At 58.1% G+C, this 57,671-nt stretch carries 51 protein-coding genes (1 of these 51 running past the window's edge); 17 read left to right on the top strand and 34 right to left on the bottom strand.

Annotated features, from left to right (window positions below; genetic code table 11):
• From ACR0AL_RS14160 to ACR0AL_RS14140, 5 genes are all read right to left on the bottom strand, one after another.
• Nucleotides 1-1,168, bottom strand: the 5' portion of a protein-coding gene (locus ACR0AL_RS14160) for a DUF6638 family protein (RefSeq protein ID WP_480663497.1). 170 nt of this gene lie to the left of the window's left edge; 1,168 of the gene's 1,338 nt are visible here — the first part of the coding sequence; the start codon lies at nt 1,166-1,168; the stop codon falls past the left edge of the window.
• Entirely contained in the window at nt 1,165-2,070 is a 906-nt protein-coding gene (locus tag ACR0AL_RS14155) for a putative phage abortive infection protein (protein WP_480663495.1), read from the bottom strand. Before ACR0AL_RS14155 ends, ACR0AL_RS14160 begins: the two co-directional genes overlap by 4 nt.
• Nucleotides 2,067-3,998 carry an AAA family ATPase gene (locus ACR0AL_RS14150; RefSeq protein ID WP_480663493.1) on the bottom strand — a complete coding sequence of 644 codons (1,932 nt, stop codon included), beginning with the start codon at nt 3,996-3,998 and terminating at the stop codon, nt 2,067-2,069. The genes ACR0AL_RS14155 and ACR0AL_RS14150 overlap by 4 nt, the downstream gene beginning before the upstream one ends.
• A gap of 56 nt (nt 3,999-4,054) precedes the next feature.
• Nucleotides 4,055-5,173, bottom strand: coding sequence for a hypothetical protein (locus tag ACR0AL_RS14145; protein WP_170552300.1), 1,119 nt, complete (start codon nt 5,171-5,173; stop codon nt 4,055-4,057).
• A 277-nt stretch (nt 5,174-5,450) separates the two neighbouring features.
• On the bottom strand, nt 5,451-6,530 hold the full coding sequence (locus ACR0AL_RS14140) for a hypothetical protein (protein ID WP_480663492.1): 1,080 nt from the start codon (nt 6,528-6,530) through the stop codon (nt 5,451-5,453).
• 249 nt (nt 6,531-6,779) lie between these two features.
• Here ACR0AL_RS14140 and ACR0AL_RS14135 point away from each other — a divergent pair, with 249 nt between their 5' ends.
• Nucleotides 6,780-8,255 (top strand): NAD-dependent succinate-semialdehyde dehydrogenase, encoded by a 1,476-nt coding sequence (locus tag ACR0AL_RS14135; RefSeq protein ID WP_480663490.1) that lies wholly within the window; start codon nt 6,780-6,782, stop codon nt 8,253-8,255.
• Between the two features lie 229 nt (nt 8,256-8,484).
• On the opposite strand, the gene ACR0AL_RS14130 is transcribed toward ACR0AL_RS14135, so the two are convergent.
• The 7 genes from ACR0AL_RS14130 to ACR0AL_RS14100 form a co-directional block, all read right to left on the bottom strand.
• Nucleotides 8,485-8,943 carry a hypothetical protein gene (locus tag ACR0AL_RS14130; protein WP_170351870.1) on the bottom strand — a complete coding sequence of 153 codons (459 nt, stop codon included), beginning with the start codon at nt 8,941-8,943 and terminating at the stop codon, nt 8,485-8,487.
• Nucleotides 8,944-9,141: 198 nt separating this feature from the next.
• Nucleotides 9,142-9,609: an Hsp20 family protein gene (locus ACR0AL_RS14125; protein ID WP_170351869.1), complete on the bottom strand. Its 468-nt coding sequence runs from the start codon at nt 9,607-9,609 to the stop codon at nt 9,142-9,144.
• 122 nt (nt 9,610-9,731) lie between these two features.
• Nucleotides 9,732-10,547, bottom strand: coding sequence for a trypsin-like serine peptidase (locus ACR0AL_RS14120; RefSeq protein ID WP_480663488.1), 816 nt, complete (start codon nt 10,545-10,547; stop codon nt 9,732-9,734).
• On the bottom strand, nt 10,544-11,335 hold the full coding sequence (locus ACR0AL_RS14115; protein ID WP_480663486.1) for a trypsin-like serine peptidase: 792 nt from the start codon (nt 11,333-11,335) through the stop codon (nt 10,544-10,546). Before ACR0AL_RS14115 ends, ACR0AL_RS14120 begins: the two co-directional genes overlap by 4 nt.
• A 118-nt stretch (nt 11,336-11,453) precedes the next feature.
• Nucleotides 11,454-12,770: a glycolate oxidase subunit GlcF gene (gene glcF, locus ACR0AL_RS14110; RefSeq protein WP_170351867.1), complete on the bottom strand. Its 1,317-nt coding sequence runs from the start codon at nt 12,768-12,770 to the stop codon at nt 11,454-11,456.
• 4 nt (nt 12,771-12,774) lie between these two features.
• Nucleotides 12,775-13,875 carry an FAD-binding protein gene (locus tag ACR0AL_RS14105; protein ID WP_480663484.1) on the bottom strand — a complete coding sequence of 367 codons (1,101 nt, stop codon included), beginning with the start codon at nt 13,873-13,875 and terminating at the stop codon, nt 12,775-12,777.
• Between the two features lie 25 nt (nt 13,876-13,900).
• Nucleotides 13,901-15,349: an FAD-linked oxidase C-terminal domain-containing protein gene (locus tag ACR0AL_RS14100; protein WP_480663482.1), complete on the bottom strand. Its 1,449-nt coding sequence runs from the start codon at nt 15,347-15,349 to the stop codon at nt 13,901-13,903.
• Nucleotides 15,350-15,431: 82 nt separating this feature from the next.
• Between ACR0AL_RS14100 and ACR0AL_RS14095 the strand changes: the two genes are divergently transcribed.
• Together ACR0AL_RS14095 and ACR0AL_RS14090 are read left to right on the top strand one after the other, a co-directional pair.
• Nucleotides 15,432-16,142 carry a DUF599 domain-containing protein gene (locus ACR0AL_RS14095; protein ID WP_170351864.1) on the top strand — a complete coding sequence of 237 codons (711 nt, stop codon included), beginning with the start codon at nt 15,432-15,434 and terminating at the stop codon, nt 16,140-16,142.
• Nucleotides 16,143-16,177: 35 nt separating this feature from the next.
• Entirely contained in the window at nt 16,178-16,525 is a 348-nt protein-coding gene (locus ACR0AL_RS14090) for a hypothetical protein (protein WP_480663480.1), read from the top strand.
• A 3-nt stretch (nt 16,526-16,528) separates the two neighbouring features.
• Here ACR0AL_RS14090 and ACR0AL_RS14085 read toward each other — a convergent pair whose 3' ends face one another.
• The 4 genes from ACR0AL_RS14085 to ACR0AL_RS14070 form a co-directional block, all read right to left on the bottom strand.
• Nucleotides 16,529-17,014 (bottom strand): flavodoxin family protein, encoded by a 486-nt coding sequence (locus tag ACR0AL_RS14085; RefSeq protein ID WP_480663478.1) that lies wholly within the window; start codon nt 17,012-17,014, stop codon nt 16,529-16,531.
• Nucleotide 17,015: 1 nt separating this feature from the next.
• A complete protein-coding gene (gene rlmH, locus ACR0AL_RS14080) occupies nt 17,016-17,486 on the bottom strand; it encodes a 23S rRNA (pseudouridine(1915)-N(3))-methyltransferase RlmH (RefSeq protein WP_480663476.1) in 471 nt (156 codons plus the stop codon).
• Between the two features lie 44 nt (nt 17,487-17,530).
• Nucleotides 17,531-17,890 (bottom strand): ribosome silencing factor, encoded by a 360-nt coding sequence (rsfS, locus tag ACR0AL_RS14075; RefSeq protein ID WP_058276550.1) that lies wholly within the window; start codon nt 17,888-17,890, stop codon nt 17,531-17,533.
• 164 nt (nt 17,891-18,054) lie between these two features.
• Complete coding sequence (locus ACR0AL_RS14070; protein WP_480663474.1) at nt 18,055-19,404, bottom strand: mechanosensitive ion channel family protein; 1,350 nt, start codon at nt 19,402-19,404, stop codon at nt 18,055-18,057.
• 90 nt (nt 19,405-19,494) lie between these two features.
• Between ACR0AL_RS14070 and ACR0AL_RS14065 the strand changes: the two genes are divergently transcribed.
• From ACR0AL_RS14065 to ACR0AL_RS14035, 7 genes are all read left to right on the top strand, one after another.
• Nucleotides 19,495-19,593 carry an isopropylmalate isomerase gene (locus ACR0AL_RS14065; protein WP_170351859.1) on the top strand — a complete coding sequence of 33 codons (99 nt, stop codon included), beginning with the start codon at nt 19,495-19,497 and terminating at the stop codon, nt 19,591-19,593.
• A gap of 53 nt (nt 19,594-19,646) precedes the next feature.
• Nucleotides 19,647-21,050 carry a 3-isopropylmalate dehydratase large subunit gene (gene leuC, locus ACR0AL_RS14060; RefSeq protein WP_170379337.1) on the top strand — a complete coding sequence of 468 codons (1,404 nt, stop codon included), beginning with the start codon at nt 19,647-19,649 and terminating at the stop codon, nt 21,048-21,050.
• Nucleotides 21,051-21,087: 37 nt separating this feature from the next.
• Complete coding sequence (locus ACR0AL_RS14055; RefSeq protein WP_170351857.1) at nt 21,088-21,642, top strand: HdeD family acid-resistance protein; 555 nt, start codon at nt 21,088-21,090, stop codon at nt 21,640-21,642.
• 42 nt (nt 21,643-21,684) lie between these two features.
• Entirely contained in the window at nt 21,685-22,290 is a 606-nt protein-coding gene (leuD, locus tag ACR0AL_RS14050) for a 3-isopropylmalate dehydratase small subunit (protein ID WP_170351856.1), read from the top strand.
• Nucleotides 22,291-22,620: 330 nt separating this feature from the next.
• The gene (locus ACR0AL_RS14045) at nt 22,621-23,451 is read left to right on the top strand and encodes a hypothetical protein (RefSeq protein ID WP_170361854.1); all 831 of its coding nucleotides are present in this window, start codon (nt 22,621-22,623) and stop codon (nt 23,449-23,451) included.
• Nucleotides 23,448-24,491: an endonuclease/exonuclease/phosphatase family protein gene (locus ACR0AL_RS14040; RefSeq protein WP_170552275.1), complete on the top strand. Its 1,044-nt coding sequence runs from the start codon at nt 23,448-23,450 to the stop codon at nt 24,489-24,491. The genes ACR0AL_RS14045 and ACR0AL_RS14040 overlap by 4 nt, the downstream gene beginning before the upstream one ends.
• A gap of 57 nt (nt 24,492-24,548) precedes the next feature.
• A complete protein-coding gene (locus ACR0AL_RS14035; RefSeq protein ID WP_170361852.1) occupies nt 24,549-25,442 on the top strand; it encodes a LysR family transcriptional regulator in 894 nt (297 codons plus the stop codon).
• On the opposite strand, the gene ACR0AL_RS14030 is transcribed toward ACR0AL_RS14035, so the two are convergent.
• Complete coding sequence (locus tag ACR0AL_RS14030) at nt 25,439-25,966, bottom strand: redoxin domain-containing protein (RefSeq protein ID WP_170351852.1); 528 nt, start codon at nt 25,964-25,966, stop codon at nt 25,439-25,441. The genes ACR0AL_RS14035 and ACR0AL_RS14030 overlap by 4 nt on opposite strands.
• Before the next feature lie 91 nt (nt 25,967-26,057).
• On the opposite strand from ACR0AL_RS14030, the gene leuB reads away from it, so the two are divergent.
• The gene (gene leuB / locus ACR0AL_RS14025) at nt 26,058-27,161 is read left to right on the top strand and encodes a 3-isopropylmalate dehydrogenase (protein ID WP_480663471.1); all 1,104 of its coding nucleotides are present in this window, start codon (nt 26,058-26,060) and stop codon (nt 27,159-27,161) included.
• Nucleotides 27,162-27,223: 62 nt separating this feature from the next.
• On the opposite strand, the gene ACR0AL_RS14020 is transcribed toward leuB, so the two are convergent.
• Nucleotides 27,224-29,407 carry a transglycosylase domain-containing protein gene (locus ACR0AL_RS14020; RefSeq protein WP_480663469.1) on the bottom strand — a complete coding sequence of 728 codons (2,184 nt, stop codon included), beginning with the start codon at nt 29,405-29,407 and terminating at the stop codon, nt 27,224-27,226.
• A 250-nt stretch (nt 29,408-29,657) separates the two neighbouring features.
• Here ACR0AL_RS14020 and ACR0AL_RS14015 point away from each other — a divergent pair, with 250 nt between their 5' ends.
• Nucleotides 29,658-29,996, top strand: a complete 339-nt coding sequence (locus ACR0AL_RS14015) for a P-II family nitrogen regulator (protein ID WP_170351849.1) — start codon at nt 29,658-29,660, stop codon at nt 29,994-29,996.
• Nucleotides 29,997-30,029: 33 nt separating this feature from the next.
• Complete coding sequence (locus ACR0AL_RS14010) at nt 30,030-31,358, top strand: ammonium transporter (protein ID WP_480663467.1); 1,329 nt, start codon at nt 30,030-30,032, stop codon at nt 31,356-31,358.
• 71 nt (nt 31,359-31,429) lie between these two features.
• Here the strand turns inward: ACR0AL_RS14010 and ACR0AL_RS14005 are convergent, their stop codons facing one another.
• The 4 genes from ACR0AL_RS14005 to ACR0AL_RS13990 form a co-directional block, all read right to left on the bottom strand.
• Nucleotides 31,430-32,614 carry an amino acid aminotransferase gene (locus tag ACR0AL_RS14005; RefSeq protein WP_170351847.1) on the bottom strand — a complete coding sequence of 395 codons (1,185 nt, stop codon included), beginning with the start codon at nt 32,612-32,614 and terminating at the stop codon, nt 31,430-31,432.
• Nucleotides 32,614-33,468 carry a 3-mercaptopyruvate sulfurtransferase gene (gene sseA / locus ACR0AL_RS14000; protein WP_170351846.1) on the bottom strand — a complete coding sequence of 285 codons (855 nt, stop codon included), beginning with the start codon at nt 33,466-33,468 and terminating at the stop codon, nt 32,614-32,616. The genes ACR0AL_RS14005 and sseA overlap by 1 nt, the downstream gene beginning before the upstream one ends.
• A gap of 80 nt (nt 33,469-33,548) precedes the next feature.
• Nucleotides 33,549-33,818, bottom strand: a complete 270-nt coding sequence (locus ACR0AL_RS13995) for a CBU_0592 family membrane protein (RefSeq protein ID WP_170351845.1) — start codon at nt 33,816-33,818, stop codon at nt 33,549-33,551.
• Nucleotides 33,819-33,847: 29 nt separating this feature from the next.
• Nucleotides 33,848-34,411: a helix-turn-helix domain-containing protein gene (locus ACR0AL_RS13990; protein ID WP_170351940.1), complete on the bottom strand. Its 564-nt coding sequence runs from the start codon at nt 34,409-34,411 to the stop codon at nt 33,848-33,850.
• A gap of 106 nt (nt 34,412-34,517) precedes the next feature.
• On the opposite strand from ACR0AL_RS13990, the gene ilvD reads away from it, so the two are divergent.
• Both ilvD and ACR0AL_RS13980 read left to right on the top strand, forming a co-directional pair.
• Nucleotides 34,518-36,350, top strand: a complete 1,833-nt coding sequence (gene ilvD / locus ACR0AL_RS13985; protein ID WP_170379356.1) for a dihydroxy-acid dehydratase — start codon at nt 34,518-34,520, stop codon at nt 36,348-36,350.
• Between the two features lie 92 nt (nt 36,351-36,442).
• Nucleotides 36,443-36,895 carry an NUDIX hydrolase gene (locus ACR0AL_RS13980; RefSeq protein WP_170351843.1) on the top strand — a complete coding sequence of 151 codons (453 nt, stop codon included), beginning with the start codon at nt 36,443-36,445 and terminating at the stop codon, nt 36,893-36,895.
• Between the two features lie 164 nt (nt 36,896-37,059).
• On the opposite strand, the gene ACR0AL_RS13975 is transcribed toward ACR0AL_RS13980, so the two are convergent.
• Entirely contained in the window at nt 37,060-37,878 is an 819-nt protein-coding gene (locus tag ACR0AL_RS13975) for a sulfotransferase family protein (protein ID WP_170351842.1), read from the bottom strand.
• A 140-nt stretch (nt 37,879-38,018) separates the two neighbouring features.
• Here ACR0AL_RS13975 and ACR0AL_RS13970 point away from each other — a divergent pair, with 140 nt between their 5' ends.
• Nucleotides 38,019-39,596, top strand: a complete 1,578-nt coding sequence (locus ACR0AL_RS13970) for a DUF5928 domain-containing protein (RefSeq protein ID WP_170351841.1) — start codon at nt 38,019-38,021, stop codon at nt 39,594-39,596.
• A gap of 36 nt (nt 39,597-39,632) precedes the next feature.
• Here the strand turns inward: ACR0AL_RS13970 and amaB are convergent, their stop codons facing one another.
• Both amaB and ACR0AL_RS13960 read right to left on the bottom strand, forming a co-directional pair.
• Nucleotides 39,633-41,144: an L-piperidine-6-carboxylate dehydrogenase gene (gene amaB, locus ACR0AL_RS13965; RefSeq protein ID WP_480663465.1), complete on the bottom strand. Its 1,512-nt coding sequence runs from the start codon at nt 41,142-41,144 to the stop codon at nt 39,633-39,635.
• Between the two features lie 3 nt (nt 41,145-41,147).
• Nucleotides 41,148-42,254, bottom strand: a complete 1,107-nt coding sequence (locus ACR0AL_RS13960; RefSeq protein WP_480663463.1) for a saccharopine dehydrogenase family protein — start codon at nt 42,252-42,254, stop codon at nt 41,148-41,150.
• A 401-nt stretch (nt 42,255-42,655) separates the two neighbouring features.
• On the opposite strand from ACR0AL_RS13960, the gene ACR0AL_RS13955 reads away from it, so the two are divergent.
• Complete coding sequence (locus ACR0AL_RS13955) at nt 42,656-46,246, top strand: flavoprotein (protein ID WP_480663461.1); 3,591 nt, start codon at nt 42,656-42,658, stop codon at nt 46,244-46,246.
• Here the strand turns inward: ACR0AL_RS13955 and ACR0AL_RS13950 are convergent.
• From ACR0AL_RS13950 to ACR0AL_RS13910, 9 genes are all read right to left on the bottom strand, one after another.
• A complete protein-coding gene (locus ACR0AL_RS13950; RefSeq protein ID WP_480649130.1) occupies nt 46,243-47,406 on the bottom strand; it encodes a hypothetical protein in 1,164 nt (387 codons plus the stop codon). The two genes, ACR0AL_RS13955 and ACR0AL_RS13950, sit on opposite strands and share 4 nt — an antisense overlap.
• A gap of 16 nt (nt 47,407-47,422) precedes the next feature.
• Nucleotides 47,423-50,686: an adenylate/guanylate cyclase domain-containing protein gene (locus ACR0AL_RS13945; RefSeq protein WP_170351836.1), complete on the bottom strand. Its 3,264-nt coding sequence runs from the start codon at nt 50,684-50,686 to the stop codon at nt 47,423-47,425.
• Between the two features lie 196 nt (nt 50,687-50,882).
• Nucleotides 50,883-52,169, bottom strand: a complete 1,287-nt coding sequence (locus ACR0AL_RS13940; RefSeq protein WP_170351835.1) for an amidohydrolase family protein — start codon at nt 52,167-52,169, stop codon at nt 50,883-50,885.
• An 8-nt stretch (nt 52,170-52,177) separates the two neighbouring features.
• Nucleotides 52,178-53,119 carry an ABC transporter permease gene (locus ACR0AL_RS13935; RefSeq protein WP_480663632.1) on the bottom strand — a complete coding sequence of 314 codons (942 nt, stop codon included), beginning with the start codon at nt 53,117-53,119 and terminating at the stop codon, nt 52,178-52,180.
• Nucleotides 53,119-54,192: an ABC transporter permease gene (locus tag ACR0AL_RS13930; protein WP_170351834.1), complete on the bottom strand. Its 1,074-nt coding sequence runs from the start codon at nt 54,190-54,192 to the stop codon at nt 53,119-53,121. Before ACR0AL_RS13930 ends, ACR0AL_RS13935 begins: the two co-directional genes overlap by 1 nt.
• Entirely contained in the window at nt 54,189-55,706 is a 1,518-nt protein-coding gene (locus ACR0AL_RS13925) for an ABC transporter ATP-binding protein (protein ID WP_480663459.1), read from the bottom strand. The genes ACR0AL_RS13930 and ACR0AL_RS13925 overlap by 4 nt, the downstream gene beginning before the upstream one ends.
• A 39-nt stretch (nt 55,707-55,745) precedes the next feature.
• Nucleotides 55,746-56,735: a BMP family protein gene (locus tag ACR0AL_RS13920; RefSeq protein WP_480663457.1), complete on the bottom strand. Its 990-nt coding sequence runs from the start codon at nt 56,733-56,735 to the stop codon at nt 55,746-55,748.
• Nucleotides 56,736-57,085: 350 nt separating this feature from the next.
• A complete protein-coding gene (locus ACR0AL_RS13915; RefSeq protein WP_480663455.1) occupies nt 57,086-57,361 on the bottom strand; it encodes a hypothetical protein in 276 nt (91 codons plus the stop codon).
• A 79-nt stretch (nt 57,362-57,440) separates the two neighbouring features.
• A partial coding sequence (locus ACR0AL_RS13910; RefSeq protein WP_480663453.1) for a hypothetical protein occupies nt 57,441-57,671 on the bottom strand: 231 nt, incomplete at its 5' end.

Genomic DNA, 57,671 nt, shown 5'->3' with positions numbered 1-57,671 from the left:
CGGGCCAACCGGCATAGGTGTTGTAAAACAGTTCCTTGTGACAGATGAACATTTGGCGCGGGTCCAGCGGGGCCAGCTCAGCCAGCAGCATGTTCACCAGATCGCGGTTCGGCGTATCAGTGGCCCGCAACGTGTAGAAATAGGCCGGATGGTCCGAAGTGATGCGCGGCCACGGACCACCATCCTTCGCCCAGCGCAGTAATTGGCCCAAACCGTGATAAGCCTCAGGCAGGCGGTCTGCGTAATTACGGGCCAGCCGCCGCATGTCGCCACGATCCAGCCCCGTCAGGTCTACACCTGCATCCGCCGCCGCGTCGACGGTCAGGAAATCCATCTTTTGCTGCAGGATCGCGGTGGCATCCACGCCCCGCGCTTTGACGATTGGTTCGACCAAGTCGTTATAGTCAAGAAACTTGGCGATCTGGTTTCGCTGCGACGGCTCGAACGTGTATTTGATCTTCAGATCGTCGGGTTTTTCGCCCATGCAGATCGCCGCCGGATGGTCCAGATCCGGGAACAGATAGAGCCCGCCGAAATGCGCCGTCCAGAAGTTGCGCTGCTCGAACGCCGTGTGGCGCAGATGGACGGGGTTGCGGGTGACGTCGCCGGTTTCCCTGGCCGTCTCGATCATTTTCGCAATCAGCACATCGTCGAACCATGCGTCCTCTTTGGTTTTGAACCGTTCGACCATGCCCGCCAATTGCTGCGCCTTGCGCAGGGTGCCGCCAGCGGTGTCGGCCTCGATCTCGATCTTTTGCAGGTTGAACAGGTCGCGGGGCGTGGTGAGTTTGATGACCGAGTTCACCAGTTCTCCGGCCACTGCGTCGGTGGCGGTCAGGGCGAACAACTGCGCCTCGTTCATCTCGATAAACTCGCGCAGGATATCGCGCGAGGTCGAGAATTTGACGTTCAACAGGGGGCTGCGTTTCTGCTCGGTCGTCAGCAGGATGAATTGCCGGTTGACCCCGTTGGGGTTGAGGTAGAGCTCATCCTCCAGTTCAATCCCAACCTCCGGCGAATAGCCTGAGATATCGACATGGAAATCCGTCAGCGCCGTGGTCTTGCCCGCCAGATGCTGCAGCGCGCGGTTATACCGCTCGACCAGAACCGGGCTGGAGATGTGGACGAGATTGCCAAACATCAGGCCTTTTTTGATGAGGCGGATCATTGGTGCGCTCCTGCCGAACTCCGAAGCCCTGCCAAATGTGCCTGTTCCAAACGCCGGTTAGCTTCGGGCGTAAGTAGAGGATTACTACCAAGCGCTTTTCTGTCTATTAATTCAATATGATGGTGAGCGAGCAATTTTAAAGTTGGAAGGTTATCAAACAACTCAAACTCGGATGCATATCTTTTGAAACCCTCACCTTGAATAGATAAGCAATTATAAAAAATTAGCAGTAATTCCGCATCCGACAATTGCGATCTGAACAACTTGATGTGATGAGTGCGTACAAGGTCCTGATCTTCGGAAAGCACTCTGAAACAGTTGTAAAGAAATCTGAAGTAGTGACCTAAGTCTTTGCCTCTAGCGTTCCAAAAGTCTTTGTACGCGTAGAACAACGCGACTTGCTCGTCGTGAGTCTTGAGTTTTTCTCGATAAGCTTTGTTCAACTCTCTGTAAAAGAACACAAAACAATCCCTACCTTCTGCAATCAGAGCTCTTGTATCATTTGTAACTACATCTAAGCCGCCAACAATCTCAGTGTGCGTACGAAGTAACTCAAAAAACATAGTCTCAAATTGCTGGGACCGTAGGTTTTCATTCATAGTGTTAAACTCATCCGCCTGTCGTTTGAGTTCACCTCTTTGTTCGGAGAGTTCCTGACTCTGCAAACCAACGGTTACAATGATCCAAACAAAAGCCAACGCTCCAGCAAACCCGGCAAGCGTATCCCCAACTTCGTTTGGAGCAGCTTCCTTGAAGTACTCCCATTTGGTTACACCGCAGTCCTTTGCTCCCCAAATGTTCACATCACAAATCGGCGTGATTGCTGTCCACAACCCAAAACCCGCAATCACTAAGGAGGCCATAACGCCCCAAGTAATCGGGCTTCTCAAAAGTCTTTTCACCCCTTCCCCTCCAGATATCGCCGCTTGGCCTCTTCCATCCGGCCCATCTCGCGGACGGCGTTTTCGATGGCGACCTCGTCGCTCTTGTCGGCATAGCGGAACTCGCTGTCGGCGTAGCGGTTGATTTCCTGCATCACCATTTCCACCGTGATCGGCTGGCGCAGGTCCTCGATCATCGCCTTCTTGGTGTCGTAGTCGCGGAACAGGAACAGGTCGGGGTTTTCCATCCACTCGTCGGGCAGTTCGAAATCCATCGCGCGGACCTTGACCGCATCGGTGATGTTCTTGATCGCGCGGCCGGTGAAGCGCTCATCCGCCTGCTGGATCGCCTTGAGGTAGGTGCCCAGTTTGGCAATCGTGTCCATCTGGCCGATCTCGCCGGACACTCGGTCATAGACCTGCAACAAGGCGTCCTCATGCGGGCGGGCGTGGCTTTCGAAACTGGCGGCGACGGCCTTCTTGATCTCCTGCGCAGCATAGGCTTCGTGTTCACCCAAGGGTATGTCGTGGTTGCGGCCCATCAGCAGGTGCAGGATGTCGATGTAGTCCTCGCGCGTTTGCGGCCCGTCCACCAGAAACCGCGCGCCCGCCCGTTGACGCAAGGCGTCGTCCACATTCTCGGGGTAGTTCGAGAACATGCCGAAGGTGCAGTTGCCGCGCACAACGGTGTTGGCACCCGCAAAGCTCTCCATCAGCACGGCGGTGATTTCCAGCTGCCCGGCTGACGACTGCCGGTCGCCGCGCTTGCCCGCCAGCTGGTCGATATCGTCGATGGTGCCAAACCCGATGACCGAGGGGTCGATGATCGTGTTGATAAACGCCTTGGCGTTCTGACCGGATTTGCCCTGATAGCTGTCGATATTGTCGGTGCTCAGGTTCTGATAGCGGAACGGATAGCCTGCGTTCTGGCAGTAGTCATTGATTAGCCCGGCCATCATCTGGATCAGGGTGGTTTTTCCGGTGCCCGGTTTGCCATCCCCCATAAAGGTAAAGATGAACCCGCCAAGCTCCGCAAACGGGTTCAGACGGCGGTCGAAGTCATAAGCCATCACCATCTTGGCCAGCTTCATCGCCTGATACTTGGCGATGTGGTTGCCAACCACCTCGTTCGGTTTCTTGAACGTCATGGTCAGGGTGGTGGATTTGGCCTTCGAGGCGGGTACAAACCCTCGGATCGTCAGATCATCGGCCTCGATATGCCAGGCGGCGTTGTGGAACGGGGCCAGATGACTAGCAGATTGCGCGCGCAGGGCGGCTTTTTCCATTAGCTGTTCAGCATAGGCGCTGGTGGCCGCGATCAGATAGGCATCGTCAGGGGCATGTTTGGCCAGCATCTGGTCCAGTTCCCACAATGCGCCATGCAGGGCGAGTTGACCGTTGTCGGTCAAGACCTCTTCGATCTCACCAATATCGGCAGTGGTTTCGCCAAGATGCGAGGACATCAGATAGGCCAAGGCATTGCCGAGAGTATGCGAGGTGATCAGCGCCTCAGCTGTCAGCAATTCCGAAAACTCGGTTTTGCGCGCGGCGGGCAGATCGCCCGCAAGGTTCGCGCGTTTCAGGTCTGCCAGCGGTGTCTGTTCGGCATAGGCTTCAGCCACCGCCAGAGCAATGGCAACCGCACGGCGGATTGCCTGCTGCGTAGTGGCCTGCGGCGGCGAGACCAGCGCATCGCCATCTTCCGAAGCTTCGATCCGTTCAACCAGATGCACCCCGTCGGCCCGCACAGTACGCCTTGTCACTAGACCAGGGGTCGTGGACCGAAACCGCCGCCCCGTGGACACACCCGGTGAACGCTCGACCGTCGCATCAACCGCCTTCGCAATCCGCGGCGCGTGTTCAAACCCATTCAGCAAGGCGGTCGCCGCCGGATAATGCTTGCGTATATCCGACTCGCGCAATTCCATCTGATCAGACGTCAAATTCATCTCAAAACCGCCCTTGTTTCATCTTTTCAAAAATACTCTCGCCGAAGGCGAAATCCTCAATATCTCAACACCTGCCCGGTCTTGCTAACGACGAACTTGCGCACGTCGGCAAATCCCGGCGGGTTGCGCTCGGCCAGCACCTGGAACGGGCGCTGGGGCAGGATGATGGATCGCTGCGTGCTCGTGGCGCCGGTCTCGGCCCCCTGCCCGCCGAACGGGTCCAAAGCGAACACCTCGCGTTCGACGGTGGAAAACCACCCGGCGCGTTCTTCGATCACGTCTTCGCTCTCCAATTCTTCAGTGGTCCAGGCCAGCGCCCAGTCCTGACCTTCGGGCGCCTGCGCGTCTTCCAGCACCTGCCGCAGTGGCCCGGATTGCTCGGTATAGGCCGAGGAATACATCGGGCCCACGTGGATGCGGCGCAGGTGTTTGGGGTGCAGGTCATCAAAATCCTGATCGAAGCCCTTGGCGATGGTCACCAGTTTCAATCCACCCAAGGACTGCGCCATCAGATGCGCCTGCACTTCGGGCCAGCGGCGCTGATCCTTGGGCAGGGCCGTCTTGCCGCTGTCCTCAAGCTGCATCAGGTAGATGACCGGCAGGTTGATCTGGCTGTCATAGACCGCCCAGTGGATCATGAACTTGCGCCGCTCGCCTTCATTCCCGATCCAGTGGCATTCAGGATCGTTGCGGGACCAGAACAGCTGACCTTTCAGCAATTCCTCGTAATAGAGCCTTTGGGACAGTGCGAATTGCAGCTTGGTGGGGATTTCCTGTTCGCTGATGATGGTGCGCACCATGTCGGTTTTCAGGTCGTCCTCTGAGGGCATATTTGCCAGATGTACTTGCGCCTGCTGCGCGTCGTTGGCCATGGTCAGCAACTCCGCCGCCACGGGAAACCCGCTGTCGCGCTTGTCCATCGCAAGGCTGCCAAAAAAACGCCCCGTATCGCGCCCGACCAGCAGGTACTTCATGCTGAGCGCACGGAACGTGTAGAGCAGCCCCGAGAGGTAGCGCGACACGATCCGCACCTCTTGCTTGCTGATCGCGCCCTCGGCCTCCATCGTCGCAGCCACACGAAGGAGATGGACGGTGATTACCTCAAATTTGCGGAAATAGCGGCGCGAGGCGAAGGTGTCGGTCAGGCCGACATGGTCTTGGGTGGGGTTAGTCATTATCCACGCGCTCTTTTCTTTGTCGGCGGCCGAACAACTTCTGATCAAGCTGTTCAAGTTTGATCAGACCGTTGGCAAACAGAACGCAAAAGCAGAATGTCATCAATAGAACACCCGCTATCAATATAAGTTTAGCTATCAAAGAATCCGGGGTCCAATCAGCTGTCAGAAGAAGCAAAGTTAGGAACCCACCAAAGACAACAAAGAGAATCCCTATCCTGAACCTGTAGCGTATTCCTTTTGGCTTGCCTTTGGAACGGAACGTCACTGAAGCGCCTCACCCCCCATACAAGTTCTTATCATGCTTCTCGACAATCGACGCGAACCGACGGGCAAAGCGTTCATCCGCCCTGGCCTTTTTCTCCAGCACGTCGCGGGCAAAGACCATGTGGTCCTCATGCGCCTCAAGCATGTCGGCCATCTTCTGGTTGGTCGCGGTGCCGATGGCGGCCATGGCGGTTTGCGCCTCTTGGTCGGTCTGCACGCCGATCTCGTTGATGCGGTGGGCCACGTCCTGCTGCTGCGCGGTTTTCAGCGATTTGGTCAGGGCGTCATACAGCACCACGCGCTGTTGCGTGTCTGTCTGCAACTTATTGATCAGCACCATCTGCGTCGCCGCCTGGTTCTGCAGGGAATCGACCCAGGTTTTGCCCTTTTCGATATACCGCTCCAGCGTCTGAGATTTGGCCAGCTTGACCTGCTCTTCCTGAACCTTGGCATTGTACTGCTTGTTCAGCTCGGCCAGTTCGGTTTCCAGCTGGGTGCGCGCGGCGGCGTCCTGTTCGACGCTGATCTTGTTCTCCAACGTGATGATCGTCGGATCCATGCCCTGAATCTCGGCGCGCAAGGCTTCCAGTTCGGCCACGGTCGCCTCACGGTCGTCCAGCGTGCCGGTCAGGTTGTCCTCAACCTTTACCCGCTGCTCCTCCAACACCGACAACTGCCCTTCCAGCAGCTTGACGATCACGTCGGATTTGGCGATCAGGTCCTGCAGCTTGTCGTCGATATTGGCGGTGCGCATGCGCTCCTGCCGCATCGACTCGGATTTGGCTTTGGCGAAGATGCCGACAAACGATTCCCACCCGGTTTTCGATCGCATCTCGTCGAAATCCTTGGAAAACGCGTTGGTCACATCGTCCAGACCCATGATCAGTTCGGCGATATTGGCGTTCATCACCTCAGTATGGGCGTGCACATCCTCAAGCGTTGCATTTTCGATGTCGATATCCGCCTCGGTGGTGCCGATTTTGGCGCGGGCGGCCTCAATCCGCGATGTCAGCCCTTCGATCTGTGATTGGCTTTCACGGACTTTCGCCTGAGTCTCTTCGATCAAGGCATCAAATTGATGGTTCGACATCTCTGCTATCCCTTTTTTCTTTATTTACCCAATAAGATAGGGAATGTTACGGGTGTTTACATCCCCTTGGGTCCAAATTTCCTCCAGACTTTGACAAACTCAGCCTGAAAAAGATAGGCGTGATGCACAGCCTTGAACCGAAGGTTATTTGATCAAATCTGGATTGACCCGCTGGCGATAGTGGACATAGACATTCCCGACCCCACCTGATTGGGTGCGTTGAACCAATTTTCTGCCGGAGGCTGACCCATGCTGGACGCGACAACCGATCTGAAATCCCTTCTGAAAAACCCTGAACTGCTGGTGACCAAAGCCTATATTGGCGGTCAGTGGGTGGATGGCGACAATGGCACCCTTGCGGTGACCAACCCGGCCCGCGGGGATGTGGTGGCCGAGGTTGCCGATGTCAGCCGGGCGCAGGTGGCAGGCGCCATCGCTCAGGCCGAGGCTGCGCAAAAAGAATGGGCCAAGCTGACCGGCAAAGAACGCGCTGCAATCCTGCGCCGCTGGTTCGACCTGATGATGGAAAACGCCGAGGATCTGGGCAAGATCCTGACCGCCGAACAGGGCAAGCCGCTGGCTGAAGCCGTGGGCGAAATTGCCTATGGTGCCTCGTTCATCGAATTCTTCGGCGAAGAGGCCAAGCGTGTGTATGGCGAGACCATCCCCGGCCATCAGCGCGACAAGCGGATCACCGTGCTGAAACAGCCCATCGGTGTGGCGGCTTCGATCACTCCATGGAATTTCCCTAACGCAATGATCACGCGCAAGGCGGCCCCAGCGCTGGCCGCAGGTTGCGCCTTTGTGGCCCGTCCGGCGACGGAAACGCCGTTGTCAGCGTTGGTGCTGGCGCTGCTGGCGGAACAGGCGGGCGTACCTGCCGGCGTGTTCAACGTTGTGCCCTCGTCTCAGGCCAGCGAGATCGGCAAAGAGTTCTGCGAAAACCCCGGCGTGCGCAAGCTGACCTTTACAGGCTCGACCGAGGTGGGGCGCATCCTGCTGCGTCAGGCCGCCGATCAGGTCATGAAATGTTCGATGGAGCTGGGCGGCAATGCACCTTTCATTGTATTCGACGACGCCGATCTGGATGCGGCCGTCGAAGGCGCGATGATGTGCAAGTTTCGCAACAACGGCCAGACCTGTGTTTGCGCCAACCGCATCTATGTGCAGGCCGGTGTATACGACGAATTCGCTGCCAAGCTGAAAGCCGCAACCGAGGCCCTGCACGTCGGCGACGGCCTGAACCAGGGTATCACCACCGGCCCGCTGATCAGTGACGAGGCCGTCGCCAAGGTGCGCGAACACATCGCCGATGCCACGGAAAAAGGCGGCGTTATCCTGACCGGTGGCCTGCCGCATGATCTGGGCGGCACCTTCTTTCAGCCCACCATCGTCACCGGCGTGACGCAGGACATGAAGGTCGCGCAAGAGGAGACCTTTGGCCCGCTGGCCCCTCTGTTCAAGTTCGAGGACGAGGATGATGTCATCGCCATGGCCAACGACACGATATTTGGTCTGGCTTCCTATTTCTATGCCAAGGACCTGAGCCGCGTCTACAAAGTGGCCGAGGCACTGGAATACGGCATCGTGGGCGTGAACACGGGCATCATCTCGACCGAGCTGGGCCCGTTTGGCGGTGTCAAACAATCCGGTCTCGGCCGTGAAGGCAGCCATCACGGCATGGAAGACTATCTTGAGATGAAATACATCTGCATGTCGGTCTGATCCGTCGATATCCCATATTTGGATGCGCTTGCCACAAAAAAGCGCATCCAAAGCATCACCATACTTCAGTGGGCGGTGCCGCCCGCGCCTCAGCAATACTCTGTTCAGGTCGATTGGGTCGGTAACCGAAGGAACCAACTTTCGAGCCCTGCTTGGGGTTGGTTCCGCGAAATTATTTGTGGGACTTTTCTATTAATGTCTGTTTTGAGCCCTTATATACCTCGCTTCATTAAATAGATTTGAGAATTTCAGGAGGGTTCGAAGTTACGACATCAATCGTATGGTCAAGCGTGTTGATCTGATAGTGTATCAAATCTCCGGGAAATTCTGATGTCGCCCAAGTACTTCGTTCCACAAACTCCAAGTAAAATGATTTCGAGAAAATTCGAAGCCAACCCTCGACCGAAATTTCTTGATCGCCTTGTTGAGCAAACATTTCAGCAGTCACCGAATACGCAACGAAGTCATAAAAGCTTAAGCGCAACTCATCGCTTTCGGGCTTGATTTCAAGGGGATATACGCCGTCAATTCCGCCAACGCTTTCTGGTTCAGAGGCCTTTGTTGCAGCAGCTATGTCCACGACCAACAAGCTTTGATTGATGGGCTGAATCCGCTTGGTTTGCCAATTCTCGCTGCCGTTAGCCCAAACAACAGTCGGATGATCGTTAGTCTTCCAAAAGTCAGTCATTAAGTATCTCAACTACAGCGACTAAGAGACAGCCTATTTCACCCTAGTTGGCGGGAACCGAAACTAGCAACAGCAGTTTTGTCCGCATAGCGGCCACTAGCGAGCTTACAAACAACGCCCCGCGTCTGGAGGAACGCGGGGCGCATGGTGCGACGACCCAGAGAGGAGGAGATCGCCGCGGCGTGTGGGTTGACCGCCTTAGTTCACGGCTTTGGCGTCGACCACATCCTTTTCAATGGCGTTGGCCGAAGCGATCTCGATCCGGCGCGGTTTCAGGGCCTCGGGCACCTCGCGCTTCAGGTCAATGTTCAGCATGCCGTTTTCGTGGTTGGCGCCGGTGACGCGCACGTGATCGGCCAGCGCAAAGCGGCGCTCGAACGCGCGGGTGGCGATGCCGCGGTGCAGGTAGCTGCGCTCTTGGTCTTCGGCGGCTTTCTTACCGGCGACGATCAGCGCGTTTTCCTTAACTTCGACCGACAGGTCATTTTCCGAAAAACCGGCGACAGCGACCGAAATGCGATAGGTGTCGGCATCGGTTTTTTCGATGTTGTAAGGCGGATAGCTGGGCTGAGCCACGTCATTGGTCAGAACGCGGTCCATCATGTCTGCGATCTGGTCGAAACCAATGGTTGCGCGGTGCAGCGGTGCAAAATCAAAAGTACGCATGTGTCATATCCTCATATCTGAGCGATCTACGATTTGCCCTCCGTTCGGACGGGCGATTGAGTATGCCAGGCCCCGTTCACGGCGACCCGGTACAATTCACATGGGGAGCATTTTGAACGAGTTCAAGACCCGTCGGATGAGATGAATTTGGCACCGGAACTGGACTTGTCCGACCCCACCTGCAACCGGCGGATCTTGGCCTTGGGCTGGGGTGCATCTCGGCGCAGGTCAGCTTTCAAATCAGAAACGATCCCAGACAGTTCCATGCCATACCCGACCTTGCGCCGACCATCAAAACCACCCGCGGATACAACCGACAGAATCTGCCAGCGCGGTCCCTTTTTTGCCAGAATGGCCGACCCCGAAGACCCAAAGGTTACGTCACAGTCAAAGCTGATCAGCCCGCGACCGCGTTGAAGGATGCTGCACGAACGCTGGCGCGTAATAGCCTCGGATCGGCCTTGCCCGTAGGATGCAACGCTGATCTCGTTGTCGTTGATCCGTCCCTCGTACAACGCAAACGGATCGGCGACGCCGTGCGGGACCGGGGCATCCAGACGCATCAGCGCCACATCGATGCGAACTCGCGGTGCCGAGACCGGCGCATTGGCCACAAAATCCGGATGGGTGGCGATCTGGATGACTTTGCGGTCGGCCAGAGAATTACCGTTGCTCAATCCGGCACGGAACGTCACTTCTCCGGGTTTATAGGGCCGGCCGGTGGCCTTATCCAACGCACAATGAGCCGCCGTCAGAACCAGATCCCGTGCAATCAGCGTGCCGGTGCAAAAGCCCTTATTGCCGATATCCAGACGGCCCACCGCCTCCCAGCCATAAAGGTCGTCACGATCCGTCAGCTTGCGTTTTGCGGTTTGCGAATGGGATGCAGTCGACAAGACAGACAAGCATAACAATGTGCCCAGCAGAATTCGTATCATGGCTTGATGAACCTCGCGCCAATGTTTCTTTTGGATGTACCCTCAGGGGTCGCAGCCAGAAACCCGCGCCCAGCCGACAGTTCAGCTTGCAACAGGCGCAGCGACCCTTCGACCGGGGTACCGACGGCAACGCGCTGGCCGTTCAACTCGGCCTTGGCAGCCACCACGGACACGATGCGCGGGCGGTCACCCTCAAAGGAAAAAACCGGCGCGCCCGAAGAGCCGAACTCGACATCGCAGGACATCACCAGAACTTCTGACCGGCGGGTCATGACCGAGCAGACCTCTTGCAGCGCCGGGGCTTCGGCCCTGTCCTGCCCGTACGAGACAACGCCCACCTCTTCCCCACGACGGGGACGATCGCCGGTTTCAAACGGGATCACAGTGGTGTTGCGAATGGGTTGCCACAACTCGATCAGTGCAATGTCATTGCGCAACCGTGCCGTCGAAGTTTCGTTGTCATAGCGATAGTCCGGATGCACCACCGCCTGCCGCGCCGCACGATAGGCGGACGCGCGGCCCAGACGCCACGCGGCCCAAAACTCGACCCCGGACAGATCGATCCGCTGACCGGTTGTTTTGTCGTACAGGCAATGCGCGGCGGTCAGCACCAAAGTAGGTGAGATCAGCGTACCCGTGCAAAACCCCGATCCGTTTATATCCAGACGGCCAACAGCCATCCACGCCCGCCCGGCATCGGTGGTATCCAGGCTTTTTAGCCCACTATCCTGCGCCGCGGCCGCTATCGGCATCAATGCCAGCGCTAAAGCCCTGATCCAGTTTTGCAAGCGGTTCTCCGGCGTTGCTGTTGGATCACCTTCCTACGGTCGTGGTGGGGCGAAAATAGGGCAGCCGTGCCGGGTTTGGTTTCGTCCGAAAACTGATGCGCCGCTGCATCAACCGGGCTTATCTGAGGATCGGAATCTTTGCCCCATCACCCGGTTGCAAGGCCCGTGGTTTGGGGCCACCGGTGGCCCAGTCCAACAATTCAACCGTGTGCAAAACCGGAATATCTGTGCCCGAGCCGATTTGCATCATGCAACCAATATTGCCAGCCGCGATCATGTCCGGTCTCTTCGCCTCAAGCGTTTTCACTTTGCGCTGCTTCAACTGGCCCGAGATTTCCGGCTGCATCAGGTTATACGTACCAGCGCTGCCACAGCACAAATGGCTGTCAGCAGGCTCTAATACCGTGAATCCAGCCTTTTTCAACAAAGTCTTGGGATGAGTTTTGATCTGTTGCCCATGCTGCAGAGAACATGCCGCGTGATAGGCAACAGTCAAGTTCTGGTTCGTACCTTCGGGAAGGTCCAGAAGCATCAGCAATTCGCTGACATCCATCGCGATATCCGCCACCCGCGCGGCGCCTTCCGCCAGCGGATCGTTTCGGAACATGTGCCCGTAATCCTTGACCGTCGTGCCGCAACCCGAGGTGTTGATAACAATGGCGTCCAACCCACCGCCATCCATCTCGGCCGTCCAGGCCTTTATATTGGCTTGGGCCGCTTTGTGACTGTCGCCGGTCTTGCCCATGTGATGGGTCAGCGCGCCACAGCACCCGGCTCCTTTGGCAACCACAACCTCACACCCCAACCGGGTCAGCAGGCGAATGGTTGCGTCGTTGATATCGGTGTTCAGCGCCTTTTGCGCACAGCCCGTCATCAAAGCCACGCGTTTCTTGCGCGGTCCCTTGGACACAAAGCTTTGCGGGTCGTCATTTCGGCTGACCGGAGGGATATGCTTGGGCGCCATATCTAACATCGCCCGCAGCCGCGCATCCGGCATGAGGAAACGAAGCGGGCGACCCAGTTTCGCCCCTAGTAGCGCCCAGCGGAATCGTGTCGGGTAGGGCAGAATTTGCGCCAGTATCCAGCGCAGCGCACGATCACTGAAGGGGCGATTGTAATTCTGTTCGATATAGTCCCGCGCGTGATCAACCAGATGCATGTAATGCACGCCGGACGGACAAGTTGTCATACAGGCCAGGCAGGACAGACAACGATCGATGTGTCGTACCGTTTTTTCATCCGGCACACGCTCATTCTCAAGCATGTCCTTGATCAGATAGATACGTCCGCGCGGGCTGTCGAGTTCGTCGCCCAGTACCTGATAGGTGGGGCAGGTGGCAGTACAGAACCCGCAATGAACACAGCTGCGCAGAATTTCATTCGCGCGCTGGGTCGCCGGGTCCTTTAGCTGTTCTTCGGTAAATGTCGTCTGCATCAATTTATCCCATCAGGCCCGGATTGAAGAGGCCGCGTGGATCAAAACGCTGTCTTAATCCCTGTGTTAGAGCCTTAACTTCGACAGGTTCAGGCTGAAATTGACCCAAAGTTTCTATTGTATCTGCTCCAGCCCGTACCAGTGTTGCGTGGCCGTCAAATGCACCCAAACGTGCGCGCAGATCGGTTCCTTGTGAGACCCGCGCCCAGATCAAACCCCCGCCCCAATCGAACAAAAGCTGGTCCGCCGCCAGACTCCTCGAAACTTCGGGCGCGTCGCTTGGCTTGACCGAAATCCGCCAGACGTCGCCGTCTAGACCCTGAAACGGCTTAACATCACGCAGACCTTGCCACAGGTCCGCAGAATCCGGGATTTCTGTGACCTCACCAAATCTGGTCAATACTGATCTCAGCTGGCCAAAGCGATAGGACACCGAATCGGAAAACCCCTCGATCCGCAAATAGGTGCGCCCATCTTGAGGGTCATACGCGGCCCCGTTGACCTCAAATGGAGATTTCAGCGCTGCGGACATGGCTTGCACTGCGTCTTCAGCATCCGCGACCTGTACAGCCAAGGTCGCGGTGGATTCGGACTTTGGCAGCACTTTCAGCGACACTTCGGTTAAAATCCCCAACGTGCCCCAGGAACCTGCCATCAGTTTGACCAGATCGTATCCGGTGACGTTTTTCATCACCCGGCCACCGTTCTTGATCACCTGCCCATTGCCATCGACATACCGCACACCCAGCAGGAAATCCCGGCAGGCCCCGGCTTGAATACGCCGTGGGCCCGAGATATTGGCCGCCACGACACCGCCGATGGTGGGCTCTCCGCCCGTGCCCAGCAAACCACGATGATCCATAGGCTCAAACGGCAATTGCTGACCTTCTGCTTCCAGAGCGACCTCAATTTCGGCCAAGGGTGTACCGGCCTGCGCCACAAGGGTCAGCGCGCCGGGTTCATACAAGTTTATGCCGCTTAAGCCCACGGTGTGAATGGTTGCGTCTGGCCCGCCAATACCACGGGTGCCACCACCGGCAATACGCACCGGATGGCTCAGTCCGGCCACCATCTCGGCCAGTTCGGTTTCCGTCTTGGGTTTCATCGCATATCTTTTGTGTTAGAGCCTATTATTTTGCAGCCAGACGCACATCGCGCCGGGATGCTGACGCGTTCAGAGGGAACACTTTGGCGGGGTTCAGCAACCATTTCGGATCAAACACATCCTTGATCGCCATCTGTGCTTCCAGGTCTTGCGACGCGTATTGATGTGTCATCAGATCCCTCTTTTCCACGCCTACCCCGTGTTCACCCGTCAGGCAGCCGCCTACATCGACGCATAGCCGCAGAATGTCGGCGCCAAACGCCTCGCATTTCTCAAGATCGCCGGGTTTGTTGGCGTCGAACAGGATCAGAGGGTGCATGTTTCCATCACCCGCATGAAACACATTACCGACGGGCAGGCCGTAGTCTTGGCTCATCTCGCCGATCCGGCGCAACACTTCGGGCAGGGACGAGACCGGGATCGTACCGTCCAGACACATATAGTCGTTCATCTGCCCCATGGCCCCAAAGGCCGATTTCCGGCCCAGCCAAATCTTGGCGCTCTCCTCAGGCGATTGGCTTTCGCGAATTTCCACCGGGTTATGGCGTTTGGCAATCTCGACGATCTTCGACAGCTGATAGTCGATCTCAGCCTCGGACCCTTCGACCTCGATGATCAGCAGCGCCGTGCAATCGGGATAGCCTGCTTTGGCAAAATTCTCACAAGCCCTGATGCACAGCGTGTCCATAAACTCGATCGCGACGGGCAGAATGCCCGATTTGATAATATCCGAGACACAATGCCCGGCGACTTCGTTGTCGTCGAAACCAATCAAAACCGGCCGGGCGCCCTCGGGTTTGCGCAGTATGCGAAGCGTTGCTTCGGTCACGACACCCAATTGCCCTTCCGAGCCGCAAATCACCCCCAGCAGGTCCAATCCACCTGCATCCAGATGCGCGCCGCCGATCTCAACCACACTGCCGTCCATCAATACCATGGTCACGCCCAACAAGTTGTTGGTCGTCACACCGTATTTCAGGCAATGCGCCCCGCCGGAATTCATGGCGACATTGCCCGCGATGGCGCAGGCCAGTTGTGACGAAGGATCGGGGGCGTAAAAGAAATCCTCTTCCTCAACGGCCCCGGTCACGCTCAGATTGGTGCGGCCGGTCTGAACGCGGATATAGCGATTGTCATAATCGGTCTCCAACACCTCGTTCATGCGGGCGATGCCCAGAATGACGCAATCCGCCGTCGGCAATGCCCCGCCCGCCAGAGACGTGCCCGAACCGCGCGGCACAACCGGCACGCCTTCGGCATGGCAGATGCGCAGCACGTCCGAGACCTGTTGCGTGGTCGCCGGCAGCACCGCCAGCATCGGAGGACATTTATACGCCGTCAGCGCATCGCATTCATACGCGAGGGTTTCAGCAGCATCATGGATCACAGCATCTTGGGGCAAAACCTCCAGCAATTGCTGCAAAACGGCGTCCCTGCGGCGTAGAATTTCTGGGTTTGGCGTTGGCATGTCCATGGCGAGCCCTCCGATTTGGTAAATTAATATTACCAATTTCAACCACTGGCAAGTTCTCTTGGCCGCGCGTAGTGTCGCGATCATGACCTGGATTGAACGTGCCTTGGTGTTTTCACCGCTCGACTATGCGGCCATTGTGATGCTGTTTTGTGCGTGGCAATGGATCGGCTGGCGGATCGACAACCCTTCACCGCGCAAAAACTCCGTCACGATGATGATGGATGATTTTCGCCGCAACTGGATGCACGAGATGGTAACGCGCCAACCGCGCATGTTTGATGCGCAGATGGTTGGCACCATGCGGCAGGGCAGCACGTTTTTCGCCTCGACCACGATGATTGCCATTGGCGGCGGGCTGGCCTTGCTGGGCAATACCGAACGTCTGGCCGGGGTGGCGCAGGATCTGGCCATAGGCAGCGCCCCGGCCTTGGTCTGGGAGATCAAGATTCTGATTGTACTGGCATTTCTGTCCAACGCGTTTCTGAAATATGTCTGGGCGCACCGCCTGTTCGGCTATTGCGGGGTGCTGATGGCCGCCGTGCCCAATGACCCCGAAGATCCGCAGGCCTATCCCCGCGCTGCGCAAGCCGCCGAGATCTGCGTCACCGCCGCACGCAGCTTCAACCGTGCCCTTCGGGCGACCTATTTTGCGCTGGCCTCGGTGACATGGATATTGGGGCCGGTTGCCCTGATCATCGGCACCACCGTCACCTTTGGCGTGTTGTACCGGCGGGAATTTGCCTCGCATTCACGATCGATCCTGATGGACCTGCCACCCAACACAGGTTCGTGATGACGCGGGTGCGTCGCACACCCTATGGTCAGCGCATGCGATACCTGATTCTCAGTGCCTTTCTGGCCAGCCCTGCCCTTGCCGATCCGTCGGTGATCGAGAATGTCTCAGCCCGTCAGAGCGGTGATACCTGGCGATTCGACGTGACGATCCGCCATCCCGATACCGGCTGGGATCATTACGCCGATGGCTGGCGCGTGCTGGATATGGACGGCAACGAGCTGGGCATGCGCGTGTTGCACCATCCACATGAGAATGAGCAGCCCTTTACCCGGTCGCTAAGTGGTGTGGCCATTCCCGAAGGCGCCACACAGGTTCAGATTGAGGCACGCTGCAATGTTGATGGTTGGAACGAAGACACTACGGTCGTTGATCTGAACTGAGGCTCAGAACACGCCCAGGGTCAGACCCGCAGCCAAAGCAGCACCGATCTCGCGACATTGGTCCAGCTGATCATCTGGAACAGTCTTTTCCGCCAAAATCGCCTCGGGCGTTTGCGCATGGGTGCAGATGATCAGTGGCGGTTGCACCTCTTTCAACCGCCAGCCGGTTGCGATCCGGGCCATTTGGCGCGCGGCGTTCTCGCCATCGGACCCGGCGCACACCATCTGGGCATAGGGACGGCCTTCGATCTTGCCCAGTACGGGATAATAGCTGCGGTCAAAAAACTCTTTCATCAAACCCGAAATCGCGGCCAGATTCTCGGGCGCGCAGAACAGGTAGCCATCGGCGCGCAGGAGATCGTCCGGTCCGGCCTGATCGGCGGGTTTCAGGATGGTTTCAGCCTCATCATGCGCGGCCTCAGCCGCGGCTTCGGCCATTTGCCGGGCGCCGCCGGTGCGCGAATGGTAGACGATCAAAAGCTGCGCCATGTCAGACCCGGTGGTAAGGGCCGCCCGACAGGATGGTTGCGGCCCGGTAAAGTTGCTCGGCCAGCATCACACGGACCAGCATATGGGGCCAGACCATCGACCCGAAGGAAATGGAAAAATCGGCCTGGTCCCGCAGATTAGGGTCTATTCCGTCTGCCCCGCCAATGATCAGCGCCAAATCCTGACGCCCGGCATCGCGCCATCCGCCCAGTTTCTTGGCAAAATCCGGCGAGGACATCACCCGCCCGCGTTCGTCCAGGGTGCAGATCACAGCCCCCTTGGGCAGTGCCTTGCGCAGCAGCGCACCTTCGGCCCCCATGCCTGCGTTTTTCTTGTCCTCAACCTCGATCACACGTGCAGGACCGAGGCCCATTGCGCGGCCGGTCCGGTCAAATCGGGTCAGGTAATCGTCAAGCAGGGTCTTCTCCGGTCCGGCACGCAATCGCCCGACCGCACAAATGCTTATACGCATATTTCTCTCGCCGCCGGCCTGTTAATGCAGGCCGGGATGGCGCCTCAGTTCGCCGAGGCGCTGCCGCCCTGGGGCAGCCACATCTTTTCCAGCTGATAGAATTCACGCACTTCGGGGCGGAAGATATGGACGATCACGTCGCCCGTATCGATCAACACCCAGTCGCCGGCATCCTTGCCTTCGACCTTCGAGGTGAATCCGAATTCCTGCTTGATTCGATCCGTCAACTTTTCTGCCATGGCCGAGACCTGACGGGTCGACCGACCCGAGGCAATCACCATGTGATCCGCAACCGAGGACTTGCCTTGCAGGTTGATCTGCACGACATCTTCGGCCTTGTCATCGGAAAGTGAGGAAAGGATACGTTCAAGCAGCTTGTCGCTGATTGACTGAGAGTGAGCCATTACATTGGCCCGGTCATCGGCGGGCAAACCCGCCTGGGTATGTAGAGACAGAACATAGTCCTCCTTTGCTGCGCGCCGTAAAACCCCGGCGCCGGGGTACTAATAAGGTAACAAGGGGAATGCAACATTTCAATGAAACGCCGCTATGCGGGGCGCACAGGGGATCACTCTTTGGCGACCTGTTGCGTGGCTGCGCCGGACAACAACCGAACCTCGCGCTGTGGGAAAGGGATGGAAATACCATTGGATTTAAACGCATCCCACAGGGCCAGATAGACATTGCCGCGGATATTGGTCAGGCCCTTGGTCGGGTCACTAATCCAGAACCGCAGGACGTAATCCACGCTGCTGTCACCAAACCCGGTGATGTGGCAGACCGGCTCGTGCTTACCGCCACTTAACACGCGCGTCACGGATTTGACCGCACCGATGGCCGTTGCACGGACATTATGCGGGTCGTCGTCATAGCTGGTGCCGAACTCCAGGTCCAATCGCACGAATTTGTCGGAATGCGACCAGTTCACCACCTGATTGGTGATCAGATCCTCGTTCGGAATCAGGTATTCCCGCCCGTCCCTCGTCACGACCGATACATAACGCGCGCCCAGCGCATTGATCCAGCCGAACGTGTCGCCCAACGAGATCACGTCGCCCGGCTTGATTGACCGGTCCATCAGGATGATGATCCCGGATATCAGGTTGGACACCACCTTTTGCAGTCCGAACCCGATCCCCACACCAATCGCACCGGACAGCAGCGCAATACCGGTCAGGTCAAACCCAAGCGTGCGGATGGCTGCCAGAAAGACAGCGCCATACAGCAGCACCTGAATGCCCTTGGCCAACAACACCTGCATGGATGGGGTGATGTCGTCATTGTTCATCAGCCCCCGCTCAGCCGCGCGGGTGCCAATACGGGCCAGCGTCAGCAAAATACCGATCAGCAGAACCGCCTTGATGATCCCCAGCGCCGAGATGTGCAGATCGCCGATGGAAATCGCTACGCCGTCCAGAAAATCGGCCACGTCATCGGTCAGATTCAGCGCAATCAGTGTTGCATAGACCCACATGGCCCATTTGAATATCCGCCGTAGGGTCCGGTTGCGCACCAGCCGCGCCACCAGGGCAATGGCCAGCCATGCCAAGGCCAAAGTCGCAAACACACCGATAATGTAACTGCGCGACGGCCAGGTGACTTGCTGCATCAACAGATACAACGCCCAGGACATCACCACGAAATAAACCAGCGTCAGGCGCTGCATTAACTGTACCAATGTACGCAGCCGCCATTTTGGCCAGCCCGAGCGGGACCGGGCCCAGGCCTCCCACCGGCCTTGCGTTGCCAATTTCAAAAGGAGGGCCAACCCCCAAAGAACAACAATGATGACCAACTGGTGCTGTCGCCAACCGGGGGTGACAATCAGTTCGACAAGGTTTTCGAATTGCACGGAAAAGCCCGCGACCATGTTTTCATAAAGGTCCGACAGCGAGCTGGGGATCAGGTCCTGATTCATGGTTCCAGCTTGGACAGCGTTGCACAATGATGCAAGTCTGACACCGGATTGAACCTTGATTGACAGCAAAGCCCGATATATCTGGTGCGCATGAGACTCAATCTGGCCCCTGCACCGACGTTGCAAGACCGCACGCGCCTGCGTGAACGGTTCTTTGGGGCCGCCCGCACGGTTCTGGCCCGCCTATAAGGCGCGTCCAGCCACTCGCCAGCTATTTCTCATTTAAATACGGGAGAGGACCAATGTCCCCCAAAACACTCTATGACAAAATCTGGGATGCCCATGTCGCGCACGAAGCCGATGATGGCACCTGCCTGCTGTATATCGACCGCCACCTGGTCCACGAAGTGACCAGCCCGCAGGCGTTCGAAGGCCTGCGCATGGCGGGCCGCAAGGTGCGCGCCCCGGAAAAAACCATCGCCGTGCCGGATCATAACGTTCCGACTACACCGGACCGCGTGAACGGGATCGAAAACCCGGAATCGCGCATTCAGGTCGAAGCGTTGGACAAGAACGCCAAGGATTTCGGCATTCACTATTACCCAGTGCATGATGTCCGTCAGGGCATCGTGCATATCGTCGGCCCGGAACAGGGCTGGACCCTGCCCGGCATGACCGTTGTCTGCGGCGACAGCCACACTGCCACCCATGGCGCGTTTGGCGCGCTGGCCCACGGTATCGGCACGTCTGAGGTCGAGCATGTTCTGGCCACACAGACTCTGATCCAGAAGAAATCCAAGAACATGAAGGTCGAGATCACCGGCAAATTGCAGCCGGGCGTGACCGCCAAGGACATTACTCTGGCCGTGATCGGTGAGACCGGCACCGCTGGCGGCACCGGCTATGTCATCGAGTATTGCGGCGAAGCGATCCGCGATTTGTCCATGGAAGGCCGCATGACCGTCTGCAATATGGCCATCGAAGGCGGCGCGCGTGCCGGCCTGATCGCGCCGGACGAGACCACATATGAATATGTCAAAGGACGCCCCCACGCGCCGAAAGGTGCGCAATGGGAAGCGGCTTTGAACTGGTGGAAAACGCTCTACACCGACGAAGACGCGCATTTTGACAAGGTTATCACTCTGCGCGGCGAAGACATTGCGCCAGTCGTCACATGGGGCACCAGCCCCGAAGACGTCCTGCCGATCACCGCAACCGTGCCGAACCCCGAGGATTTCGAAGGCGGCAAGGTCGAGGCGGCCCGCCGCTCGATCGAATATATGGGCCTGGAAGCGGGCCAAAAGCTGAGCGATGTGGAAATTGACACCGTCTTTATCGGATCGTGCACCAATGGCCGTATCGAAGACCTGCGCGCCGCCGCCGAAATTCTGAAGGGCAAAAAGATCAAAGATGGTCTGCGGGCCATGATCGTTCCCGGCTCGGGCCTGGTGCGCGCGCAGGCCGAAGAAGAGGGTCTGGCGGATATCTTCAAAGCAGCAGGCTTTGAATGGCGTCTGGCTGGGTGTTCGATGTGCCTGGCGATGAATCCGGATCAGCTGGCACCGGGGGAACGCTGTGCCGCAACCTCGAACCGCAACTTCGAAGGACGTCAGGGCCGGGGCGGACGCACCCACCTGCTGAGCCCTGCAATGGCTGCCGCTGCGGCAATTACGGGACGGCTGACAGACGTCCGTGAATTGATGTAAGGTCTCCTCATATCTAGATATTTGAGGGATTGAACACATGAGTGACTGGATCAAATGGTTCCTGCTGGGGCTGCTGTCGATAGCATTTGGCGTCTTTGCGCTGGGCAATGCGATTGCAGCTTCGGTTGCGGTGACGGTGGTGACTGGGGTGTTGCTGCTGATTGCAGGCGCGTTGCAGGTTGTCGGCGGGTTCACCGTCGAAGGCACCGGCAACAAGATCCTGTCTCTCATCATGGGTGTGGTGATGCTGTTTCTGGGCTGGTCCTTCCTGGATCACCCGCTGCAGGGGACCTTGACCTTGGCGACGGTGATGCTGGTTCTGTTTATGGCAGGCGGCATCGCTCGGGTCATTCTGTCGTTCCAAATGAAAGGAACGCAGTTTTTCTGGCCCACGATGATCTCGGGCATCTTGTCGATCGTCCTCGCCGCTATCATCTGGACGTATGTGGGCAAGGAACCCCAGGCTCTGCTGAGCATTCTGGGGATCTTCCTGGGCATTGAGATGTTGTTCAACGGGTTCGGATTGGTCTTCATGGCGCTCTTCATCAAGAACGCACCCAAAGACGAAACAATAGAAGCGAAACAGGCTTAAACGCGGGGCACGGGCGCAGCCTTCTCCCGCAGGAGTGTGAACATGGAAAAGTTTGACAAAGTCCACGGGGTGGCTGCCCCAATGCCACTGATCAATATCGACACCGATATGATCATTCCGAAAGTGCATCTGAAAACCATTAAACGGTCCGGCCTTGGCGTCGTGCTGTTTGATGAGATGCGCTATCACGATGACGGGCAGGAGAACGAAGAATTCGTCCTGAACCAACCCGCCTATCGTGAAACCGAGATTCTGGTGGCAGGCGACAATTTTGGCTGCGGTTCGTCCCGCGAGCACGCGCCCTGGGCAATCAAGGATTTCGGCATCAAGGTGGTGATCTCGACCAGCTTTGCCGACATCTTCTATAACAACTGCTTCAAGAACGGCATTCTGCCGATCGTGGTCGAAGAAGAACATCACGCGCTGCTGATGGAAGATGCCCATAAGGGTCAGAACGCCCGCATGACCGTGCATCTGGAAGATCAGCAGATCACAACATCGGATGGCGTCGTGATCGAGTTTGACGTCGACCCACACCGCAAACACTGCCTGCTGAACGGTTTGGACGATATTGGCCTGACGATGGAAAAAGACCATCACATCGACAAATTCGAGGATCACGCAGGCCAGGCCCGCCCCTGGGTGTGATTCTGTGGATGAATCTGTGAATACTCAACCTAATGGGGTCGTCTCGGCGGCCCCATTCGCATTCTTGGGGTCAAAGGTCTAACTACCACAAGATATAGGTATCAATTTGAGATACACGTCGGATTTGCGTCGAAAATGATGCAATCCCGCACCAGTTGCGCCATCATTTTGCCCGAAACTACGTGTTTTCTGCACCCTGGCTTGAGCGAAATGTCGCTTATCGTCAAAGTTGGCGAGACAGAGGCATCCGTCATAAAAAATGCGGCGGGCACAAGTTGGAACGTAAGTCGGCACAGAATCGGCTACTCCGGTTTGGAAAGGGTTCGGATAGTGATTGCGCGCACAACTGGGGCGGCAATTCGGGGAATAATGGTTGCACTGATGGTGCTAACCCCCGCGTTGTACTTGCCCGTATCGTCAACGAATGGCACCGAGATTGTCGTCTTTCTCGCCATTCTCGCATTCTTTCTGACGTTTGCTGAATATAACTCGGCCTTTCCCAGCTTTATCGAATTCCGCGACGCACCACCTGTGAACCGCCTGCGTTTTGTCGGGTTGATGTCGATGATCACTTTCCTGACGCTGATCTGCAAAAACGCCTATGCGCCCAGCGATCTGACCGGGCTTTTCTATGCGTTGGGGCTGGGCATCGCCAATGTTGTCGATTTCCCTTATTCGCCGGTTCGGCTGGTTGTGCTGGTGCTGCCCGCCGATGCCAACGCGCCGCTGATCGAATTGGTGCGTATCTCGGCCAGTGTTGCTTATGTTGCCGCGCTAGTGACCATTGCCAGCTTTGCCTATGCGGTGAAGATGCGCGGCTGGCCTACCGGCAACGGTGCGTTCAACGTCTGGACCAACCTGCCGCTGTTTGACCCGACCAAGGGCGGGGACGTCGTCACCCGCCTGCAACGGGACGGGCGCCTGAATATCTCAATCGGGGTGCTGCTGCCATTCCTGATTCCAGCGCTGATCAAATTACTGACTGACTATGCCAACCCGATCTCGCTGAGCAATCCTCAGACCATGATCTGGACCATGAGCGCCTGGGCCTTTTTGCCCGCCTCGATGATCATGCGCGGCATGGCGACATTACGCATCGCCAATCTGATCGTTGAAAAGCGCCGCGCCTATTCCACGGCTGAGTCCACACAGGCCGCATGATCCGCATTCTTCTTCTGTTGCTGTTGCCGTTTATGGCACAGGCAGAAACGCTGCGCATTGCCACCTTCAATACCGAGCTGAACCGCGACGGGCCGGGTCTGTTGCTGCGCGATATCCGGCGCGGCGATCCACAGGTACAGGCGGTGGTCGACGTTCTGGTCGCCGCCCGACCAGATATCGTCAGCTTGCAAGGCATCGACTGGGATATGGACGGGCAGGCTTTGACTGCTTTGGCCGATCTGTTGCGGACCGCTGGACTGGACTATCCCCATCACTTCGCCGCCCAGCCCAATGCGGGGCTTGAGACCGCTTTGGACCTGAACGGAGACGGGCGCAACCATGGTCCGGCAGACGCGCAGGGCTGGGGTCGTTTCACCGGTCAGGGTGGGCTTGCGGTGCTGTCACGGCACCCAATCCGCACCGACACTGTGCAGCAGTTTACGGATCTGCTGTGGCGCGATCTGCCGGGCGCGCAACTGCCGGTGACGGAAGACGGCCCCTTCCCATCGGAACAGGCCCAGCGCATTCAGCGCTTGTCTGCCGTGGCCCATTGGATCGTACCTGTGGACACACCGACCGGTGCGCTGGATCTGATGACATTTCACGCGGCCCCACCAGTGTTTGACGGCCCCGAGGACCGCAACGGGTTGCGCAACCGCGACGAAATCCGCCTTTGGTCCGCAGTTCTGGACGGAGAATTGGGGCATAGGCCCCAAGGCCCCTTCGTGATCGCCGGAGATGCCAATCTGGACCCGACACGCGGCGATGGGCGGAAAGAGGCAATACAGGCGCTGCTGGCCGATCCGCGCTTGCAGGACCCACACACAGATCAACCATTGGAGTCCCAGACTACTGTAGTCTGGAAGGCGGTGGGCGAAATGCGGGTGGATTACGTGCTGCCCTCGGCCGACCTGCAAGTTACCGCAGCGGGGGTGTTCTGGCCCAAACCGGGCACGCCTCTGCGCATCGCCGCCGAACAGGCCAGCAGACACCGGTTGGTCTGGGTCGACATTGCTGCGCCCAAGCAGCTTTCGCACTGATCCATTCATTTCACTTCTGTTATTGCCGCCAGACTCGGAACGTGTATTCATTTATGAATGGACAAATCTCTTACTCATGCCGACTGGTCTTTGATCCAAAGCTTTCTGGCCGTGGCTCAGACCGGCTCGCTTTCGGCAGCAGCGCGGCAGCTGGACCGAAGCCAACCTACGCTGGGCCGCCAAATCCACGCGCTTGAGGATGAGCTGGGCGTGTCCTTGTTCGACCGGCATGCCCGCGGACTGAAGCTCAGCGATGTTGGGGCGCAGCTGCTGCCGATGGCGCAACAGATGCATTCGGCGATGACGTCATTCAGTCTGGCGGCGGCGGGTCAGGCACAGCAACTGGAGGGGACGGTGCGCATCACCGCTTCGGTCTTCGCGTCGCATCACTTGCTGCCGCCGATTCTGGCACAGATCCGGGCCCAGGAACCTGCCATTCAGTTGGAACTGGTGGCAACGGATACCATCGAAAACCTGCTGTATCGCGAGGCCGACATTGCCGTGCGCATGTATCGCCCGGAACAGATGGACCTGATCTCGCGCTATCTTGGGGATGTGCATCTGTGTTTTTGCGCGGCCCGCACTTATCTGGATCGCGCCGGGCGGCCAACACGCCCCGAAGAACTGTTCGACCACGATCTGGTAGGCTTTGACGCCAATGAACAGATCATCACTAAGATGCGCGCGCGAGGGTGGCCCGCCAGCAGGGACAGCTTCGCCACCCGCTGTGACCTGCAAAGCGCCTATTGGCAACTGGTCCGTGCGGGATGCGGAATCGGCTTTACCCAGATCGAAGTGGCAAAGGCTGATCCGGATGTCGAAATAATACCGCTGGATGTTGACGTTCAGACATTGCCAGTCTGGCTGGCCGCACCGCAGGCCATGCGTCAGACCCCGCGCATTCGCAGGGTCTGGGATTTGCTGGCGGACGGGTTGAAGGCCAGCCTTTAAAGCGCGCCGGTATAGGTGCCGCGCGGCGGGTAGTTGTTGCCCAGAGTGAATTTCAGACCGCCAACAATGTCGGACATGGCAGGTCGGGCAAAGGGCGTGGTCTGTTGCCACGCATAATAAAGCATTCGATTCGGGGCGATGAAGAAATGACCTGGTTCGGCGAACAGGTCAGGTTCGGCGCTGCCTTCGCGCGCGGTTGAGATGTTCAGCCCCCAATCATCCCGCGCCGCAGCCATTGGCAGGCTGTGCCCCACACGCAGCCGCGAAACACCGGCCTTCTCAGCCGTTTCCGCGGCGCGCTCGGCCGTGTCTGTGGTGATCATGATCACTTCGATACCAAGCTCGGCAAACTCATCCAGCGCCGCTTCGACCTCGGCCATCTGCTTGATACAGATCGGGCAGTGCAGGCCGCGATACTGAATCACCAACGTGCCATTTTCGCCCTTATCGGTATCCAGATCGAAACGTCCATGGCTCACCGTTTCAATTTTCAGCTCAGGAACGGGGTTTCCCGGTATCAACATGTGTTTTCCTTGTGAATTGGCCGGATCGTCTCATTGACCCGATGCGGCGCAGACGCTAGGGCCTTTGCGACGAAACGCAAGGAGATCCTTCATGTCCAACCCCTCGCTCCTCATCCTGCCCGGAGACGGAATTGGCCCCGAAGTCATGGCCGAAGTGCGCAGAGTAATCGATTGGTTCGGCGAAAAGCGCGGCCTTCACTTTGACGTGAGCGAGGATCTGGTGGGCGGTGCGGCCTATGACGCGCACGGCAAGCCACTGTCGGACGAGACCATGGCCAAGGCGCAGGAAGTTGACGCCGTTCTGCTGGGTGCTGTTGGTGGTCCGAAATACGACGATCTGGATTTCAGCCTCAAGCCCGAACGCGGGTTGCTGCGTCTGCGCAAGGAAATGGACCTGTATTCTAACCTGCGCCCTGCACAGTGCTTTGACGCGCTGGCCGATTTCTCGTCGCTGAAAAAAGACATCGTCGCCGGTCTTGATATCATGATCGTGCGCGAGCTGACCTCGGGCGTCTATTTCGGCGAACCCCGCGGAATCTTCGAAGAAGGCAATGAGCGCGTTGGCATCAACACCCAGCGCTATACCGAATCCGAAATCGAACGCGCCGCGCGCTCGGCCTTTGAACTGGCGATGCGCCGGAACAAAAAGGTCTGCTCGATGGAGAAGGCCAACGTGATGGAATCGGGCATCCTGTGGCGCGAGGTCGTGGACCGTGTGGCCAAGGAATACCCCGAGGTCAAGCTGTCGCACATGTATGCCGACAACGGCGCGATGCAGCTGGTGCGCGCACCCAAACAATTTGACGTGATCCTGACCGACAACCTGTTCGGCGACATCCTGTCGGATTGTGCCGCGATGCTGACCGGCTCGCTGGGCATGTTGCCGTCGGCGTCCTTGGGCGCACCGATGGCCAATGGCCGCCCTAAGGCGATGTACGAACCGGTTCACGGCTCGGCCCCTGATATCACGGGTCAGGGTAAAGCCAACCCGATCGCCTGTATCCTCAGCTTTGCCATGGCGCTGCGCTATAGCTTTGATCAGGGCGAAGAGGCGGATCGACTGGAGGCCGCGATCGAGAAGGTTCTGGCTGACGGTGTCCGCACCGGCGACCTGCTGGCCGATGAGGGTGTTCAGCCGGTCTCGACCACCGAAATGGGTGACGCGATTCTGGCAGCGCTGGACAGCAGCCTCTGATCCGCTTTCACATCAGACAAATAAAAGGCGGTGCCACGCGCACCGCCTTTTTTATTGGTGCATCAGTTGCCGAAGATATTGTTCAGCAGATTGTTGATGGCATTTTCAAACCCACCCTGCCTGCGGCGTTGTCGCTGCGGCTGTGCCACCTGTTTAGGTGGATCCGGGGCCAACATGGGCAGCGGCGTGGGCGTCATACCTTCGGTCACGCGCAGCATGGTTTCTTTCCAGATCTCTGCGGGCAGCCCACCCCCGGTCACGCCGGACAGGGGTGTGTTGTCGTCATAACCCATCCAGACACCGGCCACGTAATCCGCTGTAAATCCGATAAACCACGCATCCCGCGCCGCCTGCGTCGTGCCTGTCTTACCGGCCACCTGCCAGCCCGGCAGTTGCGCCCGTGCGCCGGTCCCCTCGGACACCACACGCTGCATCATCCAGGTCAGCTGCTTGGCGGCCTTGTCGTTGATCACCCGCTCACCAATGCCCGAGCTGGTCACCATCACCGGCGTATCATCCTCCAGCAGCTTCAACTCTGACAGGCCATAGGGTTCCACGGCCGAGCCGCCATTGAGGATACCGGCATAGGCACCGGTCATCTCGATCAGCGTGCTTTCCGACGCGCCCAGCGCCAAGGCCGGCCCCTGCGCCAGATCGCTGTCGATGCCGAACTCACTGGCGACCGTGCGGACATTGTCCAGACCAGCAACTTCGGCCACTTTCACCGCCGGGATGTTCAGCGAATTCTTCAGTGCATCTGCCAGCGTAACCCGACCATAGAACTTGTGGGTATAGTTCTTGGGACACCACTGACCGGACCCTGGAATGTTGACGCAATAGGGCTCATCCACAACCGTATCCAGCGGTGAATAGCCCAGCTCCAAAGCAGTGGCATAGACAAACGGCTTGAAGGACGATCCGGTCTGGCGCAATGCCTGCGTGGCGCGATTGAACGCACCCGAGACCCGCGTTTGGCGCCCGCCGACCATGGCGCGTACGGCGCCGTCTGCCGACATCACCACAATTGCGGCCTGCGCCTTGGACCCTTCGCGGACCTTCTCCTGAAAGATGTACTTCAGCGCTTCTTCTGCCGATTTCTGCAAGCGCTGGTCCAGAGTCGTCTTGATCACCACATCATCCGTGGTATCTGCCCCAAAGTAACTGGGCAGCTCGGTAATGACCCAATCGGCGAAATACCCGCCGGCCCGTGCTGCGGCGGCTTCGGACAGTTGCGCCGGGTTGCTGCGGGCACTGCTGGCTTGCGCGGTTGTCAGATAGCCCTGCGCCTCCATCAGCCCCAGCACCAGCCGCCCCCGATCCTGCGAGCGTTGCAAGTTGTTCGTGGGCGCATAACGCGTGGGGGCCACCAGCAGACCGGCCAGCATCGCCGCCTGCGCCGGGTTCACCTCGGCTGCAGAGATACCGAAATAGCGCTGGCTTGCGGCCTCGAACCCGCGGGCACCGGCACCAAGGAACGCGCGGTTGAGATAGATGGTCAGAATCTCATCCTTGGAATACTTGACCTCCATCGCAATCGCATAGACCGCTTCCTTGGCCTTGCGCCACAGCGACCCCTGACGGCAATCGGATTCATACGCAGCCTCGGACTCCCATTCGCTGGGCACATACGGCACGCCCAAGCAGAGCAGCTTGGCGGTCTGCTGCGTGATGGTTGATCCGCCATGGCCTGACAGCGGCCCGCGCCCCTCGCTCAGGTTGATGCGCACAGCACTGGCCACACCTCGGGGGCTGACGCCGAAATGGCGATAAAACCGCTTATCCTCGGTGGCGACGACAGCGTTTTTGAGGTGCGGTGAAACAGTGCCCGCCGTGATCACCCCGCCGAACTGATCCCCGCGCCAGGCAAAGACCTTGCCGTTGCGGTCCAACAGCGTGACCGACCCCCGCGCCCGACCGTCCAGCAGTTCATTCACATCTGGCAGCGTGGTGTAGACAACTCCAACAGCCAGCGCCAACAGCATCGCAACCACCGCGCCGACGCGCCAGGTTATGCCCCAGATCAACCGCCAGACCCACCGGAAGAAACGGCGGAAAATACCCCCACCACCGCCACCGGATTTCCGGCGCGCTTTCTTACGCGTGGCCTTGCGCGTCGTCGTTTTGCGCGCGGCCGCCTTCTTGCCCGCGGGTTTCGCGGTGCGCTTGGTCGCCGCGGGCTTGCGCCCTTTCGACGGGTATCTTTTATCCGCGACAAGCGGTGCCTTTCGGCGCCTGGACTCAGTCATGCTCAAACTCTGCCCGGTTATCGTTTTGAGGCACAATACAATGCCACGCCGGTGAAGTAGAGGTCTGAAATTCCGGCAATCACCCTCTATAGCGTGCCTATTTATTACTCAATTGTCACTTTTTGTGCAAAAATTGTGCACTTCCTTACGCATTCACCCGGCGTCGTCCCTCCTTACCCGTTCCTTACTGCGGTCAGGCACGCTCTTTTTTCTGCAGGTGCAAACAGACCGGACCGCAGAGGGGACCAACGTGAAACTGATTATTGCGACAATCAAGCCGTTCAAGCTTGAAGAGGTGCGCGAGGCACTGACCGACGCAGGCCTGCAAGGCATGATGGTGACCGAGATCAAGGGCTTTGGCTCTCAGTCCGGGCACACGGAAATCTATCGCGGCGCCGAATACGCAGTGAATTTCGTGCCCAAAATCAAGTTGGAGATTGTGGTGCCTGCCACGATGGCCGACCAGATCGTCGAAACCATCACCAAAACCGCCCGAACCGGCAAGATCGGCGACGGCAAGATTTTCGTCCTCGATGTCGAGCAGGCCCTGCGCGTGCGGACCGGGGAAATGAACGAAGAGGCGCTTTAAGTGCCCTCCATTCCAAAAATTCGAGGACTGAACATGAACCTGATGAAATCTCTCATCCCTGCCGTCGCGACCATCGCGCTGCCGCAGATGGGTCTGGCGCAAGAGGCTGCCGTCGAAGGCGAGGCCGCGCTGCACACCCAGTATATCTTTACCACTCTGCTGTTCCTGATGGGCGGCTTCCTCGTTTTCTTCATGGCTGCTGGCTTTGCCATGCTGGAAGGCGGGCTGGTGCGTTCCAAGAACGTGGCCATGCAGATGATCAAGAATGTGGCGTTATTTTCGATTGCCGCGATCATGTACTGGCTGATCGGCTTCAACCTGATGTATCCGGGCGATGGCTGGTCCATCTCCGGCTGGCTGGGTCCGTTCTTCTCAACCACCGTGCTTGATCCCGTTGGCGTCGGCGCCGATGCAGCGGCTCTGGATTATGCCTCAATCGGTTCGGATTTCTTCTTCCAACTGGTCTTCGTTGCCGCAACCGCGTCGATCGTCTCGGGTGCCGTGGCCGAACGTATCAAGCTGTGGCCCTTCCTGGCCTTCGTTGTGGTGCTAACCGGTATCATGTACCCGATCACAGGCTCGTGGCAGTGGGGCGGCGGCTGGTTGTCCGAAGCCGGATTCTCGGACTTCGCTGGCTCGACCGTGGTGCATTCGGTCGGCGGCTGGGCGGCTTTGGCCGGGGCCATCATCTTGGGCCCGCGCATAGGCAAGTATAACAAAGACGGCAAGGTCCACCCGATCCCGGGCTCGAACCTGGCGCTGGCAACCTTGGGAACGTTCATCCTGTGGCTGGGCTGGTTCGGCTTCAACGGTGGTTCGCAACTGGCGATGGGCACCGTGGGGGACGTATCCGACGTGTCGCGCATCTTTGCCAACACCAACATGGCCGCTGCTTCGGGTGCTGTCGCAGCGCTGATCATGACCCAGCTTCTGTACAAAAAGCCGGACCTGACCATGGTGCTGAACGGCGCACTGGCCGGTTTGGTGTCGATCACGGCCGAGCCTCTGGCCCCGACCCTGTTCGGCGCCCTGTGGATCGGTGCCGTTGGCGGTATCATCGTGGTCTTTGCGGTTCCGATGCTGGACAAGTTCAAGATCGACGACGTGGTCGGTGCCATCCCGGTTCACCTGTTCTGCGGTATCTGGGGCACCATCGCCGTCATCTTCTACGGTGAAGCCAACCTGATCACGCAGCTGACAGGCATCATTGCTTACGGTGTGTTCACCTTTGTCGGCGCAATGATCTTGTGGATGATCCTGAAAGCCACCGTCGGCATCCGCGTCAGCGAAGAAGACGAGATCAACGGCCTCGACATGGCGGAACTGGGTATGGAAGCGTATCCCGAGTTTTCAAAAGGCTAAGAGTCAACCACTCTCAAACAAAAAACCCGGGCGTTCGCGTCCGGGTTCTCATTGATTAAAACTGCGGAACTTCAAACCCCGACGTCGACAATCGCCTTGGCCAGAATTGGCACGGTGGTCGCATTCAGGCCGGCGATGTTCAGGCGGCTGTCGCCGACCATGTAGATACCGTGATCGTCGCGCAGTTTCTCGACCAGTTCCGGAGCCGCACCCAGGCGCGAGAACATGCCGCGGTGCTGAGCAATGAAACCAAAGCGGTCCGAGCCGCTGAGTCGTTGCAACTCATCCGACAGTTGCTGACGCAGGCCCAGCATGGACAGGCGCACATCTTCGAGCTCGGCAGCCCAATCGGCGCGCAGGGCGTCGTCATTCAAGATGGTGGTCACCACGCGTGCACCGTGATCGGGCGGGAAGGAATAGTTCTGGCGGTTCAGGAAGGCCAGCGTAGCCTGGTTCAAGGCTGTCTGCGCCGCATCATCACTGATCGCCATCAACAGGCCGGTACGTTCGCGGTAGATGCCGAAATTCTTCGAGCACGACGCCGCGATCAGGCAGCGCTTGACCGACGAGGCTACCAGACGGGCCGCCTGCGCGTCCGCCTCCAGACCATCGCCAAAGCCCTGATAGGCAATGTCGATCATCGCTACCAGACCACGTTCGTTGATCAGGTTCACGACCTCTTGCCACTGCACCATGTTCAGGTTGGCGCCGGTCGGGTTGTGGCAGCAGCCGTGCAACAGCACCACGTCACCCGCCTTGGCCGTCTTGAGATCCTCGATCATGCCATCGAAATCGACGCCACGGGTATCGCCATCGAAATAGCGATAGGGGACCATCTCCATTCCCAGATAGTTCAGAATCGACAGGTGGTTCGGCCATGTCGGGTTCGACACGAAAACGCGCGCCGATGGGTTGGCCATGCGGATCAATTCGAACGCCTGACGGCAGGCTCCGGTGCCGCCCGGGGTGGCCACGGCAGCGATGTTACCGCGCGGCACAGACGTGCCGAGGATCAGGCCGATCATCGCATCCGCATAAGCCGGATCACCGGCCAGACCTGTATAGGCTTTGCTTTCCTGCTCTTCCAGAATGCGCTTTTCGGCGGCCTTCACCGCGCGCATCACCGGGGTCACGCCTTCGGCATTCTTGTAGACGCCGACGCCCAAGTCGATCTTCTGATCGCGCGGGTCTTCGCGGTACATCTGCACCAGTGCCAGAATTTTGTCAGCAGGCTGCGGTTTGAGGTTCTCGAACATCAGTTCTCTCCGGTTGAGACGGGCAGGGTCGGGAAGGCACCCCATTCAGCCCAGGAGCCGTCATAAAGCGAATGATCTTTCTTGCCCAAGCGTTCCAACGCCAGGCTGAGGATGGCGGCGGTCACGCCCGACCCGCAGGATGTGATCGCGGGCTTTGACAGGTCCACACCTGCGGCTTCGAACACAGCGCGGCAATCATCAGGCGATTTCATCGTGCCGTTCTTGTTCAGCAGTAGGTCAAAGGGCACGTTGCGCGACCCCGGAATATGCCCCGACCGCAAACCTTCGCGCGGCTCAGCCGCAGTTCCGGCAAAGCGGGCGGCGGACCGGGCATCGATAATCTCATGATCGGCGAGTTTGGCTGCGGCCGAAACCTGCGTCACATCCCGTACCAAATGGTTTTGCACTCGTACGGTCATATGGCGATCCCGAATGATCGGCGGCAGGTCTTCGATTTCGCGACCCTCAGCCTGCCATTTCGGCAAGCCGCCGTCCAAAACGGCGACGTTTTCCTGACCCATCAGGCGAAACAGCCACCAGACCCGCGCCGCAGACATCAGCCCGGCACCGTCATAGACCACGACCTGATGTCCATCCCCCACACCCATCGCCCGCAAGCGCGACATGAATTTTTCGACCGGTGGTGCCATATGCGGCAAGTCCGAACGCTGGTCGGAAATATCATCGATATCGAAGAACCGCGCGCCAGGAATATGGGCGGCATCATATTCCGCCTTAGCATCCCGCCCCTGTTGCGGCAGATACCATGACCCGTCCAGAATCCGTAAATCAGGATCCTTGATATGGGCGGCAAGCCATTCGGTGGAAACGAGTGTTTTCGGATCGTCCTGCATCAAAGCCTCCCCTAAGCGAGCTTGAGTTTTCCCTATACGCGCACGCATTCGGGTTCAAGACTGGATGGGGCCTAGCCCGCCTAACGCGCGCGCCTGAGACGGAAAAACTGAACGATCCCGATCATACTGATCAGAATCCAGAAGGATTCGATCAACATCGACGCCAGATTGAAATTCTGAAGCAGCGAATAGACGATCAGGATCGACCCGGCGAGGTTTAGCACCGGGAATGCCAGATCGTCCGAATTCATCATCCGCATCTGAGTGGCAAAATACGCAGCCACCACGACCAAAGCACCGATTGAGCCAATCGCGTCCGCCAGTGTTAGAGTTTCCAGAAAAGCGCCCATATCTTGCCTTCTACTATGTGGGGTCAGGTTCAGCCGATCGCGGGCAGCGCATCCAATTGTGCATAATGGTGCATGTTCAAAAAAACAGCCCCTTGATCACCGGCGCGATAGCCATGCGGCAGGTCCGCCGCAAATCGCAGGCCCTGTCCCGCCTCAAGCGCCACCCACTTCCCATCACGCAAAATCTCAAGCGCGCCGTTCAGGACAAAGACCTCTTCCGTCACGCCAGTCGCGTGGGCGGCGGATTCGTGGCTTTGGTTCGGCGCAAGTTCCACATGAAATGTCTCGGCCCGCAGGGCCGGGTCAAAGGGAAAGACGATCTTAACTTCGATGCTGCCTGGAAAGGTCACCGTGCGAAACACGTCAGGCGTTGTCGTATCGCGCAGTGCCGCCGTGCCGATCAATGCACTGAGGGGCAGTTGAAACCCTTTGGCAATCTTCCACAGCGTCGCGATGGTCGGGCTGGATTCGCCACGCTCGATCTGGCCCAGCATGGCTTTGCTAACGCCGGTCATCTCAGCCACCTTCGACAGACTCAGCCCCGAGGCCGCCCGCACATCCCGCAGTTTCAGTGTAATATCATCCGGTGCCATCTGATCGTCTTTCGAATCCTCTTGTGCGTTATAGCGCACATGTGGTACGTGCGCTATAACGCACACATCCCGCATATCGCAACCGGGGCAAAAGGGAAACAGCATCATGCCAATGTACCGATCCAGAACCTCCACCCATGGCCGCAACATGGCCGGTGCCCGCGGCCTGTGGCGCGCAACCGGTATGCAGGATGACGATTTCGGCAAACCGATCATCGCCATCGTCAACTCGTTCACCCAGTTCGTTCCCGGCCACGTTCACCTGAAGGACTTGGGCCAGATGGTCGCGCGTGAGGTTGAGGCCGCAGGCGGCGTCGCCAAGGAGTTCAACACCATTGCGGTGGATGACGGCATCGCCATGGGCCATGACGGAATGCTGTATTCGCTGCCCTCGCGCGAAGTGATCGCGGATTCGGTCGAATATATGGTCAACGCGCACTGCGCCGATGCGATGGTCTGCATTTCGAACTGCGATAAGATCACCCCCGGCATGCTGATGGCCGCAATGCGCCTGAACATCCCGGCCATCTTCGTCTCGGGCGGTCCGATGGAAGCGGGCAAGATCGACATCGCTGATCTGGACGTCAAAAAGATCGACCTCGTCGACGCGATGGTTGCCGCCGCTGATGACAAATACACTGACGAACAGGTGCAGCATATCGAAGAAAATGCCTGCCCCACCTGCGGGTCATGCTCGGGCATGTTCACTGCCAACTCGATGAACTGCCTGGCCGAAGCGCTGGGTCTGGCGCTGCCGGGCAATGGTTCGACCCTGGCCACCCACGCTGATCGAAAAGATCTGTTTCTTGAAGCCGGTCGCCGCATCGTCGAGATCACAAAACGCCATTATGATCTGAACGAAAAAGGCTTCCTGCCGCGCGAGATCGCAACCTTTGAGGCGTTTGAAAACGCCATGAGCCTCGACATTGCCATGGGCGGATCGACCAACACGGTTCTTCACCTGCTGGCCATCGCGCATGAAGGCGAGGTGCATTTCACCATGTCCGACATGGACCGCCTTAGCCGCAAAGTCCCCTGCCTGTGCAAGGTGGCACCAAACACTGAAAACGTACACATGGAAGACGTTCACCGCGCCGGGGGTATCTTCTCGATCTTGGGTGAGCTTGGCCGAGCGGGGCTGCTGCACGAAGATTGCGCCACCGTGCATTCCGCCACGATGGGTGAGGCAATCGCGAATTGGGACATCAAGGTCGCCAACAACCCCAAGGCGCAAGAGCTGTTCAAGGCCGCCCCGGGGGGCGTGCGCACCACCCAAGCCTTCAGCCAATCGAACCGGTACAAGGAACTGGATATCGACCGCGAAGGCGGTGTAATCCGGTCGAAAGAGCATGCCTTCAGCCAGGATGGCGGTCTGGCGGTTTTGTTTGGCAACATCGCTCGGGACGGCTGTATCGTGAAAACTGCAGGCGTTGATCCCGCCAGCCTGACCTTCACCGGATCGGCCTATGTCTGCGAAAGTCAGGATCAGGCGGTCAATGACATTCTGACCGGCAAAGTCGAAGCGGGCGACGTCGTGGTGATCCGCTATGAAGGCCCGCGCGGCGGTCCGGGGATGCAGGAAATGCTGTATCCGACCTCGTATCTGAAATCCAAAGGTCTGGGCAAAGCCTGCGCCCTGCTGACTGATGGTCGGTTCTCGGGCGGTACATCGGGCCTTTCGATTGGCCACGTCTCACCCGAAGCCGCCGAGGGCGGTGAGATCGGACTGGTGCGCCCGGGCGACAAGATCGAGATCGACATCCCCAACCGCAGCATCCATCTGGCCGTGTCTGACGAGGAACTTTCAGCACGGCGCGAAGAGCAGGACGAAAAGGGCTGGGTGCCGGCCGAGCCACGCAAGCGCAAGGTGTCGACCGCGCTGAAGGCCTATGCCAAGCTGACAACCAGCGCGGCGAAAGGAGCCGTGCGTCAGGTCTGAACCGGGTTGCGGTAGGTAGACTATAGGCCTCGCTGTATTGCACAGCGGGGCCTTTTCATTTTTGAATGCCAACTTGATCAAAAGGAGCTCTGATGACGATTTGGCGTCCGTATCAAGGCATTCGGGTCAAGGCGATCGGCTTGCTATGGAGAGGTCCCAGTCTCTTGGTCGCCGACGTCCATGACGACAGTGGCAATCTGAAAGGTGTCCGTCCGCTTGGCGGTACAGTTGAGTTCGGCGAAACTTGGCAGGACGCGCTGAAACGCGAATTTCACGAAGAGCTTGGCGTTGACATTCAGATTTCCGGCGCGCCTTTGGTTTTGGAGAACATTTATCGCCACGAAGGCCAACTGGGGCATGAGATAATTTTCGCCACAGAAGTGACTCTTTCAAATCCATCTGCCCTACCAAAACATGCGATCACCTTTGCCGAGGACAATGGACTCATGTGCAGAGCCAGTTGGCGCGACCTCAGTGAACTCGATACGGATTGCGGACCAAATTTGTACCCGATCGGTCTGAAACGCGAACTGATCGCTACCTGAATCATCTCAGACAGCCTCCCGCGCCCGACCCGCACCATCGGCTACGCCGATGCTACGTTCGGCCTTGGGCCCGGCGCCGCGCAGTGCGCAGCGCCGGGCCCAACTAGAGGAGATGTCTCGTCAGAGACATTGACGACAGGCGGAAGTGCCTGCCTTATGGCAAGTCAATCGCCTAGTTTGGCGTGAACTTCGTCCAGATCAATCTCACCGATCGGCATCTTATTCGCCGGGTTCTCAAAATCGTATCGGAACAGTTCGAAATCCTGTTTGTAGATTTCGTAGACCAAATGCATGGACAGATCGTCGAAATAATCCTCGACCGGATGCGCACGTTTGGGGCCATGCCCTTCGGATTCGTTGAACCGTGGAATATCTGAAAGGCTGATCGCGTGAGGTGTGTCCAGATTGTCCAACACCCCCTGCATTCCGTCATTGAATTTCTCGGTCCAGAAAATGCGGTCGTAGCGTCCACCATTTACGATGAAAGTCGAGACATGCCCTGACACGGCCGACCAGTGAATGTCCGGATCCATCGGTCGGCGCCAGCGGATCGTATCCCGCGCAAACAGCAAAAAGCGGCGAAAACTGGCGATCTGGTCGAACTCACCCTTGCCATCATCGCCGCCCACTTCGATTCCGTAATTATAGATCAGCGTCGGGACCAGATTACCCCGATACCGGCTGCCATTGCGCTGAATACCGCAAATCTTGTCGAAGAAGGAGCTGAGTATCCGGGTGTACGGATTGCGCACACAGGTAAAAGAGTATGAGGCGTGTTTACGAATATTGCCGGAAATCCGGGCCTGGCTGTCGGCAAAGGCCCATTTGTGCATACCGTCCTTGGCGTCATGAATATCGCCGTCGAAAAACCGACCGTGGTCCGAGTAGTACATAATCTGCCCGATGGTCGAGCACGCACATTTCGGCACAACACGGTACACCATACTTTCACTCTCGGTCATCCATGTACCGGGAAAACCCATCTGCAATGCCTCCTCAGCGGGTCAAAATAACCACACGCGCCCGCCTAGGCTCATAAAGAACCAAAAATATTCTGTTTATTCAATCGCTCATCCTCAGTATCAGAGAGCAAACAGGCAGAAACGGACGTTACAGACGCAATATGGCAAAAATTGCCTATATTCTATTGTGCCACAAGGACCCTGACGCAATCATCGCGCAGGCCGAGCAACTGACAGCCGCAGGCGACTGCATGGCCATCCATTTTGACGCGCGCGCCAGCGCGGTGGCCTATGACCGTATTCGCAGCGCGTTGAAAGATAATCCAAATGTGGCTTTTGCCGCCAAGCGCATCAAATGCGGCTGGGGCGAGTGGTCTTTGGTGCAGGCGACCCTGAATGCCGTGCAGGCTGCGGTGGATGCGTTTCCACGGGTCACCCATTTCTACATGCTGTCTGGCGATTGCATGGCGATCAAAACCGCCGAGTACATCCATTGGTTTCTGGACGAAAACGACAAGGACTTTGTGGAAAGCCACGATTTCTTTGCCAGCAACTGGATCAAAACCGGTATGAAGGAAGACCGGCTAATTTACCGTCATTTCTTCAACGAACGCACCCAGAGCAAACGGTTCTATGCCGCATACAACCTACAAAAACGCTTTGACCTGACGCGCGATATCCCCGCAGACATCCAAGTTATGATCGGCAGTCAGTGGTGGTGCCTGCGCCGCCGCACGGTCGAGATGATCCTTGAGCTCCTGCAACAGCGCCCGGATGTGGTCCGCTTTTTCTCGACCACCTGGATCCCGGATGAGACATTTTTCCAGACCCTAGTCCGCCATCTGATCCCCAAGGAAGAGATTGAGAACCGCACCCCCACTTTCCTAATGTTCTCGGATTACGGGATGCCGGTGACCTTTTACAACGATCACTACGACATGCTGCTGGGGCAGGATTACATGTTTGCCCGCAAGATCAGCCCCGAGGCGCATGAGTTGAAAGAGAGGCTGGGCCAGCTCTATGCCAGCGAAGGGGTCGAGTTCCAAATCTCGGATGAAGGGCGGAACCTCTATGGGTTTCTAACCGGGCGCGGGCGCGTTGGCCGCCGCTTTGGGCAGCGCTTTTGGGAGGCCGGGAATACCTTGGGTCCCGAACGCGAACTATATCTAATTGCGTGCAAAAAATGGCACGTGGCCAAGCGTCTGGTCGATCAGATCACGTCCGAGACTGACATTCCTTGTGTCGAATACCTGTTCAATGAAGAAGACACCCTGCTGCCTAATCTTGGCGGTATCGAGACGACGCTAACCAAGCGCTCCCGCCACCGGCGCGCGGTCGTGCGGATGTTGTTCGATCATTTCCAGACCGACAAGCTGGTACTGTGTGTGGACCCGGCAAATCTGGATATCATTCAGGATTTCTGCTCGGACCAGGTCAGGACCCGGGTTCTTGAGATCGAATGCGACTATTCTGACGATTACCTGATCGGCCATGCGCGGCGGGTCGGTCTGGCCGGAGAAAACAGCCCATCGGAAACCGTGGCGCGCCTTGTGCCGGCCTTGCGCAATTCGCTGGCCTATGAATCCGAGTTGATCCGGGGTGCGGGGTTCGAAGGATACTTGCGTATCCGCGAGGCCAATACGCGGGCTAAAAACGAAGAGGTAATGGCTGAATTTCTGAATGTCCCAGAAGACAAGGCGCAGGCCGTGATGAGACTGGATTATCTGTTTGCAGACTGATCCGGCGGCACCTGCCGATGCCGCCGGAAGGGTCAATCAGATGTCGAACTTGACGCCTTGGGCCAGCGGCAGTTCGGCTGAGTAGTTCACCGTATTGGTCTGACGCCGCATATAGGCCTTCCAGGCGTCCGAGCCGCTTTCGCGCCCGCCACCGGTTTCCTTCTCGCCGCCAAATGCGCCACCGATCTCGGCACCCGAAGGTCCGATATTTACGTTGGCAATTCCGCAATCCGACCCGGCTGCGGTCAAAAACTGCTCGGCCTCACGCATGTTCAGGGTGAACACGCACGACGACAGACCTTGCGGTACGTCATTCTGAATCTCGATCGCATCGTCAAAATCGTCATAACCCATGACATAGAGGATCGGAGCAAAGGTTTCGGTCTTCACCACATCGCTTTGGCCGGGCATTTCGACGATGGCGGGTGCCATATAGACCCCGGCAGGCACGCCTTCGGTCACACGGTTGCCGCCGAATACGGTGCCGCCTTCGGCTTCTGCAGCTTTCAGGGCTGCGGTCATGGCCGCACCCGAGGCTTCGTCGATCAGCGGGCCAATCAAGGTGCCTTCAGCCAGCGGGTTGCCAATGGGCAAACCAGCGTAGGCCTTTTTCAAACGGCTCACCAATTCTTCACGGATCGAGTTATGCACAATCAGACGGCGCAGTGTGGTACAACGCTGACCTGCGGTGCCCACAGCCGAAAAGACAATCGCCCGCACTGCCATTTCCAAGTCAGCCGACGGACCGACAATCATTGCGTTGTTGCCGCCCAGTTCCAGAATGCACTTGCCAAACCGCTGCGCCACGATGGGGGCCACTGCGCGGCCCATACGGGTTGAACCCGTGGCCGAGATCACCGGCACATCCTCGCTGGCCACCAGCGTCTCGCCCAGCGCGGCGCCGCCGATCAGGGTTTGCAACAAGCCTTCGGGCGCGTCGCCGAACCGGGCCAGTGCACGTTCAAAGATTTTCTGACAGGCCATTGCCGTCAGCGGGGACTTCTCGGACGGCTTCCAGATCACCGGATCGCCACACACGATCGCAAGCGCTGCGTTCCACGACCAGACTGCGACGGGGAAGTTGAAGGCCGAGATTACGCCCACCGGACCCGCCGGGTGCCATGTCTCCATCATCCGGTGGCCGGGCCGTTCCGAGGCAATGGTCAGACCGTATAGCTGGCGCGACAGACCAACGGCAAAATCGCAGATGTCGATCATCTCCTGCACTTCGCCCAGACCTTCCGAGGTGATCTTGCCAGCCTCCCAGCTGACCAGCGCGCCCAGATCGCCCTTGGCGGCGCGCAATTCCTCGCCCAGCAGACGGATCAACTCGCCCCGGCGCGGCGCGGGCACGGTGCGCCATGCCTTGAAGGCCATTTTCGAACGGGCAAGGATGGCCTCCATGTCGGAAGCTGGGGTCTCATGCACCTCGGCCAGCAGGCTACCGTCAATCGGCGAGGTCACCTTGAGCGTGCCGCCGGTCAGTTCGGCCTCGGTCAGGTCCAGATTTGCCAGGGTGGTTTGCGCAGTCATCACGATGTCTTTCATATCTCAGGCCGCCTTGTTCTGTTCAGTTACGTCGCCGGCGCGATAGAGTCGGCCAAATTCAGTGTTGAGGAAATCGGACAGGTTCACCTGTTCCTGCCGGATAAATCCTTTTGCGGGCAGTCCCCCGGTGCGCATCAGGTCGACCACGCCAAGAACGCCTGCGGCGGTGGTGACCTGAATGGCGCTCCAGACCTGTCCGTTGAGGGTGCGGGCAAAGCTTTTGTTGATCAGGGATTTCTCGCGCAGCGCTCCGTCAATCAGGCCCTTGGCAGTGCAATAGACCAGCACCACATCCTGATCGGTGCGCGGCAGCGCGGTCTCGAAGATGTCCTTCAGCAGGTCGCGGCGACGTTCCAGCCCCAGATCCTTGAGCAGCAGCTTCAGGATATCGCAATGGCCGGGATAGCGGATCGAGCGATAGGATACCGCCCGCGCCTTACCCTCAAGCGTTTCGGGCAGCGTGCCCAACCCGCCGGAGGTGTTGAAGCATTCGTATTCCACCCCGTCATGGCCCAGCACTTCGTAATCTTCCAGCGGCGCGGTTTTCACGCGCTCGCCATTCACGATGGCATCGCAGGGGTTGCAGTACTCGTTGATCAGCCCGTCGGTCGACCAGGTCAGATTGTATTTCATCGCGTTGGTCGGATAGAGCGGCAAAGCCCCAACCCGCATATGCAGGCTGTCCAACTCGTCAAATTCGGCCGCCAGCGACGCGCCAGCAATGCCTACGAACCCCGGTGCCAGACCGCATTGCGGCATGAAGGCGGTATCGCTGTCTTCGGCCAATTCGCGCACGGCACTGGTGGCTGCGACGTCTTCGGTCAGGTCAAAGTAGTGTGCCCCGGCGGTCTTGGCCGCCTTGGCAATCTTCGGCGTCAAAAAGAACGGAGCGGCCGAGATCACAGCATCAAACCCAGACAGTCCTTGGGTCAGTTGTGCCTCATCCCCCACATCGATCTGCCGGGTCGCAATCCCCTGTTTATTAAGCACCGATAACGCCGCCAGATCGCGGTCGGCAACGGTGACCGAGTAATTCGACGATGCTTGCAGCAGGCTGGCGATCATCTGACCGATCTTACCTGCCCCTATGACACAAATGTTCCAGCTCAAAACGCGCCTCCTCTTTCGTTTAGGAAAAGTATGAGGGGTGGGCTGTTCGATCCGCAGGGGTATTCTTGACGAAAACGCGGAAAGTTACGTCATTACGACGGTAATTTCGACATAATGTCAAAGCCATGACTGACAGGAAGCGGGCGGCAAAAGCTACAATCCGAACTCGTATAGTCAAATCAACAACATCGGTGATTTTTGTGTCCAAATGCGATACGGTACGCGCAATTGGGCCCATTTGTTCGCGCTGAACGTGCGCATTCTGTTGGCCCGGCCAGTGCAGATTAACCGTCGGGCCGGTCCTTTATTTCTGTTTGACCATAAGACGCCTGACACATGCCACAAGACGCAGCACTGGTTCTTTGACGACATTCACGGCTTTAGTTCAGGGGGGAACAGACGTGCCTATAGACCCGATTGAAAACACTATTTCCTATCATCCAACCGAATCCGAATGGGCGCTGATACAAGAAGTTCTGCCCGCAGATGATCCAACCGTAATCCAACTGCATTTCGAGTGTTTCGAGGTGGCTGAGGATACGATCCTGCCATCGCAGGGCATGTATGTGGTGCTGGGGGGCGAGGTGCATCTGCGACAGGACGAGACGGTTCTGGCAAAGGCCGATGCGGGCGACTATTTCTACGAGGAACATCTTGAGATCTTTGATATTCCCGTCAGCCTCGAAGCCTTGGCCACGCCCGGCACCAAGTTGGCTTATTTGTCCAGCAATCACTGGCTGGAAATTCCGACGGACATCCGCGAAGCCTGCTATGACACCCTGTTCGGTGATCTGGTCAGCGTGCATTTGCAGAACTTTCAGCAACCCATCAATTGCTGCAGCGTTACGGCAGCGGCGCTGAGCATGTCGGCGCTGGGGTTCAGTTGCGAGGTCAACGATATCTTTCGCGAATGTGCCCTGCCTACCTCCTTCGTGGTCAATGATGGTATTTCACTGGGTGAGCTTTACGACGTCGCCTGCACCTTCATCCACACGCAGGGCCTGCGCGACAAGGTGCAGGTTCAGGCCTATTTCATGGACGAGGCCACGACCTCGGTCGAAATTTTGCTGAAGGCGATCGACGAATCCAACCGGCTGGGTGGGGACAACGACATCCTGGTGGCAAATTTTCAGGTCGGTGTCGCCCATGGCAAACCGACCATGCCGGGGGGCCACTTTGCCATCATCGCCAAGTGCAATCCCAGCACCGGGCTGGTGCATATGATGGACGTCCACCCCGAGAAATACGGCAAGCTGTGGGTCACCACCATCGACCGGCTGTGGGCCGGAATGTCGGATCGCGACGGAACCTCGATGCGATCACGGGGCATCCTGCGATTCTCAGCGCGTGAGGCTGTTAAGACCAACCTGCAGACCCTGCAGCAGGACTGCAACTATGTGGACAGCACGTTGTATCTGGCCAAAGACCCCAAGAAACGCCGCAATCTGTTCCGGCGGGCCAGCCCGAATATGAACTCGTTGGGGGTGCTGGCCGAAAGCCTGGCGATCCTTGGGGATGAGCAGGTCGATGAAGACAAGCTGCTGATTGCCACGCAAACCGATTACACCGAAGCCTTGAGCCGTGTGTCCACCGCAAAGGAAATGCACAGCCTTGCGCAGCGGTACCTGAGCCAATCGCCCGATGTGCATCTGGGCAGCACGTTCCACAGTTATGCCTTGCGACCTAACCCCGAGGAGATAACACCCGAAAAATGGTTCCAAGATCATTTGCGCTTGCTCAACAGCGATGATGATCGGCACCTGATGATCAACATCGACTTTAACCGCGTGCTGGGGTTTGAAGTCATCCGTCCGCCCGAGAACGTCTATCGTGAAACGGCCTTGCTTGAGGAATTCTGGTGCCTCTGCATCGCCTATGACGAGGATACCGATCTGGTGACCGTGGTGGATATGAGCCCCGCGACCTCGCAGGTGTGGCAGGCCCCGCGCGGGCATATCTTCCGCGGCCTGCGTGATTTGAAAAACCCAGCGATGCTGGTGATCGAGGAACACGACCCCCCAGAAGACCCCACCGACGTGGCCCGCATTGTCGCGACCAACCCGCTTGTGCTGTTTTACGCCGATGAGGACCCGTGGTCCTATATGCTGCGTAGTATCCTGTCCAATATCGGCATCACCAGCATCAAGCTGATCGACATTGAAGGCCACGGGGCCAATGTGATGAAGATCCGGCGGCAACTGAATGTGCTGACCGGTAAGGAAAAACCGCCTTACCTGTTTTTCCAGAGCGAATGCCTGGGCAGGCGGTCGGACATTGTCGATATGATCCTGAAAGGTCGGTTGCAGGAACGGGTACACAAAGCCGGTCTACCGGTTCTGCTGCGCCATGAATCCCCCAGCCTGGACAAGAACATCTTTGGTTATCCCAAGGGCGGGTTGACCGATGCGCCGACCGAAAAGCGCAACGTATTGCTGTGCGCCTGCGGATCATCGGCAGCCGACAAGGTGCCGGAACTGGTGGAACGGATCACAAAAGCCGGGCACAACGTGAAACTGATCCCCTCGGTCTCGGCCGAGAGGTTCTTTCGCGATTTCGGCGCCGAACGGATCGAGCGATGCATCACCCATAACGACTATTACCGCGACGATGACGAGTGGAACTTTCGCTATATCGAGTTTGGAATGCCCCTGCGCGCCTCGCATCTGGCGCTGTGTGACTGGGCCGATTGCGTAATCGTGGCGCCGGTGACCTGCAACACAATGGGCAAGATCGCCAACGGAATTGCCGACAACCTGCTGACCTCGGTCTTTGTGGCGTGGCAATACCGGAACAAACCGGTGATCCTCTGCCCCGCTTGCAACACCAATATGTGGAACAACGTCACCACCCAGAACAATGTCGAAAAACTGCGCGATCTGGGTATTGATCTGGTCGGGCCGCGCAAGGGGCGGCTGTCCAACGGCATGATGGGCATCGGTATGATGGCGACTCCGGATCAGATCATGGAGGTTCTGGACGAGGCCTTCGAGGAACTGGCCGATCAAGAACACAACATCTGCAAATGGGCGCAAGAGGCCGCCGCCTCGGATGAATTCGCGCAATGGGGCCGTGTATTTCAGGCCATCGACAACGGTATGGCTGGAATTGATATCGTTGATGACAGCAACGGCGACACCCTGTTGCACTACGCGGCAGGCGGCGAAGGCGAGATGAACGAGAGCGGGATGGATCTGGGCAAGCCCGACCTTGAGGCGGCACAGGCGCTGATCGACCGTGGCATCAACGTCAACGCCAGCAATGACCACGGCTTTACCAGCCTGCATGTGGCGGTAATGAACAACTCGGTCGAGATGGTGAAAATCCTGCTGGCAGCTGATGGGATCGACGCCAGTTCGTGCATCCAGTTCCTGCAGAGTCCCAAAAACGCCAGAGACGCCAAAGTCTCGGACGAAATCCAGGCGATGCTGGACGATTGGGCCAATACTCACACTCTGACTGAGCTTGAGGATGAGGACGAAGACGATCTGATAGAAGACCGTGAAAAGACCCATCTCTACTTCACCTACGGATCGTTGAAGAAAGGCTTTCCCAATCACGATGCCCATGCCGAGGTGCTGGATGATTTTGTGGGCGAGGCGATCACCCGGCAACGCATGCCCCTGATCGTGCCGCACGAGCCGTTCTGCGACAATCCGAACTGCGGCTTCCTGCACCGTATGGCCACGCTGGTCGACCAGAAAGGGCGCGGCAAGGCGGTGCGGGGCGAGGTCTATCGCGTCTCATCCACCGGGATGAAAGAGTTGGACAAGCTTGAAGGCTATCACGGCCCCAACTCGCCTGAGAATGTCTATGTCCGCAAACGGATCAACGTGTTGATCAACGGCGTCAAAAAACCCGCCTATACCTATGTGATCGCGCATCCCACCAAGTATCTGGATGAATGGGAACAAGGCACATCCGGGATCGTGGCGGAATACACGCTGGATATGGCCACCGGTACGCCAAAACCGGGGTTTCAACCGACAGCCTAATTGTGGGTTTCGATCACGGCCTCAACCTCGGGTCCGGCCTTGAGGCTGAGGTTGTAGCCCGTGATCGCCACCATGCACAGAAGGACAAAAGGCCAGAAAGCGGCCTTTGGGTACAGGTTGTCCTTGTAATGGATAAGCCGCAGGGACGGCACAGCCTCGGATGCAAACAAGTAGGTGTTCACGGAGACCGCCAGCAACAGAAAATACATCAGGAAAAAGAACGACTCCATGTAGATCACCGGCGATCCGGCAAAGCCTTCACGCAGCTGTACATGGGCCAGCAGGATCACGAAAAACAAGACCGAGCATGTGCCGATCACGCTGGAGGTACTGAAATCATGCCGTTCGACCAATTCGGGGCGGCGGGTCACCGTCATTACCGCACCGAACAGCAGCATCGTCACCACGATCAACGGGATCATGTGGACAATGAAAGCGTTCCCGAAATTGCGCTTGATGACGAAGTTATAGTGCAGTTCCGGCAGATTGGTCTGGAACTCGTTTTCGCCAATTCCCAGCGTTGTATCCAGATCGGACAAGCGATAGTCGAAATAGGTGTTCTCACGCTCCCACGTGCCCATGACGATGCGAGGATCTATGCCAAAAATATCATCCGGCCCGGTGGCGGGATAGGACGAAAAGTCAGGAATTAGAGCCACATTTACATCAAACTCACCGGGCCAAAACCGGACCCAGACGGTTTTATGGTCGAACGGATAGCTGGTGTAGTCAAAGCTCTGCCGCAGGGTCTGTTCAAAATACCAGCCAATCAGGGTCACGCCGTCCTGATCCATCCTATAGGCCTCTTCGATTACGCCATTCGCGGCATCAACGGCCTCGGGCAGGATGAACCCGATCTCTTTTTCGGTTGGCTTGATCGCGTCATGTACGCCGTCTTCGAAATGTTGCCAGACGTAGCCGCTCACGCGCACGTCGCTGGCGCCGGTAAAGCTGAAGGATTTGATGAAGATGCCGGTTTTGACCCGGTAGTCGGGCAAATTGTCCAGCTTTTGCAGATACTCATCGACTGAGGCCTCATCTGGCAATTGCGTCGGGTCGCCCTCAAAATGGTTCAGCGCGACCAAAAGTTTGAACAGCACGACGGCCAGAGCAAGCGTCAGGGCACCGGAAATCAGCCAAACCTTCTTTTCGATGCTCATTCAGCCCCTCGCCCGCTCAATTCAACCGCCCGACCAGAGATTGCGTGATGCCCATCTCGGAAAAGCGCGCGCCCAGCGCTTCGAAATCTTCATGTGCTGACATGGGAATGCCCCAGCCCCCGCACGCGGCCAGAACCCTGGTGTGCTGTATCGACAGGTCGACCATTGGCAGGGGTTCCTCGGCGGTGAATTTTGCCAATGCGTCCGCATATTCAGTCGCCCGGTCCCATTCCTGCCGTGCCAGCATGACGGCGCTGGCATCGGGATAAAAATGCAGGTGGCTGTGGCCAACGCAACCCTCGGCAATGATCTGGGCGCCCAGTTTCAGGTGCTGATCCTGTTTATTAGGGTCTGTTTCCGCCATGGCCAGCGCCGACAACGCCTTGGGCCCCACGAAATTCCGACCATGTTCGAGCGCAATATCGACAGCCCGCTGACCGGTTTCCCGAGCATCGTCCATCTGCCCGGCGTAAACCTGTGTGCGGGCCAGATGCTCCAATGCCTGCGCCTCAAGCCGCTTTGCGCCTACGCGGCTGGCAATTTCGGCCGAAACTGCGAAGGTCTCCAGCGCCCGATCCAGCTCACCCAAAAACGTATGCGCAACGCCTAGGCAGGTCTGGGCCACGCATTCCGGCACAAAGGCAAAATACTTCTGGGACACCTCGATGGCCTCTTGTGCATCCAGCTTGCCCTGCGCCACATCGCCGGTATAGCTGCGCGCCACGCTGAGGTTGTGCAGGTTCGCTGCCAGATCACGCACTAACCCCTTTTCTCGTGCCCGTTCCACCGCCTGCGTATAGAACCCCGTGGCGGTCTGCATGGTCGCGTTCATGAAATTCGCATCGCCGAAACCGCTGAGCGCACCGACCTCAAGCCGCGCCGATTCCAGCTTTCTGGCCAGTGTTAGAGCCTTTTCATTGCTTTGCAGGGCGTCCTCGACCCGACCCAGAGGAAAATACACATTGCCACGGACATAGTTGATCTGGGCAATATCGCGTTCCGATCCACACCGCTCTGCAGCTATCTCGGCCGTACCCAGGCTTTGCAATGCGTCTTTGTACAAACTGGCCTGCCGTGCGGCCTGCGCCAACCCGATATGGGCGCGGGCGGTCTGTTCATCCGTTTCAGCCAGATCGGCCGCTTCTTTGAATTCGCGCAAGGCGTCATCCGACAGGCCCTGCAAACGGTGGGTTTCACCGCGCGCGCAAAACAGATCGAACCGTACCCCGGATGGCGCGGGCAATTCCAAGGCCCGTTCGATCAGCGGGCTGGCATCATCAAACTGGAACGCCTGAATCAATTTCTCGGCAGCTTCCAGATACGCTTGTGCCGCATTGGTGGCACCTGCCCGATCCAGATGTTGCGCCCGCAGGGTGGCATCGCGATCCTCGAACCATTTCGCGGCCTGACGATGCAGCCGCGCGCGTTCGGATTTCACCAGCGTCGCATAAGACCCGTCGCGGATCAGCGCGTGGGCAAACATCAGATCGGTTCCCGCCTCACGGATCAGGGCGGACCGGATCAGGGTCGAAGTGTCCAGATGCCCTTCACCCAAGACATAGTTCAGCACCTCGGGCGAGAACCTCTGACCCAACACCGAGGCCGCCTGAATCGCGGCCCGACTGCGCCGGTCCAGCGCATCCAGCCGCGACTGCACGATTCCCTGAATGCTGCCCGGCACGGATTCGCGTTTCAGCACATCGATATTGCGCAAGAGCTGTTCCAGAAACAGCGGGTTGCCCCCGGCGCGCTTTACGCAGGCATCCAGCAGTTCGGGGTCCACGCCGGTGAACTCCTGAACCAGCTGTCGGGCCTGCTCATCCCCCATCGGCGCCAGTTCCAGCTTCGAGATCAGCGCGCCTTCGGTGCCCATTTGCCATTCACGGTTGATCGGATCGCCCTCGACCCGGCTGGTCATCAACAGTACACAAGGCAAATCGCGCGTGGTCGCGGCAATATGGGCGCAGGCGGTCAGAATTTCGGGGGCGGCCCAGTGGATATCCTCGATCTGGATGAGCATCGGCGCGTCACGACTGCGTGCCGCGATCAGCTCGTCGATCACTTGCCGCCTTCCGCGTTGGCGGGTGGTGTTATCCATCACAGCATAAACTTCGGCCAGGCCAGGGTCCTGCTCCAGTTCCAAAAGCGCGTTCAGATGTGCCACGTTAGACGGCGACACCCAGCCCTTGGTCACCGCATCCTGCGCCATTGCAGCACCGGTGGCAGCGTCATCCGTCGGTTGCAGCCCCAGAATGCTGCGGGCAACGGACTGGATGGCCGAATGCCCCTCACGCGCGCCGAAATCCATGACCACGCCGTTGTGGATCGAGTATCCGAGCTCCGCAGCCATTTCGGCAACCTGTTCGGACAGATGAGTCTTGCCGATGCCCGGCTCGCCCAGAACGATATGCACCTCACCTTTGCCGTGCTGCTGGCAGCGATCGAACGTGGCCGAGAACAGCGACATCTCGCGCTCGCGACCGACAAATCGGTGCCGGCGTGACCGGATGTTGCGCGCCATTCGATCCAGCCGCCACAGTTCGACCGGTTCGCTCAGCCCCTTGATCGGCTTTTCACCCAGCGACTCGCCGACAAAAAGCGGCCCTAACGCGCGCTGAATGTCATGGGACACCAAAGTATCACCCGGCGTCGCCATATCGGTGATGCGCGACGCCAGATTAACGCCGTCGCCCGTCACCGTGTATTCTGTATGCGCCTGACTGCCGGTTGTGCTGGCGATCACCTGACCCGACGCGATGCCGATGTGACACGACAGAGGCGGGTTCAAAGCGGGCAGCACTGCATGGATTTCCAGCGCCGCCCGCGCGGCCCGCTCGGTATCGTTGGTGTGCGATATCGGCGCTCCAAACACCGCCATCACCGCGTCCCCGATATGCTTGTCGATCCGACCACCGAATTTTTCGACCACATGATCCACCTTGGCAAAAAACGCGTTCAGCAGTTCATGCATGTCCTCGGCGTCCAACTCGCTGGTCAGGCGGGTAAAGCCGGTTAGGTCGGCGAACATGACTGTGACTTGCCGCCTGGCGGGCTCCAGCGGGGTTTCGGGCTCATAGGGTTGAACGGTTTCGACAGTCTCAAGCTCAGCAATCGCGCGCAGCAGCCTGCGGCGGTCTCCGACAGCGGTCACTCCGATTTCGATCAGGTCTTCGCCCGTCAGATCGGGCAAAATTGCGAAATCAATTTTGTTATCCAAAAAGGCTTGCGCATAGTCAGATAGTCCAAGTGCGCTTAGCCAGTCCCTAAGGTCCTGAGACATGTCGCCCCTCTGAAGCCCCCAACTTCAGTCACAGACCTAGCACAGCAGACCCGTCTGAGTCTGCAATGGTTAACGAATTTAATGTTTATGTACGCCCATATGCACGAAACAGGAGCATCTGACCGCAGAGATTCAGGATGAGCTTATCGAGATTTGCCGCGTTCAAACCTGTAACACCGTGTGGCCTTGTCAGATTTCAGCTTATGAATGGCACGCGTGCCTCATCCAGAGATGTCTGCCCGCTGGGCAAGGTCAGATCATGGATCACCGGATTCGACCGGGCGATAACCCGGCCTTTGCGCACCACGGTCAGACGATGGGCGCGCAGGCGGATCGCCTCGATCTTGTCGCTGGCCTGCAGCAGAACGAAATTCGCGTCGCAACCCTTGGCCACGCCGTACCCCTGCAACCCCATGATCCGGGCCGAGTTTTCGGTCACCGCATCAAAACACCATGCCATATCAGCCCGGCTGGACAGCTGGCCCACATGCAGCCCCATAAAGGCCACGTCCAACATGTCGGCCTTACCCAGCGAATACCACGGGTCCATCATGCAATCCGATCCGAACCCCACGGTGATCCCCGCATCGCGTAATTCGCGCACGCGGGTCTGGCCGCGGCGTTTGGGATACGTGTCGTGGCGGCCCTGAAGCATAATGTTGATCAACGGGTTTGGGATTGCATGTACCCCGGCTTCGACCATCAGAGGGATCAGTTTCGATACATAGTAGTTGTCCATCGAATGCATTGAGGTCAGATGCGACCCCGCCACCCGTCCGTTTAGACCCAATCGTTGGGTTTCATAGGCCAACGTCTCGATATGGCGGCTTTGCGGGTCATCGCTTTCGTCACAATGTATGTCGACCATCAAGCCACGTTGGGCCGCGATTTCGCAAAGCTGACGTACAGAGTCGGCCCCGTCCGCCATGGTGCGTTCGAAATGCGGAATACCGCCCACCACATCCACACCCATATCTAGCGCGCGGATCGTGTTCTGCATCGCGGTAGGGTCGCGCAGAACACCGTCCTGCGGAAAGGCAACCAGTTGCAGATCCAGGTGGTCCTTCACCTGCTCGCGCACTTGCAGCAGGGCTTCAACACCCTTCAGCTCATCATCGCAGGTATCCACATGGCTGCGGATCGCGCCAATCCCCTTGGCCACGGCCAGCTCGCAATACCGCATTGCACGCGCAACGATGTCCTCGACCGTTTGGATCGGCTTCAGCTCTCCCCACAGCGCGATACCTTCCAGCAATGTGCCCGAGACATTCATGCGCGGATTACCCAGCGATAGAGTCGCATCCATATGAAAATGCGGGTCAACAAAAGGGGGAGAAACCAATTGGCCACCCGCATCGATTACTTCGCCAGCTTCGGCTGTGATCCCGGATTCAATCGCGGCGATCTTGCCATCCGCGCAGGCAATATCAATGCCAGTCTGGCCATCGGTCAGGGTGGCATTCTTGACGATCAGATCGAACATGACGTTTCCTATCGTTGGCCCTTGAACCAGGGGGTGAGCAATGCACGCGGATAATCCGCCGACCGCGCCGCAACCACAAGGGCGATGATCGAGAGGATATAAGGGGCCATCAGGAATACCTGACCTGGCACCAGCGCGCCGATCTCGGTTTGCAGCCGCACCTGCAACGCATCAAAGGCCCCGAACAACAACGCGCCCAACAGCGCCTTTCCAGGCCGCCAACTGGCAAAGATTACCAGCGCGATGCAAACCCAGCCGCGCCCGTTGACCATGCCGAAGAAGAAGGCATCAAAGGCGCTCATCGTGAGGAAAGCCCCGCCCAAAGCCATCAAGGCCGAGCCCGCGACAATGGCCCCGATCCGCAGCCCGTAAACCGATAGGCCCTGTGCATCGACACTGTCCGGGTTGTCTCCAACCGCCTGAATGGCCACGCCCAGGGCGGTGCGGTTCATCACATACCAGACCACCGCCACCATGAGCAGAGCCAGCCATGTCAGTGCGGTTTGCTGGAACAAAACAGTCCCTAAAAAGGGTAGATCTGACAGTACGGGCAAATCCAGCGGTTGAAATGGCTCGATCCGCGGCGGTGACGACACGTTCGGTAATGCGGTGCGATAGGTGTAATAACTGACGGAGGTTGCAAACAGAGTGATCCCCAGCCCCGAGACATGTTGCGACAGACCCAGAGGCACCGTTAGGATCGCGTGCAATAGGCCAAAAAAGGCCCCGGCCAGCGCCGCGACCAGCACGCCGCCCCACAGCCCCGCGCCCAACCAGACGGCCATCCAGCCGCACATCGCTCCGACGACAAATATCCCCTCGATCCCGAGGTTCAGCACGCCCGCCCGTTCGCAAATCAACGCACCCAGCACGCCAAAGATCAGCGGCGTAGCGATGCGCAAGGACGCGGCCCAGAAGCTTTCGGAGAGCAGGATATTAAGGACATCCATCATGACGTGCCCCCTGACGTGCTGGCCCGAACGATCCGGTAGCGGGCAAAGAACCCACCAACCAACACGCAAAGCAACGAAACCGACACCACCAGATCGGCCAGAAAAGACGACACGCCCATTGCGCGGCTCATACTGTCAGCCCCTACGAACACGGATGCGATGAACAACGCGGCGATCACCACGCCCACAGGTGACAGCCCCGCCAACATGGCGACCACGATGCCGGTATAGCCAAAGCCCGGCGACAGGTCCGAGGTCAGATACCCCTTGAGTCCGGCGACCTCGCTGACCCCGGCCAGCCCCGCAAGGCCACCAGACAAGATGGCCACGCCAAACAGCGAGCGGTTTACGTTGATCCCGGCATGGCGCGCAGCAGCAGCGTTTTCCCCCACCGCCCGCAAACGGAATCCCCAAACCGATCGGGCCAGCATGAATTGCGCCAATCCGGCCAGTATCAGAGCCACAATCAACCCTGAATGCACCCGCATCCGCTCGATCAAAGGCGGCAACATACCCTGATCCAGGATAGGGGCGGATTGCGGCCATCCCAGGCTCATTGGGTCCTGTAGGGCCCCTTCCAGCATCATCTGCACAAAGATCAGAATGATGAAATTCAACAGCAACGTAGTCACCACCTCATCCGCGCCAAAACGGATTTTCAGATAGGTCGGGGCAACCATCCCCGCCGCGCCCGCTGCAGCACCCAGCACGACGATCAGCGGTAATAACAAGATACCATGGACATCCAGCACCCCCGACCCAACCGCCACAGCCGCCATCGCACCCAGATACAGCTGCCCTTCGGCCCCGATATTCCACAGCTTGGCGCGGAACGCCAAAGCGGCGGCCAGACCGGTAAAGATCAGTGGCGTGGCGCGCGTCAGCACCTCGGAAAATGCGAAAACAGAACCAAATACGCCGCGAAACATCTCTTGATACGCCAGAATAGGGTTCGCCCCCGCGGCCAGCAATGGAATGGCGGCAAACCCCAGTGCAATTATGGCGGACAGGATTGGAACACCCAGGGTAAAGGCCCGCGACTGAGTCTGGCGCGGTTCTATGCGGATCATGCCGGTTCTCCTGCCATCATCAGCCCGATCTGTTCGCGGTCGCGGCCGGGGGCCTCGTGCAATTCGCCATCGCGGATCACCACGATGCGGTCGGCCAAACCCAGAATTTCATCAAGATCTTCTGAGATCAGAACTACTCCGGCTCCGCGCGCGCGCGCCTCAAGCAGGCGGCGTCCGACCTCGGCAGCAGCCCCCATGTCCAGACCACGCGTCGGTTGATTGGCCAGGATCAAACGCGGTGCCCGATCAAATACCCGCGCCAGAATAAGCTTTTGTATATTGCCACCCGACAGCAACCGCGCCGGGGCTTCGACACCCGGCCCACGCACGTCATAAGCCTTTGCAAGGCGCGCGGCGTTCTCTTCGATCGCCTCACGTCGCAGCAGGCCGCGCGATTGCACGTCGCTGTCACCCAATCGCTCGATCACCATGTTTTCAGCCACGCTCATCGCGCCAACGATGCCTTCGTGGTGGCGATCTTCGGGGATACGACCCACGCCCGCCCGTATCATCGCCGCGGGGTTGAGCGTGCCGATTTCAACTCCATCCACCTTTATTAGACCCTGTTCTGTCTGAACGAGACCAGAGATCACATTGGCCAACCCGCTTTGTCCGTTGCCCGAAACCCCAGCGATCCCGAGGATTTCATGCGCATGTACAGTTAGATCTACAGAACTGAGCGTATCGCGCTTGGACCGGCCAGGGACTGACACGCCGGACAGGCTGAGTACCGGAACGCCCGGCGCCATGGTGCCCCCGGCAAGTTCCGGCGTATCCGCCCCGACCATCATTCGGGCGATAGATTTCTCATCCGCTTCGGATGTAGCCATCTCACCAACTTTGCGCCCGTGGCGCAGCACCGCGATCCGATCAGAAAAGGCCAGAACCTCGCGCAGCTTGTGGCTGATGAAAATGACCGACAGCCCCTCATCCGTCATCATACGGATGTTTTCGAACAATGTGTCGGCCTCTTGCGGGGTCAGCACGGCGGTGGGTTCGTCCAGTACCAAAATTCGCGCCTGCCGATACAGGGCTTTCAGGATTTCAACCCGCTGCCGTTCACCCACAGACAGACGTCCCACGGGCGTATCCAGCGGCGCGGTCAGGCCACTTCGATCAATAATAGCCTGAATCTTTTCCCGGGCTTCCTGCCGATTGCGGCTTAGTGCAAGCAGGGGTTCCGAGCCCAACGTGATATTATCCAGGGCCGAGATATTCTCGGCCAGCGTGAAATGCTGATGCACCATGCCCACGCCTGCGGCCAGCGCCACCTGCGGGTGACCCAATGGCAAGGGCTGCAGAACACCCGCCTCGTCAGCAACGTCGATAGACCCTGAATCGGGCAAATAATGCCCGAATAACATATTCATCAGCGTGGTCTTGCCCGCGCCGTTCTCGCCCAGCAATGCCAGAACCTCGCCCTTGTCCAGGATCAGGCTGACATCGTCATTGGCGACGACGGGACCAAAGCGTTTGCTCAGCCCGTTGAGTTTCAGAACCGTGGAGTCTGTCATTGGAAACACGGGCCAGTTGCTGAACCGGCCCGAGCAGTATCAGTTATCCGAGACCGGGCGGTCATCGTTGACATTCACCCGGAACAGACCATCAAGAATCTCGGCCTGACGGGCATTCACCGCCTCAAGAACCTCGGCGGGTACCAGTTCCTCATCCAGAACCATTGACCCGCCGCCATAACCCATAAAGCTGTACTGGCCGTAATCCGCAGCCTCGAACGAGCCGCCCGCAACATTGGCGATGGCCTTGTCGATGGTCGGCTCCATATGCCACAGGGCTGAGGCCATGATCGTGCCGGGGTAGTCGCCCGACGTGTCGATGACGTTGCCTACGGCCTTTACACCACGCTCAACCGCCGCATCCGAGACACCAAAGCGTTCCGCGTACATGATATCCGCCCCCGCATCCATCATCGCGATGGCGCTTTCCTTGGCCTTGGGCGGATCGTACCAGCTGTCGATGAAGGTCACGAGGAATGTGACATCCGGGTTCACTTCACGCGCACCATCCATGAAAGCGTTCATCAGGCGATTTACCTCGGGGATGGCATATCCGCCGACCATGCCGATCACGTTCGATTCCGTGGCAGCCCCTGCCACCATGCCAGTCAGGTAAGACGGTTCGTGAATCCAGTTGTCGAAGACCGAGAAATTGGGCGCCACCGGCCCAAAGGAAGACCCCATCAAAAAGGCGGTGTCGGGATAATCCTTCGCCACCTTGCGCGCGGCGCGTTCCAGGCCAAACACCTCGCCCACAACCAGCTGTGCGCCCTGTTCGGCATATTCGCGCATCACACGTTCATAATCTGTGTTCGCCACATTTTCCGAGAACACGTATTCGATGTCACCACGCTCGGCTGCGGAGTTTAGGGCCTTGTGTATGCGGCTGATCCATTGCTGTTCCACCGGCAAGGTATAAATCGCCGCGACCTTGACGGTTTCCGCTGCCGCCAGACCGGCGGAGAATAGGGTTGAGGCAGCCGCCACAGCGGCCAGCAGTACTCTTCTTGAAAATATTGTTTTTGTCATAACACTCTCCTGTCTGGCAGGATGGCAGCATTTTTTTACTGTTCAGTCAATTTTTTCATCCATGTCCCATGGGAACATGACTGTATCTCAGACAGTTTCGGCCGTGTTTCTAAGGTTGGGGTATGGTCAAGCGCTTAGGCCCAAAGCTCATGTTTTGGTGCCATAGGGCAAAGCGGCACGACACACGTTTTACGTGTGTCTGGCGTAAAAGTTTGTAAGCACGTATCTAAAGGATAATTCCGGTGTCACGACACATTACACCAATCTAAAAACTAAAGACTGCCGCAATGGTTTTCCCGGTGACAGCGCGCCGTATTGGCGCACTACTATTCGTTTGCTTGAACAGCGGATCAGTTGGTGCCCACTGTGCTTGTGGTGCTGTTTGACGACCCACCGCCACCGCCGCCCGAAGCAGCCACACCTACTGCGGCCGCAGCCACGCCAAGTGCGGGCGCGACAAGAGGTACAAAACCAGTCACACCTTCAGCCGCAGCTGCAGCCGCCGCATCGTCCAATGGGGCTACACGAGTAGGATCTACAGGCTCCGGGGTCGTCCCGTCGGTCGCGTCCTGCCCAAAGGCGCTTGTGGTTGAAAGGGCCAGAACCAACACGGTCGCTCTGATCATCATGAATCTCCTAAAACAAGTCTTGGCCGGACGCTATCACACCCGTTCGGAGGTGAGAATGTCATTGCTGAAAAAATTTCTATAAACGTGCAGATAAAATTTGCTTTTTCAGAGGCTTGCCACAGATCCGCGCCCGCAGACCCCCTAGGCGCATTTCCTTAAATTCAAGGGTGGCCTGCAACGCTATCCGGCCCGGCCACACTGCCGTTAACTCTTCAATTGCAGAATTGCCACAAGGTGTTTTGTGGATATTTTTTTTGGCGGATTGTTTCGGGACGTTTGTTTTGAAAGTTGTTAGTGAGGCGCCGAT

The organism is Ruegeria sp. BB1 (assembly GCF_056539465.1).
Note: the sequence above shows the minus strand (reverse complement) of the source record. Positions and strands in the feature narration are given on the sequence as shown.

What these genes read in the sequence shown, in the direction of transcription:
- ACR0AL_RS14150 (WP_480663493.1), bottom strand. Translation starts at nt 3,998, where the DNA reads ATGAATTTGACGTCTGATCAGATGGAATTGCGCGAGTCGGATATACGC.
- ACR0AL_RS14145 (WP_170552300.1), bottom strand. Translation starts at nt 5,173, where the DNA reads ATGACTAACCCCACCCAAGACCATGTCGGCCTGACCGACACCTTCGCC.
- ACR0AL_RS14140 (WP_480663492.1), bottom strand. Translation starts at nt 6,530, where the DNA reads ATGTCGAACCATCAATTTGATGCCTTGATCGAAGAGACTCAGGCGAAA.
- ACR0AL_RS14135 (WP_480663490.1), top strand. Translation starts at nt 6,780, where the DNA reads ATGCTGGACGCGACAACCGATCTGAAATCCCTTCTGAAAAACCCTGAA.
- ACR0AL_RS14130 (WP_170351870.1), bottom strand. Translation starts at nt 8,943, where the DNA reads ATGACTGACTTTTGGAAGACTAACGATCATCCGACTGTTGTTTGGGCT.
- ACR0AL_RS14125 (WP_170351869.1), bottom strand. Translation starts at nt 9,609, where the DNA reads ATGCGTACTTTTGATTTTGCACCGCTGCACCGCGCAACCATTGGTTTC.
- ACR0AL_RS14120 (WP_480663488.1), bottom strand. Translation starts at nt 10,547, where the DNA reads ATGATACGAATTCTGCTGGGCACATTGTTATGCTTGTCTGTCTTGTCG.
- glcF (WP_170351867.1), bottom strand. Translation starts at nt 12,770, where the DNA reads ATGCAGACGACATTTACCGAAGAACAGCTAAAGGACCCGGCGACCCAG.
- ACR0AL_RS14105 (WP_480663484.1), bottom strand. Translation starts at nt 13,875, where the DNA reads ATGAAACCCAAGACGGAAACCGAACTGGCCGAGATGGTGGCCGGACTG.
- ACR0AL_RS14100 (WP_480663482.1), bottom strand. Translation starts at nt 15,349, where the DNA reads ATGGACATGCCAACGCCAAACCCAGAAATTCTACGCCGCAGGGACGCC.
- ACR0AL_RS14095 (WP_170351864.1), top strand. Translation starts at nt 15,432, where the DNA reads ATGACCTGGATTGAACGTGCCTTGGTGTTTTCACCGCTCGACTATGCG.
- ACR0AL_RS14090 (WP_480663480.1), top strand. Translation starts at nt 16,178, where the DNA reads ATGCGATACCTGATTCTCAGTGCCTTTCTGGCCAGCCCTGCCCTTGCC.
- ACR0AL_RS14085 (WP_480663478.1), bottom strand. Translation starts at nt 17,014, where the DNA reads ATGGCGCAGCTTTTGATCGTCTACCATTCGCGCACCGGCGGCGCCCGG.
- rlmH (WP_480663476.1), bottom strand. Translation starts at nt 17,486, where the DNA reads ATGCGTATAAGCATTTGTGCGGTCGGGCGATTGCGTGCCGGACCGGAG.
- rsfS (WP_058276550.1), bottom strand. Translation starts at nt 17,890, where the DNA reads ATGGCTCACTCTCAGTCAATCAGCGACAAGCTGCTTGAACGTATCCTT.
- ACR0AL_RS14070 (WP_480663474.1), bottom strand. Translation starts at nt 19,404, where the DNA reads ATGAATCAGGACCTGATCCCCAGCTCGCTGTCGGACCTTTATGAAAAC.
- ACR0AL_RS14065 (WP_170351859.1), top strand. Translation starts at nt 19,495, where the DNA reads ATGAGACTCAATCTGGCCCCTGCACCGACGTTGCAAGACCGCACGCGC.
- leuC (WP_170379337.1), top strand. Translation starts at nt 19,647, where the DNA reads ATGTCCCCCAAAACACTCTATGACAAAATCTGGGATGCCCATGTCGCG.
- ACR0AL_RS14055 (WP_170351857.1), top strand. Translation starts at nt 21,088, where the DNA reads ATGAGTGACTGGATCAAATGGTTCCTGCTGGGGCTGCTGTCGATAGCA.
- leuD (WP_170351856.1), top strand. Translation starts at nt 21,685, where the DNA reads ATGGAAAAGTTTGACAAAGTCCACGGGGTGGCTGCCCCAATGCCACTG.
- ACR0AL_RS14040 (WP_170552275.1), top strand. Translation starts at nt 23,448, where the DNA reads ATGATCCGCATTCTTCTTCTGTTGCTGTTGCCGTTTATGGCACAGGCA.
- ACR0AL_RS14035 (WP_170361852.1), top strand. Translation starts at nt 24,549, where the DNA reads ATGGACAAATCTCTTACTCATGCCGACTGGTCTTTGATCCAAAGCTTT.
- ACR0AL_RS14030 (WP_170351852.1), bottom strand. Translation starts at nt 25,966, where the DNA reads ATGTTGATACCGGGAAACCCCGTTCCTGAGCTGAAAATTGAAACGGTG.
- leuB (WP_480663471.1), top strand. Translation starts at nt 26,058, where the DNA reads ATGTCCAACCCCTCGCTCCTCATCCTGCCCGGAGACGGAATTGGCCCC.
- ACR0AL_RS14020 (WP_480663469.1), bottom strand. Translation starts at nt 29,407, where the DNA reads ATGACTGAGTCCAGGCGCCGAAAGGCACCGCTTGTCGCGGATAAAAGA.
- ACR0AL_RS14010 (WP_480663467.1), top strand. Translation starts at nt 30,030, where the DNA reads ATGAACCTGATGAAATCTCTCATCCCTGCCGTCGCGACCATCGCGCTG.
- ACR0AL_RS14005 (WP_170351847.1), bottom strand. Translation starts at nt 32,614, where the DNA reads ATGTTCGAGAACCTCAAACCGCAGCCTGCTGACAAAATTCTGGCACTG.
- sseA (WP_170351846.1), bottom strand. Translation starts at nt 33,468, where the DNA reads ATGCAGGACGATCCGAAAACACTCGTTTCCACCGAATGGCTTGCCGCC.
- ACR0AL_RS13995 (WP_170351845.1), bottom strand. Translation starts at nt 33,818, where the DNA reads ATGGGCGCTTTTCTGGAAACTCTAACACTGGCGGACGCGATTGGCTCA.
- ACR0AL_RS13990 (WP_170351940.1), bottom strand. Translation starts at nt 34,411, where the DNA reads ATGGCACCGGATGATATTACACTGAAACTGCGGGATGTGCGGGCGGCC.
- ilvD (WP_170379356.1), top strand. Translation starts at nt 34,518, where the DNA reads ATGCCAATGTACCGATCCAGAACCTCCACCCATGGCCGCAACATGGCC.
- ACR0AL_RS13980 (WP_170351843.1), top strand. Translation starts at nt 36,443, where the DNA reads ATGACGATTTGGCGTCCGTATCAAGGCATTCGGGTCAAGGCGATCGGC.
- ACR0AL_RS13975 (WP_170351842.1), bottom strand. Translation starts at nt 37,878, where the DNA reads ATGGGTTTTCCCGGTACATGGATGACCGAGAGTGAAAGTATGGTGTAC.
- ACR0AL_RS13970 (WP_170351841.1), top strand. Translation starts at nt 38,019, where the DNA reads ATGGCAAAAATTGCCTATATTCTATTGTGCCACAAGGACCCTGACGCA.
- amaB (WP_480663465.1), bottom strand. Translation starts at nt 41,144, where the DNA reads ATGAAAGACATCGTGATGACTGCGCAAACCACCCTGGCAAATCTGGAC.
- ACR0AL_RS13950 (WP_480649130.1), bottom strand. Translation starts at nt 47,406, where the DNA reads ATGAGCATCGAAAAGAAGGTTTGGCTGATTTCCGGTGCCCTGACGCTT.
- ACR0AL_RS13945 (WP_170351836.1), bottom strand. Translation starts at nt 50,686, where the DNA reads ATGTCTCAGGACCTTAGGGACTGGCTAAGCGCACTTGGACTATCTGAC.
- ACR0AL_RS13940 (WP_170351835.1), bottom strand. Translation starts at nt 52,169, where the DNA reads ATGTTCGATCTGATCGTCAAGAATGCCACCCTGACCGATGGCCAGACT.
- ACR0AL_RS13935 (WP_480663632.1), bottom strand. Translation starts at nt 53,119, where the DNA reads ATGGATGTCCTTAATATCCTGCTCTCCGAAAGCTTCTGGGCCGCGTCC.
- ACR0AL_RS13930 (WP_170351834.1), bottom strand. Translation starts at nt 54,192, where the DNA reads ATGATCCGCATAGAACCGCGCCAGACTCAGTCGCGGGCCTTTACCCTG.
- ACR0AL_RS13925 (WP_480663459.1), bottom strand. Translation starts at nt 55,706, where the DNA reads ATGACAGACTCCACGGTTCTGAAACTCAACGGGCTGAGCAAACGCTTT.
- ACR0AL_RS13920 (WP_480663457.1), bottom strand. Translation starts at nt 56,735, where the DNA reads ATGACAAAAACAATATTTTCAAGAAGAGTACTGCTGGCCGCTGTGGCG.
- ACR0AL_RS13915 (WP_480663455.1), bottom strand. Translation starts at nt 57,361, where the DNA reads ATGATCAGAGCGACCGTGTTGGTTCTGGCCCTTTCAACCACAAGCGCC.